Raw genomic sequence first — 55,221 nt, forward strand, 5'->3', positions numbered from 1 at the left:
ACCCCGCGGCCGAGCAGGCCCACCGCCACCTCGCCCGGCTCGAGCGCGCGCTCGCCCGCGCCGACCGCCGCCGCGCCCGCGCAGCCGCCGCCCATGATCGCGCGCTGATTGCCGCCAGCACCGCCGTCGCGGCGGTCGAGCAGGCCGCGCTCGCCGACATCGCCGCCCGCCGTGCCCGGGTCGCGGCCGAGCTCGGGGCGGATGCGCCCGACTGGTCGGCCCCGCTTGGGCCCGACCTCTTCGCACCGCTCGTCCTCGGCCGCCCCGCCCCGCCGTCGCCTGCCGCCTGACAGCCGGAGCCCCGCCCATGCGCCTTTCCTTCGCCGTCGCCCTGCCCCTCCTCGCCGTCGCCGCGCTCGCCGCCGTGCCGGCCCACGCCGCCTGCGCGCCGCCGCGCACCTCGCTCGGCGACGCCTTCCGCAAGGCGCCGCCCCCGCGCACCTTCGTCGTCCTGGTCGACGCCAGCGCCTCGGTCGCGCCCGAGGATCGCGCCCTCCACCTCGCAGCCCTCGCCACCGTCGCCGAGGCGCTCCGCCCCGGCGACCGCCTGCTCGCCGCCCACGCCGGGGAGGCGACGCGCGCCAGCTTCCGCCCCGCGCTCGATCTGCGCGTCGAGGACGACGACCGCCGCCTCGCGCGCGAGGCCAACATCCGCCGCGCCTGCCTGTCGCTGCGCCGCGCGGCCCCTGCCCTGGTGCCCGAGGGCGCGCGGCCGGCCCGCGCCACCCGCCTCCTCGAAGCGATCGCCGCTGCTGCGCCGGCCTTCGGAGCGCGCCCGCGCCAGGGCCTCCTCCTCCTCCTCTCCGACGGCGTCGAGGAAAGCGCCATCGCCAACCTCGACCGCGCAGCGCTCGATTCTGCCGCCATCGGCGCTGCGCTGGCCCGCGCCCGGGCCGAGGGGCTGCTGCCCGATCTTGCCGGTGTCGAGCTCCACATCGTCGGCGCCGGCGGCCGCCACTATGGCGCGGTCGAGCGCTTCTGGCGGGCCTATGCAGAGGCCACCGGCGCCCGGCTTGCGGGCTACGGCCGGCTGCCGCTGGAGCTCGCGCGATGACCCCGGGCCGTACCCTTCTCCTCGCCCGCCATCCCGGCGCCCAGGCCTGGCTCCGCGCCGAGGCGGCGCGGCGCGGCTGGGCGCCGGCGGATGTGGTCGCCCATCTGGAGGAAGGCGCCCTCGACTCCTCGGTCACGCGGGTCGCCGGAATCCTCCCCGCCTGGCTTGCCGGCCAGCTCTGCCGCCGCGGCATCGCCTGCTGGCACCTCGTCCTTGCCCTTGACCGCGCCGACCGCGGCCGCGAACTGTCCTGCGCCGAGATGGAGCGGCTCGGCGCGCGGCTCGTCCGGCTCCATGTCCGCCTGGAGGAGGGGGAATGACGCGCCGCATGATCCTGCTGGTCTCGGGCCAGCCCATGGCGAACCTGCTCGCTGCCCTCGAACCCTCCCTCGGGGTGGGCGAAGTCGATCTCGTCGTCACGGGCGACATGCAGGCAGGCGGCAAGGGCGACCGGCTGGTCGAGGTGCTGGAGGGGCGCGGGCTTGCCTGCCGCTGGCACAGCGTCTCCGACCCCTACGACCCCGAGGCGACGCGCCGGCCGGTCGCCGCCCTCCTCGCCCGCGACAGCGAGACCACGGTCGTCAACCTCACCGGCGGCACCAAGCCCATGGCGCTCGGCGCGCATCGCGCCGCCGTCGAGGCGGGCGTGCGCGACATCCTCTATCTCGTCGAGGATGGCCGCTTCCGCTGGCTCGAGGGCCAGCGCCCGCCCTTCCCGGTCGGCGCGTCGCTCAGCGTCGCCGAGGTGGTGCGCGCCCACGGCTTCGGCGTCGTCGGGTCGGTCGCTCCCTCGCCGCAGCGCATCGCCACTGCCCGCGCGCTCGATCCGCTGCTCACCGGCGGCACGCTCCACGGCTGGAACCGGCTGATGGCGGCGGTCGAGAAGACCTCGCGGAAGCGGAAGCTCTGGACTCCGGCGCTCGTCCCGCTCGACGCGGCAATCTCATCCTCGCCCGAAGCCCTCCCCCTCGATCGGGACGCGCTGCGCCGGGCGGTTGCGCTTGGCGATGACGCCGGGCTCTGCCGCCTGGTCGGGGAGGGGCTCGTCGTCGGCAACAGTCTCTGCCACGCCTTCCTCGCCGGCGGCTGGTTCGAGCATCTGCTGTTCGATGTGCTCACCACGCGCGCCTCCACCCTCGGCCTCGGCGACATCCGGGCGAACCTCGAGGTGGAGGACGCGGCCGGTGCCCGAAACGAGATCGACGCCGCGGCGATGCGCGGGCGAAGCCTCCTCCTCTTCGAGTGCAAGACGGTGCGCTTCGGCCGCGACACCGGCGAGAAGGCGGCGAACATCCTCTACAGGCTCGAGCATCTTCGGGCGCTCGGCGGGCTTGGCACGCGCGCCCTCCTCGTCTCGCGCGATCCCGTCGAGGGGAAGGTCCGCAAGGCATTCGAGGGCGAGGGGATCGGCCTTGTCGATGGCGTGACGGGTGCGACGCTTGGAGAGCGGCTTGCCGAGGCGCTTGGCCGCCTGTCCTGATCTTGCCTTTGGCTGGCGGCGGGCTATGCTGAAGCTCCGGACTGCCGGGTCTTCCTGCGGTCCGGCGGGCAGGAACATGGTTAACGCCGATATACCTCCTCGGGTGGCCGCGAACTTGCCTAAGGCTCTTTGGAACCTGTTGAGAAACTTCGGCGAATCCGGCGCTGCGGTCGGAACGACACCCCGATCTTCAGGGGATTGAGACCCATCAAGCGCGTCGAGAGTTGATTGCCAGTCAGGTCGGAACGACACCCCGATCTTCAGGGGATTGAGACCTTTTTTCAATCAGTCAGCCAGCGGGTCAAAGGTCGGAACGACACCCCGATCTTCAGGGGATTGAGACAGCCCAGACGTCATAGGGCTCGCGATCCCGCCTCGGTCGGAACGACACCCCGATCTTCAGGGGATTGAGACCCCTGCCGCGCACAGCGTCTGCCGACGCGTGGGGGTCGGAACGACACCCCGATCTTCAGGGGATTGAGACGTGTGGGACGGTTCACGTTTGGCCTAGGTGAACGTCGGAACGACACCCCGATCTTCAGGGGATTGAGACTCCCGAACTGGGTCCGAGCGAGCGTTTCGAAGGGTGTCGGAACGACACCCCGATCTTCAGGGGATTGAGACGCGTTTTGCGCCATCGTCCTCGATGGCGTCTCGCCGTCGGAACGACACCCCGATCTTCAGGGGATTGAGACCCAACGATGTCGACCAGAGATGTCGCCCCGCTGGCAGTCGGAACGACACCCCGATCTTCAGGGGATTGAGACCCAACGATGTCGACCAGAGATGTCGCCCCGCTGGCAGTCGGAACGACACCCCGATCTTCAGGGGATTGAGACCTTCCGCGCCGCCCCAGTCTCGCCCCCTTCGGGGTCGGAACGACACCCCGATCTTCAGGGGATTGAGACGTCAAACTGCACTACATTTCGACACGGGGCAGGTGTCGGAACGACACCCCGATCTTCAGGGGATTGAGACCCATAAATTGGTGCATGGTATCCAAACCTGCACTGTCGGAACCACACCCCGATCTTCAGGGGATTGAGACGCCTGCGCTGTGCGAAATGCGGCCAACGATGTCGGTCGGAACGACACCCCGATCTTCAGGGGATTGAGACACGCGGACGAGGTGCTCGAAGTCGAACGGGTCAGTGTCGGAACGACACCCCGATCTTCAGGGGATTGAGACATGGGAACCCGGCCTGCCCTCCGTCCCACGGGGGTCGGAACGACACCCCGATCTTCAGGGGATTGAGACTCGGGGTAGCCGCGCAGCGTCGAGTCGTCTTCAGGTCGGAACGACACCCCGATCTTCAGGGGATTGAGACTTGTTCGTGTTCTTGGTCATCTCAGTTCCTTCCGTCGGAACGACACCCCGATCTTCAGGGGATTGAGACAGCCGCGAGACGGCGATGTGCCGCCTCGCGGGTCGGAACGACACCCCGATCTTCAGGGGATTGAGACGAGAAAGCTCGGCGGCTCGCCTCGACGATCGCGTCGGAACGACACCCCGATCTTCAGGGGATTGAGACAGGCGCCTCGGCGCTGCTGCCCGCGCACAGCACCAAGGTGCCAAGGCCTCGCGAAATCGCGCTTCCCGGTGCCATCCACACGCCCCCACACCCGCCGCCGCGGCGCTCGAGAGCCAGGCTCGCAACCCCGGGGCATCGCACCCAAAGCCCGGCAGCCTAGCCGGCCTTCCCTGGTAGGCCGCCGCCCGCGCGCATCCGCGCCGCCGTCCAGCCAAAGACACCAAGCGCCACCACCGCCGCAACAGCCGACACGCCCACGAGCGCAAGCCCCAGCGCCTCCGCGCCGCGCGCAGGGGAAAGCCGGTCGCTCAGCCAGCCGATGAGCCCGAGGCCCACCGCCTGCCCAAGCAGGTTGTTCACGAACAGCGCCACCGCCACCGCCATGCCCCGCTCGCCCGGCCCCACCGCCGCCTGGATGCCGGAGAGGATCGGCGCCTGCGTCGCCACGAACATCGCATAGGCCAGCGCGAACAGCAGGAGGAACGGCTGCGTGGCCTCGGCCCGAAGCGCAAGCGCAAGCGGCACGATGGCAAGGAGGCCGGCCAGCCCCGGAAACCAGGCCCGCCAGCGCTCGTCGCGCCGGACGAGGAGATCGGTGAGGACGCCCCCGAGGAGCGGTCCCGGAATGCCGCCCGCCAGGAAGGCAAGACCGAGCGTGAGCGCAACATCCCGCACCGGAACCCCGAACTGCCGGATCATCACCGCCGGCATCCAGAAGGCCATGGCGTAGCCGATCATGATCTGGACGGCGAAGCCGAGCGCCAGGCCGACGAACACGCGGTTGCCAAGCAGGCTCGCAAGTGTCTCCCGCACAGGCCGCTGGCGCAGCTCCGCACCCGGCAGCGCGTAGCGGCCGCGCGGCGGCTCGCGCACAGTGCACAGCACGAGGAGCCCGATGACAAGGCCCGGCGCCCCCATCAGCACGAAGGCCCAGCGCCAGCCGAAGGCATCCGCAAGCAGCCCGCCGGCCACGAGGCCGGTCACCGTGCCCATCGTCGCCCCAACCGTCAGCACGCCCATCGCCCGGGCCAGCTCCTCGCGGCGGAAATAGTCGGCAATCAGCGACTGCGAGGCCGGGCCGCTGCACCCCTCGCCCACCCCGACACCCGTGCGGGCCAGGAACAGGCTCCAGAAGCCGACGGCAGCCCCGCAGAGCGCCGTCATCGCGCTCCAGAAGGCGATCGCCCCCGCCACGATCGTCCGCCGCGTCGACCGGTCGGCCAGCCGCGCGGCCGGGAAGCCGGCAAGAACGTAGGTGACGGTGAACGCGAAGCCGCCGAGGAGCCCGAGCTCGGTGTCCGAGAAGGCAAAGGTCGCCCGGATGTCCTCGAGCAGGATCGAGAACACGAGCCGATCGGCAACGCTGAACAGGCTGACGAGCGTCAGCAGCAGGAGCACGTACCAGCGGTAGACGCCTTCGGCCGCGGCGGGCGGCGTGGAACTCGGCATCGGACCTCCCCGTCAGGCTGCCGCCTGCAGCCTGCCACGCATCATCGGCCCGGGCGTTCGGGCTGCGCGCCTAGCGGTTTGGCGAGATTTCCCGCCCCGCAGTCTCGGCTAGCTTGGCAGACGGGAGAGAGTGCGGCGCGCAATCTGGGCGCGCCCGAATGTCAGGGGAGGAGTGCGGGCCATGCGGTTCTTGCACTTGCGCTGCGTTGCCGGCGGCGCCGGCTGGCTCGGGAGCGCCTCGCTGCTGGCGCTTGTCGCGACGCCCGGGGTCGCCTTCGCGCAGGCGACAGCCGAGACCGCCACCTCGGCGGAATCGACGTTCGGCGAGATCATCGTGCGCGCCCGGATGCAGAACGAGACGCTGCAGGACGTGCCGGTCACCGTCTCCGTCGTTGGCGGCGAGGAGATCGAGCGCTACAGCTTCAATCAGATCGCCCAGGTGGTGAGCCGGGTCCCCACGCTCAACGTGCAGGTGGGCGGCTCGGGCTCGGGCGGCCAGCTCAGCCTGCGCGGCGTCGGGTCCTCCAACATCTCGGCAGCCTTCGATTCCGCGGTCGCGCTCGACTACGACGGCGTCCAGGTGTCGACCATGCGGATGCTGCAGACCGGCTTCTTCGACGTGGCCCAGATCGAGGTGCTGCGCGGGCCGCAGTCCCTCTACTTCGGCAAGAGCGCGTCTGCCGGTGTCTTCGCGATCAAGTCCGCCGACCCCACGCCGAAGTGGGAAGCGGGCGTCAACGCCTCCTGGGAGTTCGAGGAGAAGGGCTGGCTCGTCGGCGGCTTCGTCTCGGGCCCGCTCACCGACACGCTCGGGATCCGCTTCGCGGGCCAGATCAACGACATCTCCGAGTTCCAGAAGCTCCAGCCCGGAACCCCGGCCGCGAACCAGACCCGGGGCCTGAAGTATCTCATGGGCCGGGTCACCCTCCAGTGGGATCCGGACCCGGGCCTCAACGCCAACCTGAAGCTCCAGTACACCCGCTTCGAGAATGACGGAGCGATCGGCACGGCCGAAGTGTTCTGCGGCAAGAACGGCGTGGCCGACCCCATCGTGCTCCTCCAGGGGAACATCGCCATCCCCGCCGGCTACAACTGCAACGTCTTCGACCAGCGCTACTTCCTGGTGGATGCCTCGCGCGCGCTCGCACCCGGCGTGCCGCTGCCGTCGCGCGCGGCGGGGCGCAACGGCGTCCCCTTCGGCGAGACCGATCTCTTCTTCGCGCGCCTGAAGTGGGACGCGAAGCTCAACGACCGCTTCACCCTCTCCTCGGTGACGGGCTTCCTCGACCTCGACGCGGTCGACTTCGACTCCTACAGCTATGGCGGGATCGGCCCGGCCTCCACGACCATCCCGGCTCCCTCCCCGCCCTTCCCGCCCGGCTCGACCCTTCCCGTCAGCCTCGTCGCGCCCGCGCTTGCCGCCAACAACGCCCCCGGCTCGCCGCAGGGCATGGGCACCAGCGACCCCAACAACAAGCTGACCCAGCTCACCCAGGAGATCCGCCTTGCAAGCGAATTCTCCGGCCGGTTCAACTTCATGCTCGGCGCCTTCTACGAGTGGCGCAAGTTCACCTTCGACACGGCGCAGAACGGGGTGAACATCTCGATCATCTCGCCAGACCCGACGCGGAACCTCCTCGGCGGCGGCGTCGCGCCGGGCACCGGCTACACCTTCGACTGGAACAAGATCCACCTGACCAAGACCGAGGCCATCTCGCTCTTCGGCAGCCTCACCTTCGACATCACCGACACGCTCCAGCTCTCGGGCGGCGTGCGCTGGACCGATGAGCGCAAGGTGCAGACGATCAGCGTGCCCTACGTCCACAACCTGCTCGCCTATGTCGCCGACCCGGGCGGCTCGGGCCTCTTCGTGCCCAGCCCGACCTTCCTGCAGAGCGGCTACTTCTCGGGCCCGATCCGCTTCTCGGATTCCAACTGGTCGCCCGAAGTCACGCTGCGCTACCAGCCGTCGAGCGACCTCACCCTGTTCGCCGCGTTCAAGACCGGCTTCAAGTCGGGCGGGATCGACAACTCGGCGCTGCCATCGAACGCGCTGCGCGGGCTCGCCAGCTCCGACCCGGCGGTCGTCGAGGCGACCAAGCGCTCGCTCATCTTCGATTCCGAGACGGCGATCGGCGGCGAGGTCGGCATCAAGTCGCAGCTCGCCGACCGGCGCCTCACTCTCAACGCGACCGGCTACTGGTACGTCTTCGACGACCTCCAGGTCCAGAACTTCAACGCCTTCCAGGTGCAGTTCGTCACCACCAACGCCGGCCAGGTGACGACGCGCGGCGTCGACCTCTTCGCCGGCTGGAACACGCCGATCGAAGGCCTCGTCCTCTCGGGCAACCTCTCCTTCCTCGACGCCAAGTACACCGACGCCTTCATCCAGCCCGGCGATGACGGCATCCTCGGCACGCCCGACGACGTCGACCTCAACGGCCGGCGCGCCTCGCAGGCGCCGAAGGTGGCGGGCAATGTCGCCGCCGACTGGGTGGCGCCCATTTCCTCGGGCCTCCAGCTCGTCTTTGGCGGCAACCTCGCGTTCAACAGCGGATACCTGACGGATGAGGCCACACTCGACGAGGACTATTTCCAGCGCCGCTTCATCACCCTCGACTCGACCATCGGCATCGGCTCGCGCGACGGCCGCTGGCAGCTCTCGCTCATCGGCGTGAACCTCACCGACAAGATCTACGTCATCACGTCAGGCAACCGGCCGTTCCTGGCCCCGGCCGGGGGGCGGCTGCCGCGCGGCGACGACGTGATCCTCACCCAGAACCGCGGGCGCCAGCTCTTCGTGGAGGGGCGGTTCCGCTTCTGAGGACGGCGGCAGGCGCCGGACCGGGCCGAAAGGACAGTTGCGCGAGACGGCCAGGGCGCGGCAGCGTGCCGCCCCAGCGAAACGACACGGGGAGAGGAACATGTCGCGCGCGGAACTGAACGCGATGCTGCGGTCGCTCGTGGACCACGGGCTTGCGGGCACCATGGACCTGGCCGACAAGGTGGTGCGCATTCCGGCTTCCACCTACACCGACGAGGCGCTGTTCGAGCGCGAGAAGCAGCGAATCTTCCGCCGGCTTCCGCTCATGCTCGCGCCTTCCTGCGAGCTTCCGGAGCCGGGCTCCTACAAGGCGATGGAGGTGGTGGGCGTGCCCGTCCTTCTCGTCCGCCAGCGCGACGGCACCATGGCCGCCTTCCTCAACATGTGCACCCACCGCGGCAATCCGGTGGCCCATGGCCGCGGCAAGGCCAGCCGCTTCACCTGCGGCTACCACGGCTGGACCTTCGGGGCCGACGGCAGCCTGCTTGCGGTCGCCTCCCAGCAGGACTTCGGCCCGGTCGACAAGGCCACCCACTGCCTGAAGCGCTTCCCCTGCCTCGAGCGCGCCGGCCTCGTCTTCGTCATCCTCGACACCGAGTCGACGCTCTCCATCGAGGATGCGCTCTGCGGCTACGACGCGCTTCTCGCCCACTTCGGCTTCGAGAACTGGATCCTGTTCGACCAGCGCCAGCTGCCGGGCCCGAACTGGAAGACGGCCTATGACGGCTACCTGGACTTCTATCACCTGCCGGTGCTCCATGCGAACACCTTCGGCAGCGACTTCTTCAACCGCGCCAACTACTTCGCCTGGGGCCCGCACCAGCGCCTGTCGACTCCGTCGCGCTTTGCCCAGAAGACCGGCTCGGACGAGAAGATCGACCTTGCCGCCATGAATGAGGCCGACTGGCCGATCGACGCGCTCATGCAGGGCGTGTGGACCATCTTCCCCCACATCTCGATCGCGAGCTTCTACGGCGGCGGCGCGCGCGGCGCGATGATCAGCCAGCTCTTCCCCGGCCGCACCGTGGGCGAGAGCATCACCACCCAGTTCTACGTGATGGAGCGCGCGCCCGAGACCGAGGCAGAGCGCCAGGGCGCGCGCGACCAGTTCGACTTCCTGAAGGTGGTCGTGGCCGAGGAGGACTATGCCACCGGCAAGCGCCAGCACGAGGCGCTGATGAGCGGCGGGCTCAAGGACGTGCTGTTTGGCCGCAACGAGCGCGGCGGCCAGGTCTTCCACCGCTGGGTGGAGCGGATCGTCGCCGCCGATGACGCCGAGCTTGCCGAGATCTTCCGCAAGACCCGCGAGGAGGTGGAGGCGGCACGGGAGCGGGCGCTCGCCCCGGCCTGAGCCGCGCGCGGGAGAGCGCGCCAGCGCCAGACGGGAGCGCCAGACGGGAGGACCAGACGGAAGCGGCAGGCAGGGGGCGGCGGACGGAGGCGGCCGCGCCTGCCGGGGCGAGCCGCGCAGGGCCGGAGAGCAGCGCACGCGTCCGGCTTCTCTCGCCGGGCCCGGGGGCGGGGGAAGCGCGGCGAGGGCAGGGCGGGCGGCGGGGCGCGGCCCCTCAGCCGAAGGGCGGGCGGAAGTTCGACTCGCCCCAGTTCTGCCGCTTCGCCCAGGCACCCAGCGTCTCGAGCTTGCCGGCGAGCTCCGGGAACCGCTCGTAGACATAGTCCATGTTGACCGCGAAGGGCCGCGTGGGGGCCGTATTGTTGTATTCGTAGAAGGCCTCGATGCCCTTGGCGAAATCCGCCCGCATCTCGGCCGGCATCTCGTCGCCGGCGGCCTCGACGAGATAGCGGCCGAAGTCCTCGGGCGTGCAGGGGTCGTAGCGGATGGGCCTGCCGAGCGCCTCGGACAGAGCTTGGGCCACCTGCGGCCCGCGCAGGCGCTCCGGCCCGCCGATGTTGACCCACGCCCCCTCGAGATCGGGCCGCTCGAGGGAGACGAGCATGAAGCGGGCGACATCGTCGAGGCTGATCCAGTTGGCCTCGAGGTTCGGGTTGTGCGGGTAGACGTAGCGGCCCTCGTTGACGATGAAGGGGCGCGCCCAGTTGGTGAGCAGGTTGTCCATGAAGAGGACCGAGCCGAACACCGTGCCGGGCGCGCCCGAGCGCCACAGGGCGTTGATGCCGGCCGTGTTCGCGCCGTAGGTGAACGGGTCGCCGGGCTTGTCGGGAATCCAGCTCGAGGTGTTCCACACCACCCGCTTGACCCCGAGCTCGGCGGCCGCCCGGCCCACCTGGCCGACGAGCGTCGCCCGGTCGGCCCGGGCCTGGAGCGGGTGGGTGTAGAAGATGTAGTCCACCCCCTCGAGCGCCGCCCGGTAGGTGGAAGGATCGTAGAGATCCATCGGCACGACCTTCACCCGCTCGACGCCCGGGATGTCGGCGCCCGCGAACGGGTCGGGCCGCCTGGAGATCGCCCGCACCTCGTAGCCCGCTGCGAGCGCCTGCCGCACCTGCGCCATGCCCTGCCGCCCGGCCGCGCCGATGACCGCGATCAACGCCATGATATCCTCCCTTCCTCTCTCCCGGCGCCAACCTAGGCATTGCGCGCGGTCCCGGCGGACGGCCGAATCTGCTAGCTCGCCTTTTGGACGAGGGACGACGGAGGGCGCGATGCCAGGCGCAGCGCAGCGGGTGATCGAGGAATTCTGGCGGATCCAGGACGGCGGGGACTACCGGCTCCTCGTCGACCTCTTCGCCGAGGACGCCCGGCTCGAGGACCCGATCTACGGCCTGTTCGAGGGCCGCGAGGCGATCCGCGGCTTCATGGCAAAGATGGTGGAGGAGATGGGGGCGCGGCAGATCCGCTTCACTGCCGACGAGATCCGCGGCGACGACGAGGTGGCCTGGGCGCGCTGGACCATGCATGCGCCCGAGGGCACGCGCGGGGGAGTGGGCATCTACCGGGTGCGGGACGGCCGGCTCGTCTACTACCGCGACTATCTCGACCCGCCGGCGAAGGCGGGCTGAGCCGCGGACCAGGGCGGACCGCCACCACCCTGCCCCGCCCTCACATGGGCCGGTAGAGCGGGTGGCCGCCGGCAGCGACGGAGAGGATCGGCAGCGGGAACGCGGCCGCCGGGCTGTCCCCCGGCTGCGCCGGGAGCGGCAGCATCCAGTCGAGCACGTAGCGGCGGGCAGCAATCCGCCACTCGCCCGCCCGCCGCGCGAAGCGGTCGAGGTAGCGGCCGCCGTAGAGGGTGCCGGCAAGCACCCCGTCCTCGCCCGCGCGCACGCCGGCGGCGAGGCCGTAGCACTCGCCCTCCGCGGCGTCGTCGCCCGTGAACGCGAGCGCAAGGCTTCCCAGGAAGTGCCAGCGCCGCACGGCCGCGCGCTCGATCCCCATCACGACGGGCACGAACTCCGCCGCCGTGCCGGCGAAGAAGCCGTAGTCGATGGCGGCATCCGGCCAGTAGCAGGACGCCTGCCCCTCCTCGTCCAGCCAGTCGAGCGTGCGGGCGTAGCGCGCCAGAAGCGCCTCGATCGCGCGCTGGTCGAGGAGCCTGCGGACCTCTGCCTCGGGCGTCACTTGCGGCCCGCCCACCAGGAGGCGATGGTCAGCGGGAAGCGTTCCTGGGCGATGCGCATCGCCTCGGGCGCCCCCTCGGGAAGCGGCGGATCCTCGGTCCGCACCAGGCCGGGGGCGGCCGTCGAGACGGGGTCCACATACTCGAGGCGGATCGACTCGAGCACCTCGCCGAAGGGGTGGCTCTCATGGTGGTCCGACATCTGGTGGTGGTAGAAGGCCCACTTGTCGCGGAACGAGAGCAGGCAGTAGTAGCTGTTCTCGGCCTCCCCCTTCCAGTATTCGTAGCGGACGACCCCGGGCTCCGTGGCGTGGGTCTGTCGCACCATGTCCTCCATGATTGCTTCCCACGTCTCGAGCTTGTCGGGCCTGATGCGGATGTGGGCGAGAAGGGTCGTCATTGGGCGGCTCCTTGCGCGGGGCGGATGTCGAGGAGGAGTTCGAGCAGGCCCAGCATGATGCCGGGCTGGTAGGGGTAGCGGTTGTCGGGGCTTGCCGAGAAGCCGTCGAGCCGGTCGAGCAGGCGGTTCCAGGCAATCGTCTGCTCGAGCCGCGACAGCCCGGCACCCGGGCACACGCGCGGGCCGGCCGAAAACGCGAGGTGGCGGGTGACGGCCTTGCGGTCGAGCTTGAGCATGTCCGGCTCCTCGAACGCGAGCGGGTCGATGTTGGCCGCCGCCCAGCGGAGATGGAGCGTCGAGCCCGCCGGCACCTCGACGCCCGAGAAGACCTCGTCCCGGGACGTGATTCGGGTCGAGAGCCCCTGCGTCGGCGAGCGCAGCCGCATCGCCTCCTCGATGAAGGGGCGGATGAGGCCGCGGTCCGCCTTGAGCCGCTCGAAGAGGCCCGGGTGCTCGTCGATGAGCCGCGCCTGCTCGGCGATCGCATACTGCGTCGTCTCCAGCCCGCCGATGACCATCGCGTAGACGACGCCGTTGATCTCGTCGTCGGTGAGCTTCCGGTCGAGCGCCTGGTAGTGCACCTGGGTCAGCCAGCTGATCATGTCGTCGGCAGGCCGCGCGCGCTTCTCCCGCACCTTCTCGCGCACATAGTCGGAAAAGCCGGCGAGCAGCCGGAACTTCTCCGCCTTCTGCTCTTCGGTGAGGATGTTGTTGTGGCCGCGCCCGAACACGTAGGACATGACCTGCGCCTGGCCCCAGATCTCGAGCTGGGGCACGTCCTCGAGCGGGAAGCCGAGCAGGCTCGCCATGGTGCGCTGCGGCAGCGGCCGGGCGAACGCCTTCACGAAGTCGATCCGGGTGCGGGCGCCCCAGGCGTCGATGAGCGCATCGGCATGGGCGGTGATCATCGCCGCATGGCGCGACGCGCCGGGGCCGACCCAGGGGTCGGTCAGCTCCTGCCGGTGCGCCCGCCACAGCGCCTGGGTGGGCCGGAGCGTCACGATCGACTGCACCATGGCATCGAGATCCGGCATCTCGGTCGGGAGCTTCCCCGACTGGATCACCTGGGCGACGAGAAGATCGAGGGTGGGCGGGAAGCGGCTCCAGTCCTTCACCACGCGCGAGATGTCGGCGTGGCGGGTCAGGATGAAGGCGTCGCGGTCGGGCGTCAGGCCCTCGCCCGGCAGCCGCACGACCGGCGCCTCGGCGTGAAGGATGTGGTAGGCCGCATACCAGTGGCGCGGCGCACCGGGGCCGAACAGATCGACGTCCGCGGCGCTTCGCGGGCACTCTACCTCGCGTGGCTCCACCTCCACGGCGGCTTCCCTCCTCCGTCCCGTGCCCCGTCTATTCAATCGCCCAGTTGCCGTCGTCTGGCGTCCTTCATAGGTGTCACTTCGGAGGGACAAGGGAGGTCGCGATGAGCCGGGTGGAGACACTGCCCCCCGAGGCGTGGGATCCGCGCCTGCGCGCCGCGGTGCGGCCGGAGGCGCTGACCGATCTCGAGCAGGGCCTCATGCGCATCTTCGCCCACTGCCCCGAGCAGGCGCTGGGCCTTGCCGCCTTCGGCGGTGCGCTGAAGCGCGGCCGCCGGCTTCCCGAGCGGCTCGTCGAGCTGGTGCGCCTCCGGATCGCCTTCCACAACCAGTGTCGCAGCTGCATGGCCATCCGCTATCGCGACGCCGTGGCCGACGGCGTCGACGAGGCGCTCGTCTGCGCGCTCGAGCGGCCGGAGGAAGCGCCCGACCTCACGCCTGCCGAGAAGGCGGCGATCCGCTACGGCGAGAAGCTCGCGACCGACCATCTGGCGATCACCGAGGCCGACTACGACGGCTTGCGCGAACACTTCACCGAGGCCGAGATCGTCGAGCTTGGCATGACGGCGGCCTTCTTCGTCGGCTTCGGCCGGCTGGGGGCCACCTGGCACATGGTGGAGGAACTGCCCGAGGCCTTCCGCGGAACCCAGCGGATCGCGCCCTGGGGCGAGGCGTCGATCGAGGTGCGCTGACCATGGCAACCGCCACGAAGGACCCGGCCGCGGACCCGGAGCTCGACCTGTTCGACCCCCAGGTCCAGCAGTGCCCCTACCATGCCTACAGGCGCCTCCGGGACGAGGCGCCCGCCTACCGCCTGCCGGGCACCGACATCTGGGTCGTCACCCGCTACGAGGACGTCCGCCGGGTGCTGACCGACGTCGAGAGCTTCCCGAGCAGCGCCGGCAACACGCCCTACCGCACCAACGTGCGCGACCTCGAGCGGGCGAAGAAGGTGGCCGCGCGCTTCGCCGAGAAGGGCTGGGTGCCCGCGCCCACGCTCGCCGGCCGCGACGACCCCAACCACCGGCAGATGCGCGCCATGTTCAACGAGGCGTTCAAGCCGAGCCGGATCAAGGCGCTCGACCCGCTGGTGGAGCGGCTGGCCTACGAGCTCATCGACGGCTTCCTCGCCGACGGCCGCTGCGAGTGGGTGAGCCAGTTCTGCGTGCCGCTGCCGCTCTACATCATCGGCGAGCAGATGGGGGCGCCGCGCGAGGACATCTGGAAGATCAAGCGCTGGACCGACGCCTTCTTCCAGCGCATCTCGATGATGCTCCCTGAGGAGCTCGAGATGGAGATGGTCGATCGCGAGATCGAGGGGCAGCACTATTTCCAGGCGATCTTCGAGCGCCTGCGGAAGGAGCCGGACGACTCGCTCATCAGCGTGCTCGTCAACACCGTGATCGAGGAGTGGGGCCGGCCCCTGAACGACAACGAGCTCCACGCCGAGATGATGGCCGACACCTTCGTCGGCGGCTCGGAGACGACCACCAACGCGCTCGCCGCCGGCATGAAGCTCCTCATCGAGAACAGGGACGTGTGGGCGAAGCTGCGGTCAGACCCCGACCGCTATCTCAAGACCTTCGTCGAGGAAGTCGTGCGCCTCGAATCGCCGGTGCAGAGCCTCATGCGCTTCTGCGCGAAGGACACCGAGATCGGCGGCATCACCATTCCGGCCGGCGCGCTCGTGAACGTCCGCTACGCGGCCGCCAACCGCGACGAGCGCATGTTCGCAAACCCCGACACGATCGACCTCGAGCGCGAGAAGGCGGGCGCGCATCTTGGCTTCGGCTCCGGCACCCACCACTGCCTCGGCGCGCCGCTTGCCCGGCGCGAGCTGTGGTGGGGCTTCAAGGCGGTCATCGACCGCTTCGAGGACATGGAATTCGACGAAGGGAACGACTTCGCCTACCATCCCCACTTCCTGCTGCGTTCGCTGAAGCAGCTGAAGATCCGCTTCACCCCGCGCCGGGCCTGAGGCCGGGGAGGACGGAGCGCGAGGGCCGGGAGGACGGGGAGACCGGAGGGAAGGGCGCGAGGGGTCGGAAGTGGCCGGCCCGGGCGCCAGGGATGAGGAGAGGAGGCCATGGCCGTCGAGACCCACCGCACCTTCTGCCGCTTCTGCCACGCCAACTGCGCGATGCTGGTCGACGTCGAGGACGGCCGGGTCGTCGAGGTGCGCGGCGACCCGGACGATCCGGTCTACGGCGGCTACACCTGCATGAAGGGCCGGGAGCTTCCCGATTCGCACAATGCGCCCCACCGGCTGACGAGCTCGCTCGTGCGCGGGCCCGACGGCCAGTTCCGGAAGACCCCCATGGCCGAGGCGCTCGCCTTTGTGGGGGATGAGCTCAGGCGGATCATCGATGCCCACGGGCCGCACGCGGTTGCGCTCTTCATGGGCTCGGGCGGCTACCAGAACAGCGCCGCCTGGGGCGCGACCGAGGCGCTCGCCCGCGCCATCGGCACGCGCAACTTCTACACCTCGGTCACCCTCGACCAGCCGGCCAAGGTGTTCACGACCGCCCGCTATGGCCGCTGGATGGGCGGCGCCAACCTGTTCAGCGAGGCCGACGTCGCCTTCCTCGTCGGCAACAACCCCATCGTCTCGCACTATTCGCCGCCAGGCGGCGTGCCGCCCTTCAGCCCCTCGCGCCGCATCCGCGACCGCAAGGCGGCCGGCATGAAGCTCATCGTCGCCGACCCGCGGCTCGCCGAGGTGGGCCTGCTCGCCGACATCTACCTCCCCGTGAAGCCGGGCGAGGACCCGGCGCTTCTCGCCGGGATGCTGCGCGTCATCATCCGCGAGGGCCTCTACGACCGCAACTTCGTCGCCGCCCATGTCGACGGCTTCGAGGCGCTTCGCGACGCCGTCGAGCCCTTCACGCCCGAGGTGGCGGCAGCCCGCGCCGGCGTGGAGGCCGAGAAGCTCATCGAGGCCGCGCGCATGTTCGCCCGCGCCCAGCGCGGCTGCGCCGTCACCGGCACCGGCCCCGAGATGGCGGGCAACGGCACGCTGACCGAGTATCTCGTAACCGCGCTCAACACGCTGTGCGCCCGCTTCCAGCAGGAAGGCGAGAAGGCGGCCATCCCCCGCATCTTCACGCCGGCAACGCCGAGGAAGGCGCAGGTGGCCCCCAAGACCCCGCTCTTCGGCGCGCCCGGCATGCCGAAGTCCCGCTTCCGCGGCCTCGGCCACCTTGGAGTCGAGATGCCGTGCAACGTCCTTGCCGACGAGATCCTGACTCCGGGCGAGGGCCAGATCCGCGCGCTCATCTCGGTGGGCGGCAACCCGGAGGTGGGCTTTCCCAACCAGCTCAAGATGCGCCGCGCGCTCGAGGCGCTCGAGCTCTTCGTCCAGATCGACCCGTGGATGTCGGCCAGCGCGAAGCGGGCGACGGTGGTGCTCGCACCCAAGCAGTGCCTCGAGCGCGAGGACATCAACAACCTCTCCGAATGGTGGCACGAGGAGCCCTACGCCCGCTACGTCGAGGCGGTGGCGAAGGCGCCGGGCGACGTCATCGACGAGTACGAGATGATGTGGCACCTCGCCAAGCACCTCGGCCTGCAGCTGACGCTCGCCGGCGGCCCGGTGCCCATGGACTCCTGCCCTTCCAAGGTCGAGTTCCTCGACCTCATGACGGCCGGCTGCATCGTGCCGCCGAGCAGGGTCCGGGAGGATGCACGGGCCCGCGGCGGCGCGGCCGTCATCTATTCCGAGCTTCACCCCATCGTCGAGCCGGCCGACCCGGATGCCGCCGAGACGTTCGATCTTGCCGCCGGCGACATGCCGGGCGCACTCACCCGCTACCTTGCCGACGAGGCGCGCGCCGCCGGCTTCGACTTCCGGCTCATCTCGCGCCGCTCCAAGGCCCGCTTCAACTCGATCGGCCACCCGCTCGAGCGGCTGCGCGCGCGCGCCAAGACCAACCCGGCCTACATCCACCCCGAGGACCTGGCAGCGCTCGGGATCGCAGACGGCCAGATTGTCGAGATCAGCTCGGCCCACGCCACCATCCACGGGGTGGCGAAGGCCTCCGACCGGGTGCGGCGCGGGATCGTCTCCATGGCCCACGCCTTCGGCGACGCGGACGCGGGGAAGGACGATGTGCTGGAGAAGGGTGCCTCGACCAACCGCCTGACGAGCGACGAGGTCGACTATGACCCCATCACCGGCCAGGCGCTGCAGAGCGCCATCCCGGTGCGGGTGACGCTCGCCGCCTAGCCGAGCCGGCGCAGGGGCTCGCGGCCGTCCCAGGTGCGGCAGGCCTCGCGGATGAGGGCGAAGAGGTCCGGGCCTTCGGTTGCGCGCTGGAGCACCTCGACGAGGTGGCCGGGGCCGGCGCCGGGGTCGGCATAGAGCACGCGCGAGCTGCCGAACCGGCCCTCGAGCGCGAGCCGCGCCCCCGTCGCCGCGCACAGCCGGTAGGCCGCGTCAAGGTCGTCGACGAGGAGGCAGACATGGTGCAGCCGGTCGCGCACGCCATAGGGCCCGGTGTAGATGGAGGGCGCCTCGTTCTCGGGGCGGATGAGCTCGATCTGGAGATCGCCCCAGTAGGCGAGCGCCAGGCTGAAGCGGGCGTCGGTGGGCTCGCCGAGGTAGCGCATGTCGTCGAGATGGATGTTCTCGATGAGGTGGAAGGGCCCCACCCCCATGGTGCGGGTCCAGTAGGTGACGGCCGCGTCGAAGTCCGAGGGCACGAAGGCCAGCTGCATCACCGCGCCGAGCGCAGCGAAGCCTCCGGGTGCGGCGGGTGCGGCGGGAGCAGCGGGGGCGGCGGGGTGGGACATGGGGTCGTCTCGCCTTTGCGCTAGGACAAGGACAGGCGCGCTTCGGGTAGTTTTGGTGATGACGTGCGGCAAGCTGCCTCTGCCGCGAGGGAGGACCGATGAACAGGCCAGAGAAGATCGCCCGCCCCGACCGCTGCCCGGCGATGAGCTACACCGAGATGCTGGAGGCCGACACCCGGCCGGTGCCGGCCTTCCTGCTCGAGGAATCGACGCGCGAGATGTCGACCGAGCCGATCCCGGTCGATCCCTACATCAGCGAGGCGTTCGCCCGGCTCGAGCGCGAGCGGATGTGGCCCAACGTCTGGCTGTTCGCCGCGCGCGAGGACGAGATGCCCGACCCCGGCGACACGGTGGTCTTCGAGATCAACGACAAGTCGTTCCTGCTCGTCCGGCAGGAGGACATGAGCATCCGCGCCTTCTACAACGCCTGCCTCCACCGCGGGCGGAAGCTCCGCACCAAGTCCGGCCCCACGCCGAACCTCCGCTGCCCCTTCCACGGCTTCACCTGGAACAATGACGGCAGCCTCAAGGAAATCCCCTGCCAGTGGGACTTCCGCCACCTCGAGGGCAAGGACATGTCGCTTCCGCAGGTCCGCGTCGAGCGCTGGCAGGGCTTTGTCATGATCACCGAGAACCCGGACATCCCCGGGTTCGTCGAATGGCTCGGGCCGGCGGCCAGCCACTACGAGCCCTACGACTTCGAGAACCGCTACACCGGCATGTGGGTGAAGAAGCGGATCGCCGCCAACTGGAAGGCGACTGCGGAGGCCTTCATGGAGGCGTGGCACTCGATCGCCACCCACCCGCAGCTGCTGCCCTTCCTGGGCGATGCCAACAGCCGCTACGATCTCATCGGCGACCACTTCAACCGTGCGATCACCCCCTCGGGCGTCCTCTCCCCCCACATCAAGGGCAAGGACCAGCATTTCGTGCTGGAGAAGATGAACGAGTTCTCGGGTGGCAACGACGCGACCACCAACCGCCGCTTCAACGCGGCCGACGAGCCGGGCGCCTTCGACCCCGACGACCCGCTGCTCGCCCGCAAGCTGCTCGCCGAGGCGGGCCGCAAGGGCTTCGCCGAGCAATATGGCTACGACTATTCGAACGCGTCCGACGCCGAGATCCTCGACAACTTCACCTACAACATCTTCCCCAACTTCTCGCCCTGGATCGGCTACCTGCCCACCCTCGTCTACCGCTGGCTCCCCGGCACCACGCCCGACTGGTGCACCATGGAGATCCGCCTCCTCTTCCCCACGCCCAAGGGGCAGAAGCGGCCGCGGGCCGTCGAGTGCACCGTCATCCCCGACGACCAGCCCTTCGCCTGGGCCGCCGACAAGATGGGGGCGGCGCTTGCCAACGTGTTCGACCAGGACCTCGGCAACCTGCCGCATGTGCAGACGGGGATGAAGACGCTGAAGAGCGGGCGGATGGAGCTTGGCGCCTACCAGGAGAGCCGGGTGCGGCACTTCCACGAGACGCTGATGAAGTACATCCGCGGCGAGCTGCCGGCCGCGAAGGCCTGAGAGTCCGTTTGAGAATGGGTTGAAGCCTGTGCTGCGGCGTGATTCAAGCTTGGAATGTGGACCCGAGCGAGCCGTGGCCGGAGCGCCAATCTCGAGAAGCGCGCCAGGCGCTACCCGACTGATCTGACCGACGAGGAGTGGGTGATTGTGCAGCCGTTCCTGACGTCGCCTCCGAGGCGGGGGCGCAAGCCTGTGACCGACCTGCGCGAGGTGCTGAACGCGCTGCGCGATCTCGCGCGCACCGGCGGCGGATGGCGGATGCTGCCGAAGGATTTCCCGCCATGGCAGACGGTCCACTGGTGGTTCCGCCGCTTCGTGCGTCGCCTGTTGTTCCGCACGATCCACGACGTTGCACTGATGCTCGACCGCGCGCGCGACGGCCGCGAGGAAAGCCCGAGCGCGGGCATCGTCGACAGCCAGTCGGTCAAGGCACCGATGGCACAACCGCGCGGGTTCGACGCCGGCAAGAAGATCGTCGGGCGCAAGCGCCACATCGCGGTCGATACCGACGGACGGCTGCTGATGGTCAACCTGACCGCTGCCGACATCTCCGACAGCGCAGGCGCCCAGGCCATGGTCGCTGCCGTTCGCCAGCGCTGGCCCTGGCTCAAGCACCTGTTCGCCGACGGAGCCTGCGACCGCACCAGGCTCATGGATGCCGCTGCCTACCGCGACTTCGTGCTGGAGATCGTCCGCAGGACCAATGCCGAACCCGGCTTCAAGGTGCTGCCGCGCCGCTGGGTCGTCGAGCGGACGTTCGGCTGGCTGACGCGCTGGCGCAGGCTGGTGCGCGACGACGAACAGCGCCTCAAAGTGTCCGAAGCCATGATCCACGTGGCCATGGCAAGCCTCCTCTCGCGCCGCATCGCTCACCCGTGAACAATCTCAAACGGAGTCTGAAATGCCCTCGGGGACTCGCAACGCAAGCGGAGGAGCGAGACATGGCTGAACGGGACGACCTTCTCGCGTCGATAGCCGCGACGACCGCCGACTACCGCGAGGGCGATCTGGCGGCGCCGACACCGGAGCATGTCGAGCGCTGGATCAACCAGTTTGATGCCGCAGTGCAGCTTCCGATTCTGCGCGAAATGGACCACGTGCTCAAGAAGACCTACTTCTCGCGAAAGGGCACGCGACAGTTCCTGGAAGGGTTGTTCCAGACCGAAAAGCTCGTCGGCGAGGATCCATGTACCTTCTGGAAGGGCGTGAATTTGCTCGACATTCAGGGCGGCGGCGCCAGCCAGAAAGAGATGCTCGCACTGTTCAGCAAGGTACTGGAGAAAAAGTGTGGATTCGTCGCCGCAGACTGTGGTGCCGAGCCCGAAGCGTTTCTCTATCTGGATGATGCGATCTTCACGGGTAACCGGGTTCGCCGCGATCTTGAAGCATGGATCGCTGAGCAGGCGCCGGCGGAAGCGAAGGTGCACGTCATCACGATTGCGCTTCATAGCGGCGGCCAATACTACGCTAACGGCAAAATCAAGGAAGCGGCGAAGGCTGCGGGCAAGAATATCGACCTGACTTGGTGGCGCGCGATCGAGCTGGAAGATCGGAAGGCCCACATAAACGCGTCAGATGTTTTGAGGCCGGTTGCGATCCCCGAGGACGAGGGAGTGAAAGCCTATGTGGCTGGCATGCGCTTCCCGCCAAATCTGCGCGCCGCAGGTCATGTCGGCAGGAACGGTATCTTCTCCAGCGATGCCGGGCGCCAGCTTCTGGAAGTGGAATTCCTGAAGGCAGGCGTGCGCATCCGGCAAAAGTGCCCGCACCTGCACCAGTACCAGCGACCACTCGGCAACATGATCCTCGACACCCTTGGCTTCGGCTCGCTGATCGTGACCTTCAGGAACTGCCCAAACAACGCGCCCCTCGCGCTTTGGGCCGGTGATCCCTGGTATCCCCTGTTCCCGCGCACGACCAACAGCGAAACGTCGATGAAGCGCTTCATGGCGATGCTGGAGAAGGACGTCTTCTGATGTCCCAGGCCAGCCAGGTTCGCACATATGATCCCGCCGCCAGCGTCGTCTTCCGGAAGACAGAAGACGACTTTGGCGGTTTGTCGAACATGGCGTCTGGGTTTGAGCTGCTTGTGAACGGCGTCAAGATCCGCACGTCGGAAGCCCTCTATCAGGCTTGCCGCTTCCCGCATCTGCCGGATGTGCAGCGCATGATCATCGACCAGCACAGCCCGATGACGGCCAAGATGCGCAGCAAGCCGTTCCGCAAGGACTCGCGGCCGGACTGGGACGCGGTGCGCGTGAAGATCATGCGCTGGTGCCTGCGCGTGAAGCTGGCACAGAACTGGCGCGAGTTCGGCAGGCTGTTGCTGGCGACGGGAGACCGCCCCATCGTCGAGCAATCCCGCAAGGATGATTTTTGGGGCGCGAAGGTGGCCGAGGACGGCTCACTCGTCGGCATGAACGTGCTGGGCCGCCTGCTGATGGAGCTTCGCGAGCAGATGAAGGGCGACGAGGCCGAGAGCCTTCGGGTCATCGAGCCGCTGGCGATCCCCGAGTTCCTATTGTTCCGCCAGCCCATCGAGGCGATTTGCGCCGCCGACGGTGGGGCGAAGCCGGTCGGGATCGAGCCGCACGCGGGGGACTGTCAGAGTCCGTTTGAGAATGGGTTGAAGCCTGTGCTGCGGCGTGATTCAAGCTTGGAATGTGGACCCGAGCGAGCCGTGGCCGGAGCGCCAATCTCGAGAAGCGCGCCAGGCGCTACCCGACTGATCTGACCGACGAGGAGTGGGTGATTGTGCAGCCGTTCCTGACGTCGCCTCCGAGGCGGGGGCGCAAGCCTGTGACCGACCTGCGCGAGGTGCTGAACGCGCTGCGCGATCTCGCGCGCACCGGCGGCGGATGGCGGATGCTGCCGAAGGATTTCCCGCCATGGCAGACGGTCCACTGGTGGTTCCGCCGCTTCGTGCGTCGCCTGTTGTTCCGCACGATCCACGACGTTGCACTGATGCTCGACCGCGCGCGCGACGGCCGCGAGGAAAGCCCGAGCGCGGGCATCGTCGACAGCCAGTCGGTCAAGGCACCGATGGCACAACCGCGCGGGTTCGACGCCGGCAAGAAGATCGTCGGGCGCAAGCGCCACATCGCGGTCGATACCGACGGACGGCTGCTGATGGTCAACCTGACCGCTGCCGACATCTCCGACAGCGCAGGCGCCCAGGCCATGGTCGCTGCCGTTCGCCAGCGCTGGCCCTGGCTCAAGCACCTGTTCGCCGACGGAGCCTGCGACCGCACCAGGCTCATGGATGCCGCTGCCTACCGCGACTTCGTGCTGGAGATCGTCCGCAGGACCAATGCCGAACCCGGCTTCAAGGTGCTGCCGCGCCGCTGGGTCGTCGAGCGGACGTTCGGCTGGCTGACGCGCTGGCGCAGGCTGGTGCGCGACGACGAACAGCGCCTCAAAGTGTCCGAAGCCATGATCCACGTGGCCATGGCAAGCCTCCTCTCGCGCCGCATCGCTCACCCGTGAACAATCTCAAACGGAGTCTGAGGCCGGGCCGGGGCCGGGCTGACGTCCGCGGCACGAAAGGGCGGGGCGGACGGGCAGGGCGGACGGGCGGGGCGGACGGGCAGGGCGGACGGAGGGCAGGGAGCGGAGAGCAGGCCGGGAGCCGGAGCCGGCGCTGGCCTGCGGGCGCTGCCGGTCGTCCGGACCCTTGCCGCACCTGCGTCGGGCTGGCGACCGTCCCCCGCGGCGATCGCGGCTGGGGGCCAGCGCACGCGGGCGGCGATAGGCGACGGGCGCGGGGCCCCGGGCGTCAGGCCTCGGCGGCCACCTCCGCCGTGTCGAAATAGTGGATCCGGAGCTCGCGCAGCAGCCCGTCCTCGAACCGGCCGGCCTCGCAGATCGTCTGCGCGAAGGTGCGGCCCGTGCGCTTCGACGTCACCTCGAGCCGCACCACCACCACGCCCCACTCGGCGCCCCCGGCGATGTCGAGGATCGTGACCCTGGCGCTCGCCCAGGTGCCGTACATGGCCTCGGCCACGCGCCGCAGCGCATCGCGCCCCTTCCACTCCCCGCCATAGGGGATGGAGGGGGGCTCGACCACGGTGAAGGCGGGGTGGCAGCGGGCCTCGACCGCCGCCCAGTCGCGCTGCCCGGCCAGCCGGTAGATCGCGGCCAGCCGCGCGCCCGGCGTCTCCTCCCCGTCAGCGCTCGCCGTCATGCGTCCCGCCCCGGCGGCACCGCACCCTGGGTCACGGAGGCGGTGTTGTCCACGATGAAGCGCTGACCGGAGACGAAGGCGCTCTCGTCGGAGGCGAGATAGACCACGAGGTGGCCGATGTCCTCGGGCCGGCCGAGGCGGTTGCGGCCGGCGCTGTTCCCCGTCTCGGCCAGCGGGCGCAGGCCCGAGCGCGCCATCTTGTCGCCCATGGAGCGGACCATGGGGGTGTCGATCCCGGCCGGGTGGATGCTGTTGGCGCGGATGGGATAGCCCTGCTGGGCACAGTGGACGGCGGTCGCCCGCGTGTAGGCCTCGACCGCCCCCTTGGCCGCGCAGTAGGCCGCCACATAGGGCTCGCCGCACACCGAGGCGATGGACGCCATGTTGATGATCGAGCCGGAGCCGGCCCGGCGCATGGCGGGAATCGCATGCTTGGTGCCCCACACCACCCCCTCGACCGAGACCGCCATGATCCGGTGATAGTCGGCAGCCGTCACCGTCTCGGGCGTGCCGGGCTCGACCACGCCGGCGTTGTTGACGAGCACGTGAAGACCCCCAAGCTCGCGCTCGACCCGGGCCACGAGCTCGGCCCAGGCGGCCTCGTCGGTCACGTCGTGGCGCACGAAGAGGCCGCCGATCGCCGCGGCCACCGCCTCGCCGGCCGGGTCGACGTCGGTCACCACCACCTTCGCACCCTCGGCTGCCATGAGCCGCGCATCGGCCTCGCCGAGGCCCTTTGCGCCGCCCGTCACGATCGCCACCTTGCCGGCAAGGCGTCCCATCCCATCCCTCCGCTCTGTCCCTCGTGGCCCGTTTCACACCACGACGGGCAGGCAACCCAAGCTCCGAGAAGTGATGGACCGGGGGGCGCCGGGCCCCGCTCCCGATTGCGGCTAGTGGCCGCCGGCCTCGAGAAGCGCGCCGGCGGCCAGCCGGAACCGGCGGTCGCAGTAGGGGCAGTCCACGTAGCCGCGGGAGTCGATCTCGAGGAACACCCGCGGGTGGCCCAGCGCCCCCTCGCCGCCATCGCACCAGACGCGGCGCGAGGTCACCTCCACCGTCTCCGGCGGCGGCGGCACCTCGGGCAACGCATCGCGCGGGTCTCGCATGGTTCCGGCCTTAGGGACGCGCCGGCGCACGAGGCAAGGGGCAGGCGCGTGCGCACGGAGTGCGGCACCCATGCAACGCCCGCCAGCGCAGTCGCCTCGGGCCGGCACCTTCACGGTTTCGTCACGAGTCCGTCGCTGCACTGCAACAAGGCCACGCCATCGGCGCCGTCCGCAGCTTCACCCATGGAGACGACCATGCGCCTTTCCCCCCGCGCCGGCCTTCTTGCCGCCGCCCTGCCGTTCGCGACGCCAGCCATGGCCCAGGCGCAGCCGCAGGCCGCGGCGGCCGACGAACTCGTGTTCGGCGGCGAGATCGTGGTCACGGCCCAGAAGAGCGAGCAGCGCCTCGTCGACGTGCCCGTCACCATCACCGCCAACACCGGCGCGCAGCTGCAGCGCATCGGCGTCACCCAGTTCGACCAGCTCTCGGCCTTCGTGCCTGGCCTCAACATCCAGGAGCAGTCGCCCAACAACCCGGGCTTCGTCATCCGCGGCATCACCTCGGATTCGGGCTCGGCGCAGGAGGCGGCCCGCGTGACCGTCTATTACAACGGGATCGACGTCTCCCGCTCGCGGGGCTCCTACTTCGACCTCTTCGACATCGAGCGGGTGGAAGTGGTGAAGGGCCCGCAGGCGACGCTGTTCGGCACTGCGGCCGCGATCGGCGCCGTCTCGGTCATTCCGGCGCCGGTGGTCGAGGGCGTGGCGGGCGAAGCGCGCGGCGCCATCGGCAACTTCGGCCAGCGCCAGCTCTCCGGCTTCCTGAACGGCGGCGGCGAGACGTTCGGCGTGCGGATCGCCGCCGCCTACAAGACCCGCGACGGCGTGGTCCGGAACATCGCCGGCGAGCCGGGGTCGCAGAACCCGGGCGGGATCGACCAGCGCAACCTGAACGGCCAGGACCAGGCGGGCTTCCGCGCGTCGGTCATGCTGCGGCCGGTGCCCGACCTCCGGCTCGACCTCGTCTTCACCTACGACGGCCAGCGGGCCCCCGGCACTGCCTTCAAGTCGGGCACCTTCCGGCCCACCGGCGGCGACACCTCGCCCTACACCTTCGCCGAGCTCGCCGGCTCGCCTTTCTCGAAGGAGGTGCTCGGCGCCGAGAAGCTGGGGCTCACCCGCAACGTCTATGACGTGAACCTCACCGCCCGCTTCGCCCGGCCCGACAGCCCGTGGAGCTACACCGCGATCACTGGCTGGCGGAAGTTCGACAGCCTCGAGGTGTTCGACGCCGACGGCTCGCAGGCCTGGTATCTCGAGTTCGCCGAGGACGCCCGCGGCGAGCAGATCAGCCACGAGAGCCGGGTGAACTACGCCTCCGGCCGGCTGCGCGCCTTCGCCGGCTTCAACGTCTTCCACGAGTCGGGCACGCAGGCCGTTCCCTTCTCGACCGAGGAGGGCATCTACCTCCAGTGCGCGGCCCGGCTCATCCCCGGCCTGCCCTGCGTCGATGCCAACGGCGTGGTGCAGGCAAGGAACGCCACCCGCATCCTGACCGGCGGCGCGGTTTCGGTGCTGCCCTACCGCGCGCTGTTCCGGAATGGCGGGGAGATCACCAACTGGAGCCTGTTCGCCGACGTCACCTATGCGGTGACCGACCGGCTCGAGCTCTCGGCCGGCCTGCGGTATCTCCGCGAGACGCGCCAGAGCAGCTACTTCGCCGACCAGCCGCCCTCGGTCATCTCCCGGGCGCCGCTCCTCCCCTTCGCCTCGACCGACGGCCAGACCTTCACGGCGGAAGGCAAGAACGACGCGATCCTGCCGCGCGCCAACCTCCTCTTCCGCGCGACCGACGACATCAACCTCTACGCCACCTTCGGCAAGGGCCGGCGCCCGCCCATCGTCCAGCTCTCGGCCGCGCGGCCGCGGCCCGGGGGGCCCTCCGTGCCGCTTCGGCGCGACGTGCCCGCCGAGATCGTCTGGAACTACGAGGGCGGGGTGAAGGGCCGGTTCGGACCGCTTTCGGGCACGCTCGGCATCTTCTACCAGACCTACGACAACTTCCAGGTGACGGTGAACGAGGGCGGCCAGCTGGTCACGCGCAATGCAGGGTCGGCCAGCAACTTCGGGGTGGAGACCGAACTCAGCTGGACCGCCAGCCGCAACCTCACCCTGTTCGGCAACGCCGCCTACATCGACGCGGCGATCGACGACAAGCCGGAGAACGGCATCTTCGCCGGCAACCGCTTCCGGCTGCAGGCGAAGTGGCAGGCCTCGGGCGGGCTCGACGCGCGGCTCCCCGTCTCGGAGCAGTTCCAGCTCTTCCTGACGCCCACGGCCACCTACCAGTCGAGCCTGTTCTTCGAGCTGCCCAACCGGCCGCTCATCTCGGAAGGGCCGGTCGCGCTCCTCAACATCCGCGGGGGAGTCGAGACGCGCGACGGCCGCTGGCAGCTCCTCGGCTTCGCCAGGAACGCGCTCAACAAGGAGTATCTCATCGACGCAGGGAACACCGGCGGCGCCTTCGGCATCCCGACCTTCATCCGCGGGCTTCCCGCCCTCTACGGCGCGGAGCTCGCCTTCCGGTTCTGACGCCCGGCAGCACCCGACCCGACGACCCTCTGCCGGCCTGCCGTTCGTCGTCCGGGACCCGCCGTTCGTCGAAGGCGCGCGCCATCCGCCGACTCTGAAGGAGCACTCGTCGAGAGGCACGCGCGGGGCCGGGGGGCACGTGGCACAACGCGGTCATGGCGCTGCCGGGGGCGGGTTCCCCCCTCTCCCCGCCCCCGGCAGGTCAGCCACACGCCACAGGAGACCAGCCATGACCACCCGACCCCGCATCATCGTTCCCGCCCTCCTCGCCGCGCTCGCCGCGACCGGGCTTCAGACCGCGGCGTTCGCCGCACCGGCCGAGGCGCGCAACGCCAGCGTGTCCTACGCCGGGCTCGACCTCGCCTCCGCCGAAGGCCAGCGCAGCTTCGACGAACGGATCGCCCGCGCCGTCGAGCAGGTCTGCGACGACGGCAGCCGCAGCCTTGCCGCGATGCAGCGCCGCAGGGCCTGCGCGGCCGAGACCCGCGCGGCGGTGACCGTGGTGCGCGACCAGCTCGTCGCCAACGCGGTGGCCGGCGCCGCCCGCCAGGCGGCCCGGCGCCAGCCGGCCGCCGCGGTCGACTGACCCGCTCCCTCCGCCTCCCGGCCCTCCCGAGCCCCGCCCGGCACCCCCGCCGGGCGGGGCTTTCCGTTTGCGCCGCCACGAAGGCGCCCCCGGGGCGCTCAGGCGCGGTCGAGGAGGGCGGCCTTGGCGGCGGCCAGATAGGTGCGGCCGATCCGCACCTGCACGCCGCCCGCGAGCTCGACGGCCCAGTTGCCCTGGCCGTCGTGGACAAGGCGGGCGATCGCGCCGCGGCGGACGATGGCGCCGCGATGCACGCGCAGGAATGCGGCCGGGTCAAGCCGGGCCTCGAGTGCCGAGATGGTCTCGAGGATGAGGAAGCTCCGGCTGCCGACGTGGAGCCGCATGTAGTCGCGCTCGGCCTCGATCCAGTCGATCGCGCCGACCTCGAGGCGCACGAGCTCGCCCCGGTTGGGAACCCAGAGCTCGGCGAGATGGGGCGAGGGCGCGGAGGGCGCCGGCACGGCCAAGGGCGGCGGCGCATGCCGCCGCTCGCGCACCCGCTCGACCGCGCGGGCGAGCCGGTCGGGGGCGACCGGCTTCATGAGATAGTCGACGGCATCGGCATCGAAGGCGGCGACGGCGAAGCCGTCGAAGGCGGTGACGAAGACGATGGCCGGGCGCCGGGGCCGTGCCGCAAGCGCCGCGGCCACCTCCATGCCCGACATGCCCGGCATGGCGATGTCGAGGAACAGGAGGTCCGGGTCGAGCGCGTCGACGAGGCGCAGCGCGGCTTCGCCGTCGGCGGCCGTGCCCACCAGCTGCAGCGCGGCAAGCCGCGCGCAGAGGATCTGGAGCCGCTCGACGGCAAGCGGCTCGTCATCGACGATGAGGGTCCTGAGCGGCACCGTCTGCCCCGTCACGCGCGCGACCGGCTGGCCTTCAGGCCGCAGCCGCCATGGCGTCGGCGCAAGCCGCCTGGGGCCGGGCCCGGGCGGCGGGCATCAGGATCCGCGCGACGAAGCCGCCAAATGCGCCCGGCCCGGCATCGAGCCGCGCCGCGTCGCCGTAGCGGGCGGCAAGCCGCGCGCGGACGTTCGCAAGGCCCACGCCGCAGCCGGCTGGCGCCGGCGCAGACGCGCCCTCGCCGTCGTCGGCGACGTCGAGAACGAGGCGGCCCGAATCTGTCAGCCGCGCGGCAATCCGCACGGTGACAGGCCGCGAGCTGCGCGAGACGCCGTACTTGATGGCGTTCTCGACCAGGGGCTGGAGGATGAGCGCTGGCACGGGCAGCCCGCCGAGCGCCTCGGGAACGTCCACCTCGACGCGCAGCCGCTCGGGAAAGCGCACCTGCTCGATGGCGAGGTAGAGGCGCTGGAGGCGCACTTCCTCGGCAAGCGGAAGGTCCTCGGCGGCATCGCGCGTGAGCGAAGCGCGGAAGAAGGTGGAAAGGTTCAGGATCATCCGCTCGGCTTCCTCGGTCGCGCCGCGCATGACGAGGGTGGAAAGCGCGTTCAGCGTGTTGAACAGGAAGTGCGGGTTCACCTGGTAGCGCAGCGCGCGCAGCTCGGCCTCCTGCGCGGCGCGGGCGTAGCGCGCGGCAGCGCGCTCGGCTGCCTGCACCTTGCCGGCGTAGAGGATGGCGATCCACATGACCGCCCAGGCGGCAATGAAGAAGTACCAGTCGAGCGCCTGGCCGATGATGACGACATGGGCGGGCTTTGCCGCCCACATCGGGTCCTTCAGCATGTGGGCAATGGGGAAGAGGTAGAAGGCCACGTAGTTGACGCACGCGTAGGCGAGCGCAAGCGGCACCGAGGCCAGGAAGGCGACCGCGAGCAGCCGCCCGGTGGGCGCATTCTCGAACCGGGTGAGGAGGCCGTAGAGCAGGAAGGTGAGGCCCATGGAGGCGAGCGTCACCACCGTGCGGCGCACCAGCATCTCGTCCTGCGCGGGCGCCTCGCCGATGAAGGCGCGGAAGGTGGCGAGCAGGAAGTAGACGAGCCAGAAGCCGGCGATCGAGGCGACGGCAAGCCGCCTCTGCCGGTCGGGAAGCGCGCGCGCGGCCGCGGACGCGGGCGCGGGACGACCGGGCTCGGCGAGGGGCTTCATCCGCCAGCGTGTAGCAGAAGCGTCACCGGCGGAGCGAGGCGCTTCGTCGAGGGGCGTCGGCCGTTCGTCGAGCCCGGCAGCCCGCAGCGGCAGCGGCCCTCCGCCCTTTTCCCGCGCGCAACGAGCCTCTAGGCACGGGCCATGGCCACCCCCGGCACGCGCCCGCTCGAGGGCATCCTCGTCGTCGATCTCACCCGCGTGCTCGCCGGGCCCTATGCCACCATGCTGCTCGCCGACCTCGGCGCGCGCGTCATCAAGGTGGAGGCGCCCGGCACGGGGGACGACGCCCGCGCCTTTCCGCCCTTCGTGGACGGCGAGAGCGCCTATTTCGCCAGCATCAACCGCGGCAAGGAATCGATCGCGCTCGATCTGAAGGCCGCGGCCGACCGGGCCGTCTTCGAGGCGCTGCTCGCACGCGCCGACGTGCTCGCCGAGAACTTCCGCCCCGGGGCGCTCGCCCGCCTCGGCTACGGCTTCGACGCGCTCCACGCCCGCTTCCCTAGACTCATCGTCGCCTCGACAAGCGGCTTCGGCCAGACCGGCCCCGAGGCCGCGCGCCCGGCCTATGACGTCATCGTCCAGGCGATGGGCGGGATCATGAGCGTGACCGGCCACCCCGGCCAGCCGCCCGTGCGCGTGGGCACCTCGCTCGGCGACATCACGGCCGGCCTCTTCACGGTGGTGGGCATCGAGGCGGCGCTCCTCCTGCGCGAGCGGACCGGCCGCGGCACGCACGTCGATGTCGCCATGTTCGACTGCCAGCTCGCCATCCTCGAGAATGCGATCGCCCGGCTGCAGGTGACCGGCGCGGATCCGGCCCCTCTCGGCAGCCGGCACCCCTCCATCACCCCGTTCCAGGCGTTCATGACCGCCGATGCCCCGATCGTGGTCGCTGCCGGCAACGACGCGCTCTTTCGCGCCATGGCGGAGGCGCTCGGCGTGGCCGAGCTTGCCGATGACCCGCGCTTCGCGACCAACGCCGCGCGCACCGCCAACCAGGCCGCGCTCGAGGCGCTGCTCGAAGCCCGCTTCAAGACCGCGCCCGCCGTGCACTGGCTCGACCTCCTCGGACGCGCAGGCGTGCCCGCGGGGCCCGTCAACCGCATCTCGGAGGCGCTTGCCATGGAGCAGGTGGCGGCGCGCACCATGCTGGTCGAGACCGCGCTCGCCAGCGGCCGGCCGCTCAAGGTGGCTGGCAACCCGGTCAAGCTCGCGGGCGTGCCCGACCCTGCGACGCGGCCGCCGGCGCCCGCGCTCGATGCCGACCGGGCGCGCCTTCTTGCCGAACTCGGGCTCGCGGCCTCTCCCTCGCGCTGATGCGCCTCGCCGCCGACATTGCCATCGCCAACCGGCTCGCCGATGCGGCGGGCGAGGTGCTGCGCCGGCACTTCCGGCAGGGGGTGGGAGTCGACGCCAAGGCCGATCTCTCGCCGGTGACGGTTGCCGACCGCGAGGCCGAGGCCGCCATGCGGGCAATCCTTGCGGCCGACCGGCCGAAGGACGGGATCGTCGGCGAGGAGTTCGGCGTCGTCCGGCCGAACGCGCGGCGCCTCTGGGTGCTCGACCCGATCGACGGCACCCGCGCCTTCATCGCCGGCCGCGCCACCTTCGGCACGCTGATCGCCCTCGTCGAGCTGGGGCTTCCCGTCATCGGCATCATCGATCAGCCGATCGCCGGCGAGCGCTGGGTGGGCCAGCTGGGCGACTGGCCGGGCACCCGGCTCAACGGCACCCCCGTCCGCGTGCGGCCCTGCCCGTCGCTGGCGGAGGCCCACCTCGCCACCACCCACCCCATGGCCTTCAGCGCTGCCGGCCATGCCGCCTTCCACCGCGTGGCCCGCGCCGCGCGGGATGTCCTTCTGGGCGGGGACTGCCACAACTATGCGCTGCTGGCCTCGGGCCACCTCGACCTCGTGATCGAGGAGGGCCTGAAGCTCCACGACTGGGCCGCGCTCGTCCCCGTGGTGCTGGGAGCGGGCGGGGTGATGACCGACTGGAAGGGCGAGCCGCTGAGGGTCGGCAGCAGCGGCGCGGTGATCGCCGCTGGCGACCGCCGGGTCCACGCCGAGGTGCTCGAGCGGCTCTAGCCCTATCCAAGCTGGTGGCTGGCCCGAGCGCGCCGGGCCATGCAGGGGCGGGCCACGAAGGAGGCTCGCCATGAAGACCCGCCAGTGGCTGCTTGCCGACCACCCCCGCGGCCGGCCGTTGAAGGATTCCGACTTCACCCTCGTCGAGACCGAGATTGCGGACGAACCCGGCCCCGGCCAGGCGCTCGCCAAGGTGCTGTGGCTCGGCTTCGACCCGGCACAGAAGGGCTGGGCCGAGAACGTGGCCGACTATGTGGCGCCCATGAAGATCGGCGACGTGATGCGCGGCTCGGGGATTGTCCGCATCGTGAAGTCGAACACCCCGCGCCTGAAGGAGGGCCAGCTCTACGCCGGGCTGACCGGCTGGACCGAGTGGCTCATCACCGACGGCGCCGGCTTCGAGCCGGTCCACCCCGATCTGCCGCCGACTGCCATGCTCTCGGTGCTGGGCACCACCGGGCTCACCGCTTGGTGCGGGCTCTTCAAGCTGGGCCAGCCGAAGCCGGGGGACACGGTGGTGGTCTCGGGCGCGGCGGGTGCCACGGGGTCCACGGTCGGCCAGCTGGCGAAGGTGGCCGGCGCACGGGCCGTGGGCATCGCCGGCGGCGAGGAGAAGTGCCGGTGGCTCGTCGAGGAGGCGGGCTATGATGCCGCCATCGACTACAAGCGCGAGAATGTCCGCGGCCGGCTGAAGGAGCTGTGCCCGCGGGGCATCGACGTCGTCTTCGACAATGTCGGGGGATCCATCCTCAACGACATGCTGGGCGAGATCGCGACCGGTGCGCGGGTCGTCATCTGCGGGGGAATCTCGCGCTACGAGACCGGCACCATGCCGGCGGGCCCTGAGAACTACTTCAACCTGGTGTTCCGCCGGGCGAGCATGCACGGGTTCATCGTGCTCGACTGGGCGGCCGAGTTTCCGGCCATCCGCAAGCGCCTGGCGGCCCTGGTCAATGAGGGGAAGCTCGCCTTCCGGATCGACGAGCAGCACGGCTTCGAGAACACCCCGCGCACGCTCATGCGGCTGTTCACGGGCGAGAACCGGGGCAAGCAGGTGCTGAAGGTGGCGGACTAGGCCCCCCTCGGGATCCGCACCCCGGCCCGCCCCCGGCGCCGCAGGCTGCGCGCCGTCCCGTCACCCGGGCTGCCCCTCGAGCTCCCGCGAGGTGCGCCCTCGGCCAGCGGGATGGCGCTGGCGGGGACCGGACCTCTGCCTCCCCGCCCCGGCTCCTGCCGCCCGCGGGCCGGCCCCCCCGCACGCCCCGGCCGCCACCCTCCGCGCCGGCGTCAGGCTGCCGAGCCAAGATAGCCGAGCTGGCTTGCCTTGAAGATGGTCTGCGAGCGGTTCACCGCGTCGAGCTTCTCGCCCGCGTTCTGGATGTGGAAGCGGACGGTGGCGTGGCTGCGGCCGAGGATCAGGCTGATCTCCTTGTCGGTCTTGCCGATCGAGGCCCAGCGCAGGCACTCCACCTCGCGCTTGGTCAGCTGGCAGTCGGCCGGCAGCCACTGGCGGGTGCGGTGCGCCTTCACGCAGCCGGCGATGAACCGGTGGGAGAGGAGGGCGAGCTCGTCGGAATGCTCCTCGAACTCGGCGGACAGGTCGGTCCGCTCCGGGTCGGCGGCGTTGAACGAGACGGCGCCAATCTGGCCGAACGGCAGGTGGATCGGCACCACGATGGCCGCCTTGCACAGCGCCCGCTTCTCGAAGTTGGAGAGATCGATCGCGTCGAGGTAGCGGTTGGGCTGGCGGGTGCGGAACCCTTCGGCGTTCACCCAGAAGGGCTCGCTCTCGTAGCGGCAGGCACGCGGCAGCGGCGAGGAAAGGGCGAGCCGGGTGTCGGCCCACCAGCGCTCGTGGGGCGCGTTCCAGCCGAACACCTCGGCGGCAAGGATGGCGCCGTCCTCGTCGGTCAGCGGCTGCTTGGAGGCGATATTGTCGGCCGCGCCGACCCGGAGCCGCGCCCGCTCCCAGGCAATGTCGCGCAAGGCTTCCGCCGCCTTGCGAACGTCCGACAGCTGGCGGATGGTCACCGCCGCGATCTCGTCCCTCAGGGCCATGCGCTCTCCCTCACCCGCGCGCACACCAAAAGGCGCATCCCCGGGGCCCTAGCGCAAAGGGGAATGGCCCCCGCGCACTCCCGCTGCCACTGGACCCTCCACCTCTCGACTTATCGAGGTCGGCCCCGAATTCAAGGGGGGCGGCACGCAGCGGCAACAGGAGAGCGATGGGGGAGGAAAGCGCAGCTTTCGCCGACGCCGGCCCGGCGGACCTTCCGCCCGGAACCTGCGCGCTGCGGCAGGTGGCCGGGCGGCCGGTGCTCGTCGCCCGGGCAGGCGACGGGCGGCTGTTCGCGCTCGAGGGCAGGTGCAGCCACGCGCTCCTGTCGCTCGAGGGAGCGCGGCTGCGCGGCAGCGCGGTGATGTGCCCGCACCATGGCGCCCGCTTCGACCTCGCGACCGGCCGCGCGCTTGGCCCGCCGGCCTCGGCGCCGATCACCACTTTCGCCATTCGCGAGGAGGCCGGCCGCTTCGAGGTGCGGCTGCCGTGACCGGAGGGCCGCGCCTCGACGGCCAGGTGGCGCTCGTCACCGGCGCGGCCTCGGGCATCGGCGCGGCCACCGCCGCGCTCCTTGCCGAACGGGGCGCCTCGGTGTTCGCAACCGACCTGCGTGCCAACGAAACGGTCTTCGGCCATGACGTGACCGACCCGGCGCAGTGGGAAGCAGCCCTTGCCGCCTGCGTCGCGCGGTTCGGCCGGCTCGACATCCTCGTCTCCAACGCCGGCACGGCCGCAGCCGGCCGCGTGGCCGAGCTTTCCCTCGAGACGTTCCGCGCCCAGGCGCGGGTGCACGTGGAAGGCGCCTTCCTCGGCATGAAGGCAGCCGTCGCCCAGTTCCGCCGCCAGGGCTCGCCCGCGCGGGGCGCCATCGTCGTCGTTGCCAGTGTCGCGGGCCTGAAGCCGGTGATGCGCACGGCAGCCTACGGCACGGCCAAGGCTGCGCTCGTCGCGCTCGCCGAGGCGACCCACCGTGAGCTTGCAGCCACGGGCGAGAAGGTCCGCGTCCACGCCGTCGTCCCCGGCGGCACGAAGACGCCCATGACCGAAGCGCTCTACGACGACGCCTACTGGGCCGACCCGGCGAACTTCGCCGCGCTTCCCTTGCGCGACTATTGCCGGCCCCGGGACATCGCCGAGGCCATCGCCTTCCTCGCCGCGCCCGAGACGGCCGGCTTCCCGCCCGCCGCCCTCGTCGTCGACGGCGGCTGGATGCTGAGCAACCGCATCTGACCCATGACCGAGGCGGCAGGCATGGTGGCGATCGCGGCGCCGGCAGGCGCCGCCAGCGCCGGCGTGCTGGAGCGCCGGCTGGCCGCCGAGGGTCTTGCGGCCTGCGCCTGCCCGCTGGCCGCCGATGATGCGCCCGACCTTGCGGCCGCGCCCGGCCCCGGCCCGGTTGCAGCTCTCGTCGCCGCTGCCGACCCGGCGCCCGCCGCCGGGTTCGACGCCACCACGCCCACCGCCTTCCGCGCCCTGTGGGAAGCCGAGGTCGAGCGCCTCGTGCGTGCCGCGCGCGCCGCGCTCCGCCACTTCGGAGCGCAGGGGGCGGGCGGCAGCCTCGTTCTCGTCATGGGCGCGGACGGCCCCGGCCCGGCCTTCGCTGCGGCTGCCGGCGCGCTCGCCCACTTCTGCCGGATTGCTGCCGTCGAGGCCGGCGAGCTCAGCCCCCCGGTGCGCGTGAACCTTGTGAGACCGGCCGGCACTGGCCGCGCCACGCCCGAGGCGCTTGCCGCAGCGGCCGCCTTCCTTGCCGGCCCCCGCAGCCGGATGGTGACCGGCACCACCCTCGTCGTCGATGGAGACCGCCGATGAAACGCACCCGCTTCACCCTCGTGCGCCGGCCGCAGGGCCGGCCGGTCGAGGCCGACTTCGCCCTCGTCGAGGAAGAGCTCCCCGCGCTTGCCGAGGGCGAGTTCCTGGTGGCCAACCGCTACGCCTCGCTCGACCCCGCCATCCGCGGCTGGCTCGACGACGCGCCCTCCTACATGCCGCCCGTGCCGCTCGGCGAGGCGGTGCGCGCCACGACGGTCGGCGAGGTGGTCGAGAGCCGCAACCCCGCCTTTCCGGTCGGGCAGTGGGTTGTGGGGCTCCATGGCATCGAGACCCACTCGATCGGGCGCAGCGACGGGTTCGCAAGCCCGGTCGACCCGGCGCTCGTGCCATCGCCCACCCACTTCCTCTCGGCGCTCGGCGCGGTCGGCATGACCGCCTGGTTCGGCCTCGAGCGGGTCCTCATGCCCGCGCCGGGGCAGACGCTCCTCGTCTCGGCGGCGGCCGGCGCGGTCGGAAGCCTGGTCGGCCAGCTCGGGCGCCTGAAGGGCTGCCGCACCATCGGGATCGCGGGCGGGGAGGCCAAGTGCCGGCGGCTCGTCGAGCGCTACGGCTATGACGCTGCCATCGACCACCGTGGCAGGGATGCCGAGGCCATCGCCGAAGCGATCCGCGCCGCCGCGCCCGAGGGGGTGGACCGGGTGTTCGAGAATGTCGGCGGCGCCTGCCTCGATGGCGCGCTGCTGGCGCTGCGCGACGGGGCACGCGTGGCCCTGTGCGGCCTCATCGCCGAGTACAACGCCCCGGCGCCGGTGGGTGCCCGCAACCTCTGGCAGCTGATCGTCAGGAAGGCGACAATCCGCGGCTTCCTCGTCTCGGAATGGCTTCCCGAATGGCCGGAAGGAATCGCTGCCATGGCCGCGCTGCTCAGGGAGGGGAAGCTCGTGGTGGACGAGCATGTCGACCGCGGGCTCGACCAGGCCTATGCCGCCTTCATGCGCCTCTTCGACGGCACCAACGAGGGCAAGATGATCCTCGAGATTGCATGAGGGAGATGGGCTGATGCGCGGGCTCAGCGGCCGAAGGGCGCTCGTCACCGGGGCGGCGTCGGGAATCGGGGCGGCAACCGCTGCCCGCTTCCGCGCCGAAGGCATGGGCGTACTGACGGTCGACCGCGCAGGGCCGTGCGATCTTGCGCTCGACGTCGCCGCTCCCGGCGCCGCCGAGGCCATGGCGGAGGCCGCAAAGGCGCGGCTCGGCGGGCTCGACGTGCTCTTCGCCAATGCGGGGATCACGGCGGCCCAGCCGCTGGAGGGCCACCCCGACTCGCTCTGGGAGGAGATGCTGGCCATCGACCTCTCGAGCATCTTCCGCCTCTGCCGCGCCTGCGTGCCCCTGCTCGCCGAGAGCGGCCACGGCGTCATCCTCATGACCGGCTCGGTCATGTCCTCCTTCGGCGAGGCGGGCATGGCCGCCTATGCCGCGGCCAAGCACGGCGTCCTGGGGCTTGCCCGCGCGCTCGGGGTGGAGCTGGGGCCGAAGGGAATCCGCGTGGTGTGCATCCAGCCCGGCGCGATTCTCACCGGCATGACGAAGGGGCCGTTCGAGGCCCAGCCCGAGTTCGCCGCCTACTGGCGCGAGAAGGCCGCCCTGAAGCGCCTCGGCACGCCGGACGACATCGCCGGCGTCGCTGCCTTCCTCGCTTCCGACGATGCCGCCTTCGTGACTGCAACCCCGCTCGTGGTCGACGGCGGCGCCACTGCCCACCCCTGACCCGGAGACTGCCCATGACCCCGCTCGAGACCGTCCGCCTGTTCCTCGCTCGCGTGAACGCGCTCGACCTCGACGGCGCCTGCGCGCTCCTTGCCGAGGACGTGGTCTACGACAACGTGCCGATGCCGACCGTCCATGGCCGGGCGGCCGCGCGCGCCTTCCTTGGCCAGCTTCCGGCAACCGCGATCGACTGGGAGACCCACGCGATCGCTGCGACGGGGGACGCCACGCGCGGCACCGTGCTGACCGAACGGACCGACCGCTTCACCCTCGCCGACGGGCGGACGCTTGCCATCAGGGTGATGGGCGCCTTTGACGTCGCCGATGGCAGCATCACCGCCTGGCGCGACTATTTCGACCTTGGCCAGTTCATGGCGCAGATGGCCCCCTCTCCTTCGGCCTAGCCTGTTGCTTTTGCGCGGCGGGCGCGCGGCAGCGACGGCGCTAGATTGGGGGCCATGAGCGACGCGTCCGCCCTCTCCCGACACCCCTTCGCGCCCGAGGTCCTCGTCGACCCCTGGGACTTCTACGCCGAGGTCCACGCCAAGTGCCCGGTCTTCCAGGTGCCCGGCACCCCCATCACCTACGTCGCGAGCTACGACGCCCTCGTCGACGTGCTGGGGCGCGTGGAGGACTTCTCCAACGACTTCGGGGATGCGCTTTCGGGCGCGCGGGCGAACGACCCGGAGGTGAAGGCCATCCTCGACACCGGCTGGCCGGCGGTCGACACGCTCCTGACCGCCGATCCCCCCGTCCACACCCGGTTCCGCAAGCTCGTCAACCTCGCCTTCTCGATGAAGCGGGTGGACGCCATCGAATCGAAGATCCGCGCGATTGCCGTGCGGCTCATCGAGAACATGCTCGCCAAGGCCGAGGCGGGCGAGCCGGTCGACTTCGTCGCCGATTTCGCCGTGCCGCTGCCGGTGGCCGTCATCGCCTCCGAGATCGGGATGGACAGCTCGACCGATGTGGCCACCGTCAAGCGCTGGTCGGATGCCTTCGCCGACCGGCTGGGGCAGATGATCCCGCGCGAGCGCGAGCTCGAGTGCGCGCGCGAGGTGGTGGAATACCAGCACCATGCCAAGACTCTCATCGACCAGCGCCGCGCGAACCCCACCGACGACCTTCTGAACGACCTCGTCCACGCCTCGGTCGACGGCGAGAATCCGCTCTCCGACGCCGAGATCATGTCGATCCTCCAGCAGCTGATGGTGGCCGGCAACGAGACCACCACCTCGACGCTCGCCGGCGGGCTCGTCATGCTGATCGAGAACCCCGGCGAACTGGCGAAGGTCCGCGCCGACCGCAGCCTCATTCCGAACATGGTCGAGGAGATGCTCCGGCTCGAGAGCCCCACCTCGGGCCTCTTCCGCATCGTCAGGCGCGACACCGAGGTGGCAGGCGTTCCGGTGAAAGCCGGAACCATGCTGATGGCGCGCTTCGCCGCTGCCAACCGCGACCCCACCCGCTACCCCGACCCGGACCGGTTCGACGTCACCCGGCCGAACGCGAAGACCCACCTCGCCTTCGGGCGCGGCATTCACATGTGCGTCGGCAACATGCTCTCGCGCCGCGAGCTGGTCGTCGCCTTCCAGGAGCTGCTCGACCGGGTGGAGTCCTTCGCCCTCGCCCCCGGCGCGGTGCCCGTGGTCAAGCCCAACATGTTCCTGCGCGGCATCTCCTCGCTTCCCGTCGTGCTGCGGCGCAAGGCGATGGTGCCGGCATGAACTTCGACTTCTCCGAGGAACAGCTGCTCCTGCGCGAGACGGTGGCGCGCTGGTGCGCCGGCCGGCACGGGCTCGACACTGCGAAGCGGCGCGAGGCGCGCCGCCATCCGGGCGGGTTCGACCGGGCCGCCTGGCGCGAGCTTGCCGAGCTTGGCGTCCTTGCCCTGCCCTTCGCTGCCGAGGCCGGGGGCCTCGGCGGCGGGCCGGTCGAGATCTTCGCGGTCGCCGAGCCGCTCGGCGCCGGGCTTGCCACCGAGCCCTTCACCGAGTCGCTCGTCATGGCGGGCACGCTGCTCGAGGCCGCGGGCGAAGGTCCGGGCCGGGCGGCGCTCGCCCGGGTGATCGCCGGCGAGGCCGTGCCTGCCGCCGCGCTTGGCGAGCGCGCCGGCCGCTACAACCTTCACCATGTCGAGACCCGCGCCCGGGCAGATGGCGGCGGCTGGCGGCTGTCGGGCGCCAAGTCCGCCGTGTGGCAGGGGGGCGCGGCCGACCTCCTCGTGGTCTCGGCGCGCGTCTCGGGCGATGCGCGCGACGCCGGCGGGCTCGGGCTCTTCCTCGTCGAGGCGGACGCGGCCGAGCGCCGCCCCTGGGTCGCCGCCGACGGCAGCCTGGCGGCAGAAGTGGCCTTCCGCGACACGCCCGCCACCTTCCTCGAGTGCGACGCGACCGACGCGCTCGAGACCGCGCTCGACCGCACCTGGCTTGCCGCCTCGGCCGAGATGCTGGGCGTTGCCTCCATGCTCTTCGAGCAGACGCTCGCCTATGTGAAGACGCGCGTGCAGTTCGGCCAGCCGATCGGCCGGTTCCAGGCCATCCAGCACCGCATGGTGGACTGCTACGCGGCGCTCGAGCAGGGCCGCTCGATGGTGTGCCGCGCGGCGGCCAAAGGAGACACGGCCGCGATTGCCGCCGCGCGCGCCTATCTTGCCGAAGCCGCGATCGCCATTGCCCACGAGGCGGTACAGTTCCACGGCGGCATGGGCGTGACCGACGAGCTCATCATCGGCCATGGCCTGAAGCGCATCCAGATGCTCGCCCGCCTCCACGGCGACCAGGGGGTCGCAGCCGCCCGCTACGCGGAGGCCGCGTGATGGCAGAGGCTGCCACCCTCCCGCCGATTGCGGAAGGCCTGTTCGAGCTGGGCCCGCCACCCGCGCTCATCGGCGGCCGCGAGCGGGCGACCGGCCGCATCGTCTTTCCCTGCCCGGCCGACCGCGAGCGGTTCGAACCCGTCCGCCTGCCGCGCGAGGGCCGGATCTGGAGCTGGACGGTGCAGCGCTTCCCGCCCAAGTCCCCGCCCTATGCGGGGCCGGTCGAGACGCCCTTCCGCCCCTTCGCGCTCGGCTATGTCGAGCTGCCCGGCGCAGTCATCGTCGAGAGCCGGCTCGACGGCTTTGCCTTTGACGAACTCAAGGTCGGCCTGCCGTGCGCGCTCAGGCTCGTGCCCTTCGCTGGCCGCCTCACCTACGCCTTCGGACCCCTGGACGAGGAGGAGGACCCGAAATGACGGACGTGGCCATCATCGGCGCAGGCATCCACCGCTTCGGACGCACCGACGGAGTCTCGGGCCTCCAGCAGGGCGTCATCGCCGCGCGCGCGGCGCTTGCCGATGCAGGAGTGGCCTGGGAGGACATCCGCATCGCCTTCGGCGGCTCGGCGGCCGGAGGCAATGCCGACACGATGGTCGCCGAGCTGGGCCTGACCGGCCTTCCCTTCCTGAACGTCGCCAACGGCTGCGCGACCGGCGGCTCGGCGCTCTATTCGGCCGCCAACGCCATCCGGGCCGGCGAGGCCGACCTCGCGCTCGTCGTCGGCTTCGACAAGCACCCGCGCGGCAGCTTCAACCCCGAGCCCGCCGACTGGGGCCTGCCCGCCTGGTACGGCGAGACGGGGATGATGCTCACCACCCAGTTCTTCGCACTCAAGCTCCGCCGCTACATGGAGACCTACGGCATCACCCCGATCACGCTCGGCCGGGTGGCCGAGAAGGCCTTCGCCAACGGTGCGCTGGCGCCGCACGCCTGGCGGCGCGAGCCGGTCGACCTCGAGACCATCATGATGAGCCAGATGGTGAACGACCCGCTCACCAAGTACATGTTCTGCTCGCCCTCGGAAGGCGCGGTGGCGCTGGTGCTCGCCTCGGCGGCAAAGGCCCGCGAACTCGGCGCCACGCCCGTCTGGGTGAAGGCGGCCGTCGTCCGCACCCGGCCGCCGGGCAGCTTCGAGGTCTTCTCGCCCTCGCTCGACCTCGAGCGCGGCCCCTCGCCCACCGTGCTTGCCAGCCGCGCCGCCTTCGAGGTGGCCGGCATCGGCCCCGAGGACGTGGACGTCGCCCAGCTCCAGGACACGGAGAGTGGCGCCGAGATCATGCACATGGCCGAGAACGGCTTCTGCGCCGACGGCGAGCAGGAGGCGTGGCTCGCCGAAGGCCGCACCCGGATCGGCGGCACGCTCCCCGTCAACACCGACGGCGGCTGCCTCGCCTGCGGCGAGCCGATCGGCGCCTCGGGCCTGCGCCAGGTCTACGAGAACGTGATGCAGCTCCGGGGCACGGCCGGCGCCCGGCAGGTGGAGGGCGCGCGCGTCGCCTACAGCCATGTCTATGGCGCCCCCGGCCTCTCGGCCGTCACCATCCTCGCCAGCTGAAGGCGCGCGCCGCAGCGGGCAGGCCGGCTGGGCGTGCTACCGGGCGCGGCGAGGCCGGGCAGACAGGACCGGCGGGACAGGCACGGCAGGCGGGACAGGCACGGCAGGCGGGACAGGCACGGCAGGCGGGGCAGGCCGGGCAGGGAGAGGAGGGGAGGCATGGGACTGCTTGACGGGGACGTCGCGCTGGTGACGGGTGCGGCCGGCGGCATCGGTCTCGCGACCGCCCGGCGCTTCCTCGAGGAAGGCGCGCGCGTCGCCATCGCCGACATCGACTCCGCCCGCCTTGCCGGCGCGGTCGAGACGCTCCGCGCGGACGTGCTCGGCGTGCCGCTCGACGTCACCTCGCGCGCAAGCTGGAAGGCCGCAGTGGAGGCCGTCCTCGAACGGTTCGGAACCCTCACCCTCCTCGTCAACGGCGCCGGCATTTCCGAGCCCGCCGACATCGAGACGCTTTCCGACGACGCGTGGGACCGGCACCTCGCCATCAACCTCTCGGGCGTCATGTACGGCATGCAGGCGGCCGTGCCGGCCATGAAGGCGAGCGGCCGGCCCTGCGCCATTGTCAACGTCGCCTCCATGCTCTCGATGCGCCCCGGCGCCATCTTCGCCGCCTATTGCGCGTCGAAGTCGGGCATGGTGGCGCTGTCCCAGTCGGCCGCGCTCCATTTCGCCCGCGCAGGGCTGCCCATCCGCGTCAACACGGTGCACCCGGGCGCCATCCGGACGCCCATGTACGAGCGCTACCTCGCCATGGCCGAGGACCGCGAGGCCGCCGAGGCCGGCTTCGCCGCCACCCACCCCATGGGCCGCGTCGGCGAGGCGCACGAGGTGGCCGAGGCGATCCTGTTCCTCGCAAGCCCGAAGGCGAGCTTCACGACGGGCGCCCAGCTGCCGGTGGACGGCGGCGGCCACATCCGGGACTAGCCGCGAGGGGCGGGAGCGGGATGGCAGGGCGGCCGAGCGGGAGCGGAGGGAGGACGGCATGGCCGATGCAGACGAAGGGCCCATCCAGGTCCACCTGGTGGCGGGGGGCAAGTATCACGACATCGACTACGCCCGGCTCGAGCTCCTGAAGCTGTTCGCGACCGAGCCCCGCATCCGCGCCAGCGTCGACAGCGACTACCGCAACACCGCGCGGCTCGCCGAGTGCCGGCTCCTCGTCACCTACACCTGCGACCTCATGCCGACACCCGCGGAGGCCGCCGCGATCCGCGCCTGGCTCGAGGCCGGCGGGCGCTGGCTCGCGCTCCACGGCACCAACTCGATCCTGCGCTTCCTCGAGGACGGCCGGGTCGACAGCCCGGCCGAGCGCGACGACGTGATGGCGCTGCTGGGGACGCAATTTGTCGCACACCCGCCCATCGGCCCGTTCACGGTGAGGGTCCGGAAGCCCGAAGACCCGCTGGTGGCCGGCGAGCGCGACTTCGAAGTGATTGACGAACTGTATCTTTCCCGGACGCTTTCGCCGCTCGACGTGCTGCTCGACGCCACGTTCACCGGCGAGGCGACCGGCTTCGTCGAGGCCAACTGGCAGGATGCGGAGGTGCCCATCCTCTACCGCTGCCGGCACGGAAAGGGGGCAGTGCTCTACTTCACGCTGGGGCACTGCCGGGGCCATTATGACGTCGCGGCCCTCGTGCCGTTCTGGACTCACCCGGAGCGCTGCGCGTGGAACTACCCGGTCTACCACCGGATCCTCGCGCGGTGCCTCGCCTGGGGACTTGGAAGGATCGACTGATGGACATGGAGCTTTCGGCCGAGGAACTCGCCTTCCGCGACGAGGTGCGCGCCTTCCTTGCCGAGGCGCTGCCCGAGCATGTGCGCGAGGGCGCGCGCAACACGCCGTCCGTCTTCGTCGAGCCCGACATCGGCGACGAGTGGCACCGGGCGCTCCACGCCAAGGGCTGGGTCGCCTACCACTGGCCGAAGGAGCACGGCGGCACCGGCTGGACTCCGGTCCAGCGCTACATCTTCGAGAAGGAGTGCGCGCTCGCGGATGCGCCGGCCCTCTCCGTCCTCGGCCTCAAGCTCATCGGCCCGGTGCTCTGCCGCTACGGCACGCCCGAACAGCAGGCGCGATTCCTCCCCCGCATCCGCGATGCCTCCGAGAAGTGGTGCCAGGGCTATTCCGAGCCGGGCGCCGGCTCCGACCTCGCCTCGCTAAAGACCCGCGCCGAGCGCCGGGGCGACCGCTACGTCATCAACGGCACCAAGATCTGGACCACCCACGCCCACTACGCCGACTGGATGTTCTGCCTCGCCCGCACCGACCCTGAGGCAAAGCCTCAGGCGGGCATCAGCTTCCTTCTCGTGCCCATGCGCCAGAAGGGCATCTCGATCCGCCCGATCGTGACCCATGCGGGCGACCACGAGGTGAACCAGGTGTTTCTCGACGACGCCGAGACCTCGGTCGACTGCCTCGTGGGGCAGGAAGGCCAGGGCTGGGAGATCGCGAAGTTCCTGCTTGAGAACGAGCGGGGCGGAAGCTGCGCCGCGCCCCGCCTTCTTGCCGACATCGCCCGGCTGCGCGCAGCGGCCGATGCCGAGCCCTCGGGCGTCAACGGGGCGCTCGGCCACCAGCCCTCGATCGAGGCCCGGCTCGTCCGCCTCGAGCTCGAGGCCCTCGCGCTCGAGACGACCGAGCTCCGCATCCTCGCCGATCTCGCGAAGGGCCGGCGGCCCGGGCCGCAGACCTCGCTCGTCAAGCTGATCGCCTCGAACCTCCGGCAACGGATCGACGAGCTTGCCGTCGACATCTTTGGCCCGCTCGGGCTCCAGCTCCCGCCCGAGCGGCCGCTCTACGGCAACAGCGCGCCCGAGCCGGTGGGCAGCCGCGAGGCCCAGCTCGCCATGCCTACCTACCTCAACGGCCGGGCCTGGACCATCTTTGGTGGCTCGAACGAAGTGCAGAAAGGCATCATCGCCAAGCAGGTGCTCGGGCTCTAGCGCCTGAGCGGGGGGGCGGAGGAGCGCAGGGGAGCGGGGCGCCGGCCGGCAGGGCAGGCCGGGGCGAAGCCGCGACCGATGGCCCCGGGCGGGGCGCAGGAGCGGGCGGGAGGCGCAAACCTGCACGCACCCCGGGATTGGTGCGGCGCGGGCGCAACAGCTGCGGCGCGGCTGCCGCGCTGCCGCGAACTTGTCTGGACAAATCCCCCGGGCCTGGAGCAGTCTGCGCGGCCGATACGGAAGGAAACCCCGGGATGCGCGCCCTCCTCCTTGCCACCGCTGCGGCAACGCTGTCGCCCGCCGCCCTCGCCCAGACCGCCAACCAGCAGGCCTCCGCCGGCGAGGAGGCGATGTTCGGCGACATCGTGGTGACTGCCCGCAAGCGCGAGGAGACGCTCCAGGAGGTGCCGCTGGCCATCGCCGCCTTCTCGCGCGAGGAAATCCGCAACGCCCGGATCGAGCGGCTCGCTGACCTCGCCAAGCTGACCCCCGGCCTCAACTTCACGCCGCTCTTCGGCGCGCAGAACCAGCTCCCCATCATCCGCGGCGCCGCCCAGACCTTCGGCGCGCTCAACGTCGGCGTGTTCCTCGACGGCGTCTACCTCTCGGGCAAGGCCGGGGTCGACCTCGAGATGAACGACCTCGAGCGGATCGAGGTGGTGAAAGGCCCGCAATCGGCCCTCTATGGGCGCAACACCTTTGCCGGCGCCATCAACTATGTCACCCGCCGCCCGAGCGACGTCTGGACCGGCGACGGCGAGCTGTCGGTCGGAACCCAGGGCCTCGTCAAGGTGATCGGCGGCGTCTCCGGGCCGGTTGCCGACATCGTCCGCGTGCGCCTTGCCGGCTATTACCGCGAGACCGACGGCTTCTACAGGAGCAGCATCGACGGCGGCCGGGTCGACTTCGCCCAGGACTATGGCGCGCAGGCGGTGGTCGAGCTGCAGGCCACGCCGAACATCCTCGCCACGTGGCGCCTCACCTGGACCCGCGAGGACAGCGGCCAGCCGCCCTCGAACGTCATCCGCACCAACGCCGATCCCGCCCGGCCGGCCGGCTCGCCCGTCGGTACGGTGCGCAACCTCTTCTACAAGGGCGAGCTGCCGCGCGTCCCGCGCAATGGAGTCACCGTCAACACGCTCACCGACCCCATCACCGGCGCCTACGGCACCCGCGGCGAGACGCTGCGCACCAACGTCACGCTCGTGTTCGACGCCGGCTTCGCCACCATCACCTCGCTCACCTCCTACGACAAGAGGAACGTCGACTACACGTTCGACGGCGACAACACGGTGTGCGACACGCCCTCCACGGCACCGGCATCCACCGGCTGCCCCAACTTCGGCTTCCCCTTCGTCCCCGCCATCCCCATCGGCCAGTCGCGCTTCGCCACCTCGTCGAACGTCGGCTACTTGCGCGACTGGGCCCAGGAGATCCGCATCGCATCCAACGGCGAGGGGCGCTTTGCCTGGCTCATCGGCGGCTTCTTCTACGACAACGACACGAACGGCATCGACCGCAGCCTCGCGCCGCTGACGCAGGCGACGGCCAACAGCTTCGGCTACCCCAACCAGATCACCACGACGAAGAGCAAGGCGGTGTTCGCCTCGGGCACGCTCCGCCCTCTCGACTGGCTGGGCGTGACGGGCGAGCTCCGCTACGAGACCGAGCGCCAGACCTTCCGCCAGGCGCCCACCCGCATCGGCGTGCCCGCCGGCCCCTCCACCCGCGTCTTCAACCTTGCCCAGGACTTTGAGTTCGTGACCCCGCGCGTCATCGTCGATGCCCGGCTTGGCGAGGGGCGGATGCTCTACGCCTCGGTCGCCAAGGGGGTGAAGACCGGCGGCTTCAACACCAACCTCAACATCACCGACGCCCAGCGCACCTACGCCGAGGAATACAGCTGGAACTACGAGGCGGGCCTCAAGACGAGCTGGTTCGGCGGTCGCCTCATCGCCAACGTGGCGGGCTACTACGTCGACTGGAACGACCAGCAGGTCGCCTGCCAGAACCCGGCGAGCTTCGGCGGCACCACCACCCAGCGCACCTATGTCTGCAACGTCGGCAAGGCCGAGATCTTCGGCGTGGAGACCGACTTCGTCGCCCGCGTGACCGACTGGCTCACCCTTGTCGGCAACTATGCCTGGACGAACGCCGAGTATCGCGCCTTCGTCGACGATTCGCTTGCCGGCCAGCTCGCCATCCTCGGCCGGCCGCCGCTCGCCTATGACGGCAACAAGCTGCCCTATGTGCCAGCGCACAAGCTGCTCGTCTCCCCGCGCGTGTCGGTGCCGCTGGTGGCCGACTACACGCTTACCGGCCGCGTCGATTTCGCCTGGCAGTCGAAGAGCTGGCTCAGGGCCGAGAACTTCGCCTTCTTCGGCGACAAGACCACGCTCGACCTCCGTGTCGACATCACCAACGCACGCTACGGGATCCAGTTCTTCGCCAACAACCTGACGAACGACACCACCCCAGTTGCTGGCGTGCGCTTCTTCGACTCGGTCAACTTCTCCGTGCAGTCCCCGCTGGTGACGGGCGCGCCCGCCCGCCAGTTCGGCGTGGCGTTCCGCGCCGGCTTCTGAGGCCGGGGAGTGCTGGCGCGGCGAACCCTTCTCGGCGGCGCGCTCGCCGGGCTCGCCGTGCCGCTCGCCGCCTCGACCGAGGGCCTCCTCGCCGAGGGCGGCTTCGACCGTGCCGCCTTCGACGCCTGGGTCAGGATCCGTGCCGGCACGGGCGCGCCGGTCTTCTGGTATTCCGAAGGGACGGTCCGCGCCTTTCCCTCGGGCCAGCTCCTCGCCTTCCTCGAGGGCTTCGATACCGCCCGCGCCCACTGGCCGGAACCGGGCCAGCCGCTCGCCCATCAGTACAACCGCAAGATCTACGTGTTCCGCGATACGAAGACGGGTGACGTGCTGAAGGGCGCCGACGGCGCGCCCGTGCCGCCGATCGCCTACCCCTACCAGTTCATCACCTACCGCCTGGTGGGCGACCGGGTCGAGACCTTCGTGGAGCAGGGCGCAGGCGCCCGGCTGACCAGGATCGGACCGGGCGGGAACATGGCGGTGCGCCGCCAGGGCCGCACCCTCGTCTTCACCGCCCCCGTCTACCTCGATCTCCCCATCGGCCCCGCGGCGCGGATGCAGGCGTTCGAGAACTACGACTTCGTCGTCGACCCCGAAGCCGACCCCGGCACCTATGTCCTTTCGTGGCTGCGGACCGGCGAGGGGCCGCCGGCGCTCGGCGGCGGGCCGGTGGTGATGCACCTCCTGACCCGCCGGCACGAACGCTTCGCCGACATGCCCGAGCGCATGCGGGCGTATGTCGAAACCGAGGCGCCGCTGTGGCGCGCGCCGCCGGCCGATCTCGCCGAGATCCGCCGCCTCCAGGCGGGTTGAGGCTTGCGGCCGCGGGCAGGCTTGGCCTAAGGGACCGGGTCCCGGCCGGGCACGTGGGCGCGTAGCTCAGCGGTAGAGCACTGTGTTGACATCGCAGGGGTCACAGGTTCGAACCCTGTCGCGCCCACCATTCTCCCCTTCCCCACCGGCCCGGCTAGGCGTTCGCAGGGGATCCCTCCCGGTCGCGAGGGTCGGGCGGTGGCACGCGCGCCCGCAGCGAAATCCGGTCGCGGGCCCGAGGCGAGCGTGACTGCATCTCGCGAGGCGGCCGCCCGTGGACGAAGGCCCGCCCGCCGCCGCGCTCAGGCTGCGACGAAGCCCGGCCAGGTCTCCATGTAGGCGATGAAGGGCGGGCTCAGCCCCTCCTCCGCCAGCACCGCGCGCGATACCGGCAGCGGCCGCGCGGCAAAGCCCGGGTCGGCCAGCGCGCGGGCGGCAAAATCATGGTGGAGGATCGCCCCGCGGCCGATCAGCACGAAGTCCGCGCCACGCGCGAGGCACTCGGCCGCACGCGCGGCAGACAGGATCTTGCCCGCAACGCCCAGCGCCGTGCCGTGGCGCGGCAGGTCGGTGAAATGGTCGATGAGGCGGGTGCCGGCATAGGCCTCCTCCTCGGGCGCCTTGGTCACGTCCCAGAGCGAGAGGTCGAGCCAGTCGAGGAGGCCCGAGGCGAAGAGCTGCGCCGCAAGCGCCCGCGCTTCGGCCAGGCGGACTCCGAAGCGTTCGGGGGAAAGGCGCAGGCCAAGCTGGAAGGCGGGGCCGGTTGCCGCCCGCACTGCGGCCACCACCTCGCCGAAGATGCGCGCGCGCCCCTCGAAGTCGCCGCCCCAGCCGTCGTCGCGGAGGTTGCGCTCGGAATCGAGGAAGGCGCCGAGCAGGTAGCCGTGAGCGCCGTGCAGCTCCACGCCGTCGAAGCCGGCGGCCTCGGCGCGGCGCGCGGCCGCGGCAAACGCGGCGATCACCTCGGCGATTTCCGCTTGCGTCAGCGCCCGCGCGCCCGTCTCGGGGCAGGCGAAGGGGGAGACCGGGGTTTCGCCCGTCAGCTTCGGGTCGGCCCGGCGGCCCCCGTGGTGAAGCTGGACGGCCGACGCCGCCCCCGCCGCGCGGATGGCATCGGCCAGCCGGGCAAGGCCCTCGACATGCGCGTCCGACCAGATGCCAAGCTGGCCCGGGAAGGCCTGGCCGCCCGGCAGCACGTGCGAGGCACAGGTCATGACCAGCCCGAAGCCGCCTTCCGCGCGCATCGCGAGCCAGCGGAACTCGGCTTGCGAGAGCGTGCCGTCGGCGTTGCTCTGCATGTTGGTGAGGGGCGCCAGCGCCAGCCGGTTCCGCCAGGCCGGCCCGCGCCGGAGCTGGAGCGGCTCGGCAGGGCCGGGCGGGGAGCGATCAGGCACGACGGGCATCGCAGCCGGTCAAGCCGCGCGGCGGCGGCCGGTCAATAGTCCTCGCCGCGCGCGCTTGCCTGATACTCGTGCCAGAGGCCGTTCAGGATCCCGAAGCCGACGGCCAGGCCAACGCCGAGGATCCAGGCGAAGTACCACATGGGCGGGCTCCCTCAGTAGAAGTCGGGGTTGGTGCGCACCTCGGCCGTCGTCACCCGGCCGAACAGCACGCGGAACACCCAGGCGGTGTAGGCGAGCACGATCGGCAGGAGGATGCCGGTCGCCAGCAGCATCACCCAGAGCGTGAGCTTCGAGGAGGAGGCGTTCCAGACGGTCAAGGACGAGGCCGGGTCGATCGAGGAGGGCAGGAGGAAGGGGAACATGGAGAGGCCCGCCGTTGCGATGATGCCGAAGGCGCCAAGCGACGAGCCCAGGAAGACGAGGAGATCGGCGCGGCGGAGGATGCCGAGGAGCGCCATCACCGGCCCCAGGAAGCCGAGCGCGGGCGCCAGCAGCATCCACGGCGCGGAGGCATAGTTGTCGAGCCAGGCGCCGGGCGCGGCGACCGCCTCCGTCAGGAACGGGTTCGACGGGCCATTGGGGTCTACCGGGCCTTCGAGCCGGTAGCCGAGCCCGCCATAGGCCACGAACAGGCCGCCGACGGCAAACAGCACCACCGAGGCGAGCGCCGCTCCCACCCCCCAGCGGCGGGCGCGGGCGAGCACCGGCCCGTCCTCGATCTTGATGGCAAGCCAGCCCGCGCCGTGCAGCACCAGCATGGCAAGCGAGAGCAGACCGGCGACCAGTGCAAAAGGCGAGAAGAGGTCGAGGAGGCCGCCCTCGTAGGTGGAGCGCAGGCTCGAATCGAGCCGGAAGGGCACGCCGAGCAGCACGTTGCCGACCGCGACGCCGAACACGAGCGCCGGCACGAAGCCGCCGACGAAGAGCGCCCAGTCCCACATGGTGCGCCAGGCGGGGTCGGCCTTCTTCGAGCGGTACTTGAAGCCCACCGGCCGCAGGATGAGCGCGGCCAGCACCACGAACATGGCAAGGTAGAAGCCGGAGAAGCTGATGGCGTAGACGTGCGGCCAGGCCGCGAAGATCGCCCCGCCGCCGAGGATGAACCACACCTGGTTCCCCTCCCAGGTGGGGCCGACGCTGTTGATGACGAGCCGCCGCTCCTGGTCGGTCTTCGCGATGAACGGGAGAAGGGCGGCCACCCCCATGTCGAAGCCGTCGGTCAGCGCGAAGCCGATGAGGAGGACGCCAAGCAGCAGCCACCAGATGATGCGCAGGGTCTCGTAGTCGAGCGGCACGGGCATGGGGCTTACTCCGCGGGCAGGGGTTGCCAGACCGGGCGATCGGGCGCGGCGGCGTCGCGCGGGCGGTCGGCGCCGGTCCACCGCGGATCGGGCTCGGGGCCCTTGCGGATCGCCGCCAGCATCAGCCGCACCATCACCACGGCGAGGATGCCGTAGAGGAGGGTGAAGCCGACGATGGTCGTCCAGATCTGGGCAAGCGAGATGGAGGAGGCGGCGAGGAAGGTCGGGAGCTGGCCTTCCACCACCCAGGGCTGGCGGCCGAGCTCGGCGACGAGCCAGCCCGCCTGCGAGGCGATCCAGGGCAGCGGGATGATGGCAACCGCGAGCTTCAGGAACCAGGTGCGGCCGAAGTCATGCCGGGTCGCCAGCCAGAAGGCGAAGGCGAAGACGGCGATGAAGAAGAAGCCGGCGCCGGCCATCAGCCGGAAGGCCCAGAAGAGCACCGGCACGTTCGGCACCGTCGACCAGGCCGCCTTCGCGATGGTCGCGTCATCGGCCATGCGCGGGTCGGCGACGAAGCGCTTGAGGAGCTGGGCATAGCCGAGGTGCGCCTGGGTCTCGGCGAATTCCGCGCGCGCCGCCTTGTCGTTCGGATTGGCCTTGATGCGCTCGAGCGCGTCATAGGCGAGGATGCCGAGCCGGATGCGGGTCTCGGCGGTTTCCACCAGCTCGGAGATGCCCTTCACCTCGCCGGTCAGACTCCGGGTCGCGATGATGCCGAGCACATAGGGCACGTGGATCGCGTGGTGCGTGGTCCGAGCCTCCATGTCGGGGATGCCGACGGCGGTGAAGCCGGCCGGGGCCGGTTCCGTGTGCCACATCGCCTCGATGGCGGCGAGCTTCATCTTCTGGTTGTCGGTGAGCGCATAGCCGGACTCGTCGCCGAGCACGACGACCGAGAGCGAGGAGGCAAGCCCGAAGGCGGCGGCCACCGCGAACGACCGGCGGGCAAGCTGGAGGTGCCGGCCCTTCAGGAGATACCAGGCCGAGACTCCGAGCACGAAGACCGCCGCCGTCACATAGCCCGCCGAGACGGTGTGGACGAACTTGGCCTGGGCGACCGGGTTGAAAATGACGTCCCAGAAGCTCGTCACCTCCATCCGCATCGTGTCGGGGTTGAAGGTGGCGCCCACCGGGTTCTGCATCCAGCCGTTGGCCACCAGGATCCAGAGCGCGGAGAGATTGGTGCCGAGCGCCACCATGAAGGTCACGAACAGGTGGCCGAGCTTCGACAGCCGGTCCCAGCCGAAGAACATGAGGCCGACGAAGGTCGCCTCGAGGAAGAAGGCCATCAGGCCCTCGATCGCGAGCGGCGCCCCGAACACGTCGCCGACGAAGTGCGAATAGTAGGACCAGTTGGTGCCGAACTGGAACTCCATCGTGATGCCGGTCGAGACGCCGAGGACGAAGTTGATCCCGAAGAGCTTCCCCCAGAACCGGGTGATGTCGCGCCAGATGGGGCGCCCGGTCATCACATAGATGCTCTCCATGATGACGAGCATGAAGGAGAGGCCGAGCGTCAGCGGCACGAACAGGAAGTGGTACATCGCCGTCAGCGCGAACTGGAGGCGCGACATCTCGACAACGGCCAGATCGACCATGGGCAACCTCGTGGCTCACCATTCCCGCCCGCACGACACGGGCTTGCCAGTATCTAGTCACAGGGCGCGACCGCTGCCATCTCGCGGCCTGCATGACTGCCACCACCACCCTGCCCTGGAAGCCGCCGCGGTCTTTGCGCCAGCGCATGGACGTGGCGACGCTCCTGTTTCTCGGCGACTCCCTGGCTGGCGTGCCGTTCGCCCTGGGCCTCGCCATGGCCGTTCATTTTCTCCTTCAGAGAGAATGGGTTGGTGTGCTTGCGGGGGCGGTGCTGGTGGCCGTTTCCGGGCCGCTCCGGGCCGTGCTCCAGTGGGCGGCGGCAACCGCGGGCGTGCGCGCCGCTGCCGCTGCGAAGGCCGAGGCCCGCGCCCGTCTCTACCCGCGACTTCTTGCCACGGGGTGGACTGCGGGGCGGCTTGCGGGCGAGGAAGCGGCCACCGCGGTGGCCGATGTCGAAATGCTGGAGGGCCTTGCCGCCCGCTACCGGCCGCTGCGGACCGCGGCCGTCATCGCGCCCCTCATCGTGGCCGCTGCGGTCGCGCTGGCAAGCCCGGTCTCGGCTCTCATCCTGCTTGCCACGCTCCTGCCCTTCGGGCTCGGCATGGCGCTTGCGGGCACCGCCGCGCGCGCCGCTGCCGAGCGGCAGCTCGCCGGCGCCGCGCTTCTCACCGGCCTCTTCGTCGACCGGGTCCGCGCGCTTCCCATGATCCTCCACTTCGACGCCGCCGAGCGCGTCGCCCGCCAGCTCGAGAGCTCCACCCGCACGCTTGCCGAGCGCACGCTGGCGACCTTGCGGATCGCCTTCGTCTCGGGCGGCGTCATCGAGTTCTTCGCCGCCCTCTCGGTCGCGATGGTCGCGGTCTACTGCGGCTTCCAGCTGCTCGGGATCCTGCCCTTCCGCGTGCCCGAGCAGCTCAGCCTGGCCGAGGCCTTCTTCGCCCTGGCGCTTGCGGGCGAATTCTATCTCCCCATCCGGCGGCTGGCGGCAGCCTACCACGACCGCCAGCTCGGCGAGGCGGCAGAGGCCGCGATCGCGGCGCGCCTCGAGGCGCCTGCGCTTGCCTCCCCGCCGCCGGCGCCGCCCGGCCCCTTCCCGGGCCTTCTGGCCGACGGCCTCGAGGTGGAGCCGGCACCCGGCCGGCGCATCGGCCCCGTCAGCCTGCGCGTGCCCGCCGCCGGTCTCGTCGCCCTGACCGGGCCTACCGGCAGCGGCAAGTCGAGCCTGCTGCTCGCCCTTGCCGGCCTGCTGCCCCCGGCCGCCGGCCGGCTTGCGCTGGGGGAGGCGCCGTGGCCGGAGGGCGGGCTCCTCGGCCGGGCCGCCTGGGCCGGCCAGGCCGTCCAGCTCTTTCCCGGCACGCTCCTCGAGAACATTGCGGCCGCCCGCCCGGATGCCAGCCCGGCCGAGGTGCGGGCCGCCGCTGCGGCCGCCGGGCTCGGGCCGCTCCTGGCCGCCCGCGGCGAGAGCCTCGCCATCGACGCGCGCGGGTCGGGGCTCTCGGGCGGCGAGCGGCGGCGCATCGGCCTTGCCCGGGCGCTGCTCGCCGACCGGCCGATCCTCCTCCTCGACGAGCCGACCGCCGACCTCGACCCCGAGGCGGCCGCCGCCGTGATCGCCCGGCTCAAGGCGGAGGCCGGCCGGCGGGCCGTGGTGGTTGCCACCCACGACCCGGCCCTCGTCGCGGTCGCCGATGCGGAGGTGCAGCTACCGTGACGCCTGCCCGCGCGCCGGGCGCCCGGGTCGCGGCGCTGCTTGCCGTCCGCGCGCGGCGCGAGCGGCTCGCCATGCGTGTGGCGGTGGCGGCGGCCGTCGTCGGCACGCTCTCGGCCGTGGGGCTTGCCGGGCTTTCCGGCTGGTTCCTGGCCGGCGCGGGGCTGGCGGCCGCCGCCGGCGCGGCGCTCCTCTTCAACTATCTCCTGCCCAGCGCGCTCATCCGCCAGGCCGCCATCTTCCGCACCGGCGCCCGCTACGTCGAGCGCCTGCTCGCCCACCGCGCCGCTCTCCTCGCGCTTGCGGGTCTCCGGGCAGACCTGTTCCGCGCGCTTGCCGAGCGCCCGCCGCCGGAGGCGCTCCGGCTCTCGGGCGGGGAGGCGGCAAGCCGCCTCGTGGAAGACGTGGATGCGCTGGAGAACCTGCTCGTG

Annotated in this window: 53 protein-coding genes, 1 tRNA gene and 1 CRISPR repeat array (2 of these 55 only partly in view); of the genes, 38 read left to right on the top strand and 16 right to left on the bottom strand. The window is 70.9% G+C overall.

The features are described 5' to 3' along the window. The 4 genes in view from H3H34_RS11040 to H3H34_RS11055 are tightly spaced (at most 17 nt apart) and all read left to right on the top strand, a layout consistent with a single transcriptional unit that may run on beyond the window. A protein-coding gene (locus H3H34_RS11040) for a hypothetical protein (RefSeq protein WP_194745345.1) crosses the window boundary here: on the top strand, positions 1–290 show its end. The gene continues 613 nt to the left of window position 1, outside the view; 290 of the gene's 903 nt are visible here — the last part of the coding sequence; the start codon falls outside the window, past its left edge; its stop codon occupies positions 288–290. A gap of 17 nt (positions 291–307) precedes the next feature. Continuing rightward, the gene (locus H3H34_RS11045) at positions 308–1,054 is read left to right on the top strand and encodes a hypothetical protein (RefSeq protein WP_194745346.1); all 747 of its coding nucleotides are present in this window, start codon (positions 308–310) and stop codon (positions 1,052–1,054) included. Beyond that, entirely contained in the window at positions 1,051–1,374 is a 324-nt protein-coding gene (locus H3H34_RS11050) for a CRISPR-associated protein Csx16 (protein WP_194745347.1), read from the top strand. Before H3H34_RS11045 ends, H3H34_RS11050 begins: the two co-directional genes overlap by 4 nt. Then, positions 1,371–2,534 carry a Card1-like endonuclease domain-containing protein gene (locus tag H3H34_RS11055; RefSeq protein WP_194745348.1) on the top strand — a complete coding sequence of 388 codons (1,164 nt, stop codon included), beginning with the start codon at positions 1,371–1,373 and terminating at the stop codon, positions 2,532–2,534. Before H3H34_RS11050 ends, H3H34_RS11055 begins: the two co-directional genes overlap by 4 nt. Positions 2,535–2,703: 169 nt before the next feature. Then, positions 2,704–4,066: a CRISPR direct-repeat array (repeat unit 36 nt; unit sequence GTCGGAACGACACCCCGATCTTCAGGGGATTGAGAC). Positions 4,067–4,222: 156 nt separating this feature from the next. On the opposite strand, the gene H3H34_RS11060 is transcribed toward H3H34_RS11055, so the two are convergent. Further along, positions 4,223–5,515: a spinster family MFS transporter gene (locus H3H34_RS11060; RefSeq protein WP_194745349.1), complete on the bottom strand. Its 1,293-nt coding sequence runs from the start codon at positions 5,513–5,515 to the stop codon at positions 4,223–4,225. Positions 5,516–5,696: 181 nt separating this feature from the next. Between H3H34_RS11060 and H3H34_RS11065 the strand changes: the two genes are divergently transcribed. Next, positions 5,697–8,339, top strand: a complete 2,643-nt coding sequence (locus H3H34_RS11065) for a TonB-dependent receptor (RefSeq protein WP_194745350.1) — start codon at positions 5,697–5,699, stop codon at positions 8,337–8,339. 100 nt (positions 8,340–8,439) lie between these two features. Beyond that, complete coding sequence (locus H3H34_RS11070) at positions 8,440–9,690, top strand: aromatic ring-hydroxylating oxygenase subunit alpha (protein ID WP_194745351.1); 1,251 nt, start codon at positions 8,440–8,442, stop codon at positions 9,688–9,690. Positions 9,691–9,904: 214 nt separating this feature from the next. Here the strand turns inward: H3H34_RS11070 and H3H34_RS11075 are convergent, their stop codons facing one another. Beyond that, on the bottom strand, positions 9,905–10,852 hold the full coding sequence (locus tag H3H34_RS11075) for an SDR family oxidoreductase (RefSeq protein ID WP_194745352.1): 948 nt from the start codon (positions 10,850–10,852) through the stop codon (positions 9,905–9,907). A gap of 109 nt (positions 10,853–10,961) precedes the next feature. On the opposite strand from H3H34_RS11075, the gene H3H34_RS11080 reads away from it, so the two are divergent. Continuing rightward, positions 10,962–11,318 (top strand): nuclear transport factor 2 family protein, encoded by a 357-nt coding sequence (locus tag H3H34_RS11080; RefSeq protein ID WP_194745353.1) that lies wholly within the window; start codon positions 10,962–10,964, stop codon positions 11,316–11,318. Between the two features lie 40 nt (positions 11,319–11,358). On the opposite strand, the gene H3H34_RS11085 is transcribed toward H3H34_RS11080, so the two are convergent. The 3 genes from H3H34_RS11085 to H3H34_RS11095 are packed head-to-tail and all read right to left on the bottom strand — an operon-like array spanning position 11,359 to position 13,591. Next, a complete protein-coding gene (locus H3H34_RS11085; RefSeq protein WP_194745354.1) occupies positions 11,359–11,877 on the bottom strand; it encodes a nuclear transport factor 2 family protein in 519 nt (172 codons plus the stop codon). Beyond that, positions 11,874–12,275, bottom strand: coding sequence for a putative quinol monooxygenase (locus H3H34_RS11090; RefSeq protein ID WP_194745355.1), 402 nt, complete (start codon positions 12,273–12,275; stop codon positions 11,874–11,876). The genes H3H34_RS11085 and H3H34_RS11090 overlap by 4 nt, the downstream gene beginning before the upstream one ends. Next, positions 12,272–13,591 carry a cytochrome P450 gene (locus H3H34_RS11095; RefSeq protein ID WP_328831912.1) on the bottom strand — a complete coding sequence of 440 codons (1,320 nt, stop codon included), beginning with the start codon at positions 13,589–13,591 and terminating at the stop codon, positions 12,272–12,274. The genes H3H34_RS11090 and H3H34_RS11095 overlap by 4 nt, the downstream gene beginning before the upstream one ends. Before the next feature lie 104 nt (positions 13,592–13,695). Here H3H34_RS11095 and H3H34_RS11100 point away from each other — a divergent pair, with 104 nt between their 5' ends. The 3 genes from H3H34_RS11100 to H3H34_RS11110 all read left to right on the top strand — a co-directional run bounded on the left by H3H34_RS11100 (position 13,696) and on the right by H3H34_RS11110 (position 17,816). Beyond that, positions 13,696–14,283 carry a carboxymuconolactone decarboxylase family protein gene (locus H3H34_RS11100; protein ID WP_194745356.1) on the top strand — a complete coding sequence of 196 codons (588 nt, stop codon included), beginning with the start codon at positions 13,696–13,698 and terminating at the stop codon, positions 14,281–14,283. 2 nt (positions 14,284–14,285) lie between these two features. Next, a complete protein-coding gene (locus H3H34_RS11105) occupies positions 14,286–15,569 on the top strand; it encodes a cytochrome P450 (RefSeq protein WP_194745357.1) in 1,284 nt (427 codons plus the stop codon). Positions 15,570–15,677: 108 nt separating this feature from the next. Next, positions 15,678–17,816 carry a molybdopterin-containing oxidoreductase family protein gene (locus H3H34_RS11110; protein ID WP_194745358.1) on the top strand — a complete coding sequence of 713 codons (2,139 nt, stop codon included), beginning with the start codon at positions 15,678–15,680 and terminating at the stop codon, positions 17,814–17,816. Here H3H34_RS11110 and H3H34_RS11115 read toward each other — a convergent pair. Then, a complete protein-coding gene (locus tag H3H34_RS11115) occupies positions 17,813–18,382 on the bottom strand; it encodes a VOC family protein (protein ID WP_194745359.1) in 570 nt (189 codons plus the stop codon). The genes H3H34_RS11110 and H3H34_RS11115 overlap by 4 nt on opposite strands. A gap of 98 nt (positions 18,383–18,480) precedes the next feature. Between H3H34_RS11115 and H3H34_RS11120 the strand changes: the two genes are divergently transcribed. The 5 genes from H3H34_RS11120 to H3H34_RS11140 all read left to right on the top strand — a co-directional run bounded on the left by H3H34_RS11120 (position 18,481) and on the right by H3H34_RS11140 (position 23,394). Next, on the top strand, positions 18,481–19,908 hold the full coding sequence (locus tag H3H34_RS11120; protein ID WP_194745360.1) for an aromatic ring-hydroxylating oxygenase subunit alpha: 1,428 nt from the start codon (positions 18,481–18,483) through the stop codon (positions 19,906–19,908). A gap of 54 nt (positions 19,909–19,962) precedes the next feature. Then, positions 19,963–20,787, top strand: coding sequence for an IS5 family transposase (locus H3H34_RS11125; protein WP_194745361.1), 825 nt, complete (start codon positions 19,963–19,965; stop codon positions 20,785–20,787). A gap of 62 nt (positions 20,788–20,849) precedes the next feature. Continuing rightward, positions 20,850–21,884 (top strand): phosphoribosyltransferase-like protein, encoded by a 1,035-nt coding sequence (locus H3H34_RS11130; protein ID WP_194745362.1) that lies wholly within the window; start codon positions 20,850–20,852, stop codon positions 21,882–21,884. Then, on the top strand, positions 21,884–22,642 hold the full coding sequence (locus tag H3H34_RS11135; RefSeq protein WP_194745363.1) for an NADAR family protein: 759 nt from the start codon (positions 21,884–21,886) through the stop codon (positions 22,640–22,642). Before H3H34_RS11130 ends, H3H34_RS11135 begins: the two co-directional genes overlap by 1 nt. After that, positions 22,570–23,394 (top strand): IS5 family transposase, encoded by an 825-nt coding sequence (locus tag H3H34_RS11140; protein ID WP_194745361.1) that lies wholly within the window; start codon positions 22,570–22,572, stop codon positions 23,392–23,394. The genes H3H34_RS11135 and H3H34_RS11140 overlap by 73 nt, the downstream gene beginning before the upstream one ends. A gap of 289 nt (positions 23,395–23,683) precedes the next feature. Here the strand turns inward: H3H34_RS11140 and H3H34_RS11145 are convergent, their stop codons facing one another. The 3 genes from H3H34_RS11145 to H3H34_RS11155 form a co-directional block, all read right to left on the bottom strand. After that, complete coding sequence (locus H3H34_RS11145; RefSeq protein ID WP_194745364.1) at positions 23,684–24,091, bottom strand: nuclear transport factor 2 family protein; 408 nt, start codon at positions 24,089–24,091, stop codon at positions 23,684–23,686. Continuing rightward, positions 24,088–24,873: an SDR family oxidoreductase gene (locus tag H3H34_RS11150; RefSeq protein ID WP_194745365.1), complete on the bottom strand. Its 786-nt coding sequence runs from the start codon at positions 24,871–24,873 to the stop codon at positions 24,088–24,090. Before H3H34_RS11150 ends, H3H34_RS11145 begins: the two co-directional genes overlap by 4 nt. A gap of 111 nt (positions 24,874–24,984) precedes the next feature. Further along, a complete protein-coding gene (locus H3H34_RS11155) occupies positions 24,985–25,170 on the bottom strand; it encodes a zinc-finger domain-containing protein (RefSeq protein ID WP_328832033.1) in 186 nt (61 codons plus the stop codon). A gap of 225 nt (positions 25,171–25,395) precedes the next feature. Between H3H34_RS11155 and H3H34_RS11160 the strand changes: the two genes are divergently transcribed. Next, positions 25,396–27,732 carry a TonB-dependent receptor gene (locus H3H34_RS11160; RefSeq protein ID WP_194745367.1) on the top strand — a complete coding sequence of 779 codons (2,337 nt, stop codon included), beginning with the start codon at positions 25,396–25,398 and terminating at the stop codon, positions 27,730–27,732. Positions 27,733–27,961: 229 nt separating this feature from the next. Continuing rightward, positions 27,962–28,318, top strand: a complete 357-nt coding sequence (locus H3H34_RS11165) for a UrcA family protein (RefSeq protein ID WP_194745368.1) — start codon at positions 27,962–27,964, stop codon at positions 28,316–28,318. Between the two features lie 98 nt (positions 28,319–28,416). Here H3H34_RS11165 and H3H34_RS11170 read toward each other — a convergent pair whose 3' ends face one another. Both H3H34_RS11170 and H3H34_RS11175 read right to left on the bottom strand, forming a co-directional pair. Further along, positions 28,417–29,163 (bottom strand): LytR/AlgR family response regulator transcription factor, encoded by a 747-nt coding sequence (locus tag H3H34_RS11170; RefSeq protein WP_194745557.1) that lies wholly within the window; start codon positions 29,161–29,163, stop codon positions 28,417–28,419. 34 nt (positions 29,164–29,197) lie between these two features. After that, entirely contained in the window at positions 29,198–30,367 is a 1,170-nt protein-coding gene (locus H3H34_RS11175; RefSeq protein ID WP_194745369.1) for a sensor histidine kinase, read from the bottom strand. Between the two features lie 141 nt (positions 30,368–30,508). On the opposite strand from H3H34_RS11175, the gene H3H34_RS11180 reads away from it, so the two are divergent. The 3 genes from H3H34_RS11180 to H3H34_RS11190 all read left to right on the top strand — a co-directional run bounded on the left by H3H34_RS11180 (position 30,509) and on the right by H3H34_RS11190 (position 33,529). Further along, positions 30,509–31,684: a CaiB/BaiF CoA transferase family protein gene (locus H3H34_RS11180; protein ID WP_194745370.1), complete on the top strand. Its 1,176-nt coding sequence runs from the start codon at positions 30,509–30,511 to the stop codon at positions 31,682–31,684. Continuing rightward, the gene (locus H3H34_RS11185) at positions 31,684–32,454 is read left to right on the top strand and encodes an inositol monophosphatase family protein (protein ID WP_194745371.1); all 771 of its coding nucleotides are present in this window, start codon (positions 31,684–31,686) and stop codon (positions 32,452–32,454) included. Before H3H34_RS11180 ends, H3H34_RS11185 begins: the two co-directional genes overlap by 1 nt. A gap of 70 nt (positions 32,455–32,524) precedes the next feature. Beyond that, positions 32,525–33,529 carry an NADP-dependent oxidoreductase gene (locus tag H3H34_RS11190; protein WP_194745372.1) on the top strand — a complete coding sequence of 335 codons (1,005 nt, stop codon included), beginning with the start codon at positions 32,525–32,527 and terminating at the stop codon, positions 33,527–33,529. Between the two features lie 212 nt (positions 33,530–33,741). Here the strand turns inward: H3H34_RS11190 and H3H34_RS11195 are convergent, their stop codons facing one another. Then, positions 33,742–34,512 (bottom strand): helix-turn-helix transcriptional regulator, encoded by a 771-nt coding sequence (locus tag H3H34_RS11195; RefSeq protein ID WP_194745373.1) that lies wholly within the window; start codon positions 34,510–34,512, stop codon positions 33,742–33,744. 167 nt (positions 34,513–34,679) lie between these two features. Here H3H34_RS11195 and H3H34_RS11200 point away from each other — a divergent pair, with 167 nt between their 5' ends. The 16 genes from H3H34_RS11200 to H3H34_RS11275 all read left to right on the top strand — a co-directional run bounded on the left by H3H34_RS11200 (position 34,680) and on the right by H3H34_RS11275 (position 48,906). Next, a complete protein-coding gene (locus tag H3H34_RS11200; RefSeq protein ID WP_194745374.1) occupies positions 34,680–35,003 on the top strand; it encodes a Rieske (2Fe-2S) protein in 324 nt (107 codons plus the stop codon). Further along, positions 35,000–35,743 carry an SDR family NAD(P)-dependent oxidoreductase gene (locus tag H3H34_RS11205; RefSeq protein ID WP_194745375.1) on the top strand — a complete coding sequence of 248 codons (744 nt, stop codon included), beginning with the start codon at positions 35,000–35,002 and terminating at the stop codon, positions 35,741–35,743. The genes H3H34_RS11200 and H3H34_RS11205 overlap by 4 nt, the downstream gene beginning before the upstream one ends. 3 nt (positions 35,744–35,746) lie before the next feature. Next, the gene (locus H3H34_RS11210; RefSeq protein WP_194745376.1) at positions 35,747–36,325 is read left to right on the top strand and encodes a hypothetical protein; all 579 of its coding nucleotides are present in this window, start codon (positions 35,747–35,749) and stop codon (positions 36,323–36,325) included. Further along, the gene (locus tag H3H34_RS11215) at positions 36,322–37,332 is read left to right on the top strand and encodes an NADP-dependent oxidoreductase (RefSeq protein ID WP_194745377.1); all 1,011 of its coding nucleotides are present in this window, start codon (positions 36,322–36,324) and stop codon (positions 37,330–37,332) included. Before H3H34_RS11210 ends, H3H34_RS11215 begins: the two co-directional genes overlap by 4 nt. Before the next feature lie 13 nt (positions 37,333–37,345). Then, positions 37,346–38,056: an SDR family NAD(P)-dependent oxidoreductase gene (locus H3H34_RS11220; protein ID WP_194745378.1), complete on the top strand. Its 711-nt coding sequence runs from the start codon at positions 37,346–37,348 to the stop codon at positions 38,054–38,056. Between the two features lie 14 nt (positions 38,057–38,070). Then, entirely contained in the window at positions 38,071–38,460 is a 390-nt protein-coding gene (locus H3H34_RS11225; RefSeq protein WP_194745379.1) for a limonene-1,2-epoxide hydrolase family protein, read from the top strand. 54 nt (positions 38,461–38,514) lie between these two features. Next, a complete protein-coding gene (locus H3H34_RS11230) occupies positions 38,515–39,783 on the top strand; it encodes a cytochrome P450 (protein WP_194745380.1) in 1,269 nt (422 codons plus the stop codon). After that, the gene (locus H3H34_RS11235; protein ID WP_194745381.1) at positions 39,780–40,874 is read left to right on the top strand and encodes an acyl-CoA dehydrogenase family protein; all 1,095 of its coding nucleotides are present in this window, start codon (positions 39,780–39,782) and stop codon (positions 40,872–40,874) included. The genes H3H34_RS11230 and H3H34_RS11235 overlap by 4 nt, the downstream gene beginning before the upstream one ends. Further along, positions 40,874–41,290 (top strand): Zn-ribbon domain-containing OB-fold protein, encoded by a 417-nt coding sequence (locus H3H34_RS11240; protein ID WP_194745382.1) that lies wholly within the window; start codon positions 40,874–40,876, stop codon positions 41,288–41,290. Before H3H34_RS11235 ends, H3H34_RS11240 begins: the two co-directional genes overlap by 1 nt. Beyond that, positions 41,287–42,429, top strand: a complete 1,143-nt coding sequence (locus tag H3H34_RS11245) for a thiolase family protein (protein WP_194745383.1) — start codon at positions 41,287–41,289, stop codon at positions 42,427–42,429. Before H3H34_RS11240 ends, H3H34_RS11245 begins: the two co-directional genes overlap by 4 nt. 159 nt (positions 42,430–42,588) lie before the next feature. Then, positions 42,589–43,356 (top strand): SDR family NAD(P)-dependent oxidoreductase, encoded by a 768-nt coding sequence (locus H3H34_RS11250; RefSeq protein WP_194745384.1) that lies wholly within the window; start codon positions 42,589–42,591, stop codon positions 43,354–43,356. A gap of 58 nt (positions 43,357–43,414) precedes the next feature. Beyond that, positions 43,415–44,170, top strand: a complete 756-nt coding sequence (locus H3H34_RS11255; protein WP_194745385.1) for a ThuA domain-containing protein — start codon at positions 43,415–43,417, stop codon at positions 44,168–44,170. Then, on the top strand, positions 44,170–45,378 hold the full coding sequence (locus H3H34_RS11260) for an acyl-CoA dehydrogenase family protein (protein ID WP_194745386.1): 1,209 nt from the start codon (positions 44,170–44,172) through the stop codon (positions 45,376–45,378). The genes H3H34_RS11255 and H3H34_RS11260 overlap by 1 nt, the downstream gene beginning before the upstream one ends. Before the next feature lie 254 nt (positions 45,379–45,632). Then, positions 45,633–47,963 carry a TonB-dependent receptor gene (locus H3H34_RS11265; protein WP_194745387.1) on the top strand — a complete coding sequence of 777 codons (2,331 nt, stop codon included), beginning with the start codon at positions 45,633–45,635 and terminating at the stop codon, positions 47,961–47,963. Between the two features lie 9 nt (positions 47,964–47,972). Beyond that, positions 47,973–48,776, top strand: a complete 804-nt coding sequence (locus H3H34_RS11270) for a hypothetical protein (protein WP_194745388.1) — start codon at positions 47,973–47,975, stop codon at positions 48,774–48,776. Positions 48,777–48,831: 55 nt separating this feature from the next. Next, positions 48,832–48,906 (top strand) — tRNA-Val (locus tag H3H34_RS11275). Between the two features lie 172 nt (positions 48,907–49,078). On the opposite strand, the gene H3H34_RS11280 is transcribed toward H3H34_RS11275, so the two are convergent. From H3H34_RS11280 to H3H34_RS11295, 4 genes are read right to left on the bottom strand one after another with little or no spacing between them, the layout of a single operon-like run. Next, a complete protein-coding gene (locus H3H34_RS11280) occupies positions 49,079–50,179 on the bottom strand; it encodes an oxidoreductase (RefSeq protein ID WP_194745389.1) in 1,101 nt (366 codons plus the stop codon). 32 nt (positions 50,180–50,211) lie between these two features. Further along, the gene (gene cydX / locus H3H34_RS11285; RefSeq protein ID WP_194745390.1) at positions 50,212–50,319 is read right to left on the bottom strand and encodes a cytochrome bd-I oxidase subunit CydX; all 108 of its coding nucleotides are present in this window, start codon (positions 50,317–50,319) and stop codon (positions 50,212–50,214) included. A 12-nt stretch (positions 50,320–50,331) separates the two neighbouring features. Continuing rightward, positions 50,332–51,480: a cytochrome d ubiquinol oxidase subunit II gene (gene cydB, locus H3H34_RS11290; protein WP_194745391.1), complete on the bottom strand. Its 1,149-nt coding sequence runs from the start codon at positions 51,478–51,480 to the stop codon at positions 50,332–50,334. Between the two features lie 5 nt (positions 51,481–51,485). Then, positions 51,486–53,081: a cytochrome ubiquinol oxidase subunit I gene (locus H3H34_RS11295; RefSeq protein ID WP_194745392.1), complete on the bottom strand. Its 1,596-nt coding sequence runs from the start codon at positions 53,079–53,081 to the stop codon at positions 51,486–51,488. Between the two features lie 146 nt (positions 53,082–53,227). Here H3H34_RS11295 and H3H34_RS11300 point away from each other — a divergent pair, with 146 nt between their 5' ends. After that, complete coding sequence (locus H3H34_RS11300) at positions 53,228–54,793, top strand: ATP-binding cassette domain-containing protein (protein WP_194745393.1); 1,566 nt, start codon at positions 53,228–53,230, stop codon at positions 54,791–54,793. Then, on the top strand, positions 54,790–55,221 hold the beginning of the coding sequence (locus tag H3H34_RS11305) for an ATP-binding cassette domain-containing protein (protein WP_328831931.1). The gene runs 1,242 nt beyond the window's last position; the window shows 432 of its 1,674 coding nt (coding positions 1–432); it begins with the start codon at positions 54,790–54,792; its stop codon lies off the right edge, out of view. The genes H3H34_RS11300 and H3H34_RS11305 overlap by 4 nt, the downstream gene beginning before the upstream one ends.

The sequence above is a fragment of the Thermaurantiacus tibetensis genome (assembly GCF_015354055.1).
Classification (GTDB): Bacteria; Pseudomonadota; Alphaproteobacteria; order Sphingomonadales; family Sphingomonadaceae; genus Thermaurantiacus; species Thermaurantiacus tibetensis.

Coding starts and splice junctions, on each gene's coding strand:
- H3H34_RS11045 (WP_194745346.1), top strand. CDS start 308: ATGCGCCTTTCCTTCGCCGTCGCCCTGCCCCTCCTCGCCGTCGCCGCG.
- H3H34_RS11050 (WP_194745347.1), top strand. CDS start 1,051: ATGACCCCGGGCCGTACCCTTCTCCTCGCCCGCCATCCCGGCGCCCAG.
- H3H34_RS11055 (WP_194745348.1), top strand. CDS start 1,371: ATGACGCGCCGCATGATCCTGCTGGTCTCGGGCCAGCCCATGGCGAAC.
- H3H34_RS11060 (WP_194745349.1), bottom strand. CDS start 5,515: ATGCCGAGTTCCACGCCGCCCGCCGCGGCCGAAGGCGTCTACCGCTGG.
- H3H34_RS11065 (WP_194745350.1), top strand. CDS start 5,697: ATGCGGTTCTTGCACTTGCGCTGCGTTGCCGGCGGCGCCGGCTGGCTC.
- H3H34_RS11070 (WP_194745351.1), top strand. CDS start 8,440: ATGTCGCGCGCGGAACTGAACGCGATGCTGCGGTCGCTCGTGGACCAC.
- H3H34_RS11075 (WP_194745352.1), bottom strand. CDS start 10,852: ATGGCGTTGATCGCGGTCATCGGCGCGGCCGGGCGGCAGGGCATGGCG.
- H3H34_RS11080 (WP_194745353.1), top strand. CDS start 10,962: ATGCCAGGCGCAGCGCAGCGGGTGATCGAGGAATTCTGGCGGATCCAG.
- H3H34_RS11090 (WP_194745355.1), bottom strand. CDS start 12,275: ATGACGACCCTTCTCGCCCACATCCGCATCAGGCCCGACAAGCTCGAG.
- H3H34_RS11100 (WP_194745356.1), top strand. CDS start 13,696: ATGAGCCGGGTGGAGACACTGCCCCCCGAGGCGTGGGATCCGCGCCTG.
- H3H34_RS11105 (WP_194745357.1), top strand. CDS start 14,286: ATGGCAACCGCCACGAAGGACCCGGCCGCGGACCCGGAGCTCGACCTG.
- H3H34_RS11110 (WP_194745358.1), top strand. CDS start 15,678: ATGGCCGTCGAGACCCACCGCACCTTCTGCCGCTTCTGCCACGCCAAC.
- H3H34_RS11115 (WP_194745359.1), bottom strand. CDS start 18,382: ATGTCCCACCCCGCCGCCCCCGCTGCTCCCGCCGCACCCGCCGCACCC.
- H3H34_RS11120 (WP_194745360.1), top strand. CDS start 18,481: ATGAACAGGCCAGAGAAGATCGCCCGCCCCGACCGCTGCCCGGCGATG.
- H3H34_RS11125 (WP_194745361.1), top strand. CDS start 19,963: ATGTGGACCCGAGCGAGCCGTGGCCGGAGCGCCAATCTCGAGAAGCGC.
- H3H34_RS11130 (WP_194745362.1), top strand. CDS start 20,850: ATGGCTGAACGGGACGACCTTCTCGCGTCGATAGCCGCGACGACCGCC.
- H3H34_RS11135 (WP_194745363.1), top strand. CDS start 21,884: ATGTCCCAGGCCAGCCAGGTTCGCACATATGATCCCGCCGCCAGCGTC.
- H3H34_RS11140 (WP_194745361.1), top strand. CDS start 22,570: ATGTGGACCCGAGCGAGCCGTGGCCGGAGCGCCAATCTCGAGAAGCGC.
- H3H34_RS11145 (WP_194745364.1), bottom strand. CDS start 24,091: ATGACGGCGAGCGCTGACGGGGAGGAGACGCCGGGCGCGCGGCTGGCC.
- H3H34_RS11150 (WP_194745365.1), bottom strand. CDS start 24,873: ATGGGACGCCTTGCCGGCAAGGTGGCGATCGTGACGGGCGGCGCAAAG.
- H3H34_RS11160 (WP_194745367.1), top strand. CDS start 25,396: ATGCGCCTTTCCCCCCGCGCCGGCCTTCTTGCCGCCGCCCTGCCGTTC.
- H3H34_RS11165 (WP_194745368.1), top strand. CDS start 27,962: ATGACCACCCGACCCCGCATCATCGTTCCCGCCCTCCTCGCCGCGCTC.
- H3H34_RS11175 (WP_194745369.1), bottom strand. CDS start 30,367: ATGAAGCCCCTCGCCGAGCCCGGTCGTCCCGCGCCCGCGTCCGCGGCC.
- H3H34_RS11180 (WP_194745370.1), top strand. CDS start 30,509: ATGGCCACCCCCGGCACGCGCCCGCTCGAGGGCATCCTCGTCGTCGAT.
- H3H34_RS11185 (WP_194745371.1), top strand. CDS start 31,684: ATGCGCCTCGCCGCCGACATTGCCATCGCCAACCGGCTCGCCGATGCG.
- H3H34_RS11190 (WP_194745372.1), top strand. CDS start 32,525: ATGAAGACCCGCCAGTGGCTGCTTGCCGACCACCCCCGCGGCCGGCCG.
- H3H34_RS11195 (WP_194745373.1), bottom strand. CDS start 34,512: ATGGCCCTGAGGGACGAGATCGCGGCGGTGACCATCCGCCAGCTGTCG.
- H3H34_RS11200 (WP_194745374.1), top strand. CDS start 34,680: ATGGGGGAGGAAAGCGCAGCTTTCGCCGACGCCGGCCCGGCGGACCTT.
- H3H34_RS11210 (WP_194745376.1), top strand. CDS start 35,747: ATGACCGAGGCGGCAGGCATGGTGGCGATCGCGGCGCCGGCAGGCGCC.
- H3H34_RS11215 (WP_194745377.1), top strand. CDS start 36,322: ATGAAACGCACCCGCTTCACCCTCGTGCGCCGGCCGCAGGGCCGGCCG.
- H3H34_RS11220 (WP_194745378.1), top strand. CDS start 37,346: ATGCGCGGGCTCAGCGGCCGAAGGGCGCTCGTCACCGGGGCGGCGTCG.
- H3H34_RS11225 (WP_194745379.1), top strand. CDS start 38,071: ATGACCCCGCTCGAGACCGTCCGCCTGTTCCTCGCTCGCGTGAACGCG.
- H3H34_RS11230 (WP_194745380.1), top strand. CDS start 38,515: ATGAGCGACGCGTCCGCCCTCTCCCGACACCCCTTCGCGCCCGAGGTC.
- H3H34_RS11235 (WP_194745381.1), top strand. CDS start 39,780: ATGAACTTCGACTTCTCCGAGGAACAGCTGCTCCTGCGCGAGACGGTG.
- H3H34_RS11240 (WP_194745382.1), top strand. CDS start 40,874: ATGGCAGAGGCTGCCACCCTCCCGCCGATTGCGGAAGGCCTGTTCGAG.
- H3H34_RS11245 (WP_194745383.1), top strand. CDS start 41,287: ATGACGGACGTGGCCATCATCGGCGCAGGCATCCACCGCTTCGGACGC.
- H3H34_RS11250 (WP_194745384.1), top strand. CDS start 42,589: ATGGGACTGCTTGACGGGGACGTCGCGCTGGTGACGGGTGCGGCCGGC.
- H3H34_RS11255 (WP_194745385.1), top strand. CDS start 43,415: ATGGCCGATGCAGACGAAGGGCCCATCCAGGTCCACCTGGTGGCGGGG.
- H3H34_RS11260 (WP_194745386.1), top strand. CDS start 44,170: ATGGACATGGAGCTTTCGGCCGAGGAACTCGCCTTCCGCGACGAGGTG.
- H3H34_RS11265 (WP_194745387.1), top strand. CDS start 45,633: ATGCGCGCCCTCCTCCTTGCCACCGCTGCGGCAACGCTGTCGCCCGCC.
- H3H34_RS11280 (WP_194745389.1), bottom strand. CDS start 50,179: ATGCCCGTCGTGCCTGATCGCTCCCCGCCCGGCCCTGCCGAGCCGCTC.
- cydX (WP_194745390.1), bottom strand. CDS start 50,319: ATGTGGTACTTCGCCTGGATCCTCGGCGTTGGCCTGGCCGTCGGCTTC.
- cydB (WP_194745391.1), bottom strand. CDS start 51,480: ATGCCCGTGCCGCTCGACTACGAGACCCTGCGCATCATCTGGTGGCTG.
- H3H34_RS11295 (WP_194745392.1), bottom strand. CDS start 53,081: ATGGTCGATCTGGCCGTTGTCGAGATGTCGCGCCTCCAGTTCGCGCTG.
- H3H34_RS11300 (WP_194745393.1), top strand. CDS start 53,228: ATGGACGTGGCGACGCTCCTGTTTCTCGGCGACTCCCTGGCTGGCGTG.